51 protein-coding genes (2 of these 51 cut by a window edge) are annotated in these 57069 nt (G+C 59.3%); 27 read left to right on the forward strand and 24 right to left on the reverse strand.

Annotation, left to right across the window (positions count from 1 at the left end; all coding sequences use genetic code 11):
• Positions 1-105, reverse strand: partial view of an IS21 family transposase gene (istA, locus tag CLU84_RS21075; RefSeq protein ID WP_099735609.1) — the start only. It extends 1422 nt beyond the left edge of the window; the window shows 105 of its 1527 coding nt (coding positions 1-105); its start codon is at positions 103-105; its stop codon lies beyond the left edge, outside the window.
• A gap of 311 nt (positions 106-416) precedes the next feature.
• Between istA and CLU84_RS21080 the strand changes: the two genes are divergently transcribed.
• A complete protein-coding gene (locus CLU84_RS21080) occupies positions 417-734 on the forward strand; it encodes an SHOCT domain-containing protein (RefSeq protein ID WP_199173814.1) in 318 nt (105 codons plus the stop codon).
• Positions 735-894: 160 nt separating this feature from the next.
• Here the strand turns inward: CLU84_RS21080 and CLU84_RS21085 are convergent, their stop codons facing one another.
• From CLU84_RS21085 to CLU84_RS21110, 6 genes are all read right to left on the reverse strand, one after another.
• A complete protein-coding gene (locus CLU84_RS21085; RefSeq protein ID WP_099739928.1) occupies positions 895-1614 on the reverse strand; it encodes a hypothetical protein in 720 nt (239 codons plus the stop codon).
• On the reverse strand, positions 1614-2153 hold the full coding sequence (locus CLU84_RS21090) for a tetratricopeptide repeat protein (RefSeq protein WP_158235250.1): 540 nt from the start codon (positions 2151-2153) through the stop codon (positions 1614-1616). Before CLU84_RS21090 ends, CLU84_RS21085 begins: the two co-directional genes overlap by 1 nt.
• Positions 2154-2382: 229 nt before the next feature.
• Positions 2383-5397 (reverse strand): tubulin-like doman-containing protein, encoded by a 3015-nt coding sequence (locus tag CLU84_RS21095; RefSeq protein WP_099739930.1) that lies wholly within the window; start codon positions 5395-5397, stop codon positions 2383-2385.
• Positions 5398-5463: 66 nt separating this feature from the next.
• Complete coding sequence (locus CLU84_RS21100; protein ID WP_099739931.1) at positions 5464-6420, reverse strand: DUF4384 domain-containing protein; 957 nt, start codon at positions 6418-6420, stop codon at positions 5464-5466.
• 14 nt (positions 6421-6434) lie between these two features.
• Complete coding sequence (locus CLU84_RS21105) at positions 6435-7766, reverse strand: caspase family protein (protein ID WP_099739932.1); 1332 nt, start codon at positions 7764-7766, stop codon at positions 6435-6437.
• Positions 7767-8486 (reverse strand): hypothetical protein, encoded by a 720-nt coding sequence (locus CLU84_RS21110; protein ID WP_144445482.1) that lies wholly within the window; start codon positions 8484-8486, stop codon positions 7767-7769.
• Between the two features lie 983 nt (positions 8487-9469).
• Between CLU84_RS21110 and recC the strand changes: the two genes are divergently transcribed.
• Genes recC through recD form a run of 3 tightly spaced genes read left to right on the forward strand, consistent with a single transcriptional unit; the run spans position 9470 to position 18908 of the window.
• The gene (gene recC / locus CLU84_RS21115; RefSeq protein WP_099739934.1) at positions 9470-13033 is read left to right on the forward strand and encodes an exodeoxyribonuclease V subunit gamma; all 3564 of its coding nucleotides are present in this window, start codon (positions 9470-9472) and stop codon (positions 13031-13033) included.
• Positions 13030-16815: an exodeoxyribonuclease V subunit beta gene (gene recB / locus CLU84_RS21120; protein WP_099739935.1), complete on the forward strand. Its 3786-nt coding sequence runs from the start codon at positions 13030-13032 to the stop codon at positions 16813-16815. Before recC ends, recB begins: the two co-directional genes overlap by 4 nt.
• Positions 16812-18908, forward strand: coding sequence for an exodeoxyribonuclease V subunit alpha (gene recD, locus CLU84_RS21125; RefSeq protein WP_099739936.1), 2097 nt, complete (start codon positions 16812-16814; stop codon positions 18906-18908). The genes recB and recD overlap by 4 nt, the downstream gene beginning before the upstream one ends.
• Positions 18909-18948: 40 nt before the next feature.
• Here the strand turns inward: recD and CLU84_RS21130 are convergent, their stop codons facing one another.
• From CLU84_RS21130 to CLU84_RS21145, 4 genes are read right to left on the reverse strand one after another with little or no spacing between them, the layout of a single operon-like run.
• A complete protein-coding gene (locus CLU84_RS21130; RefSeq protein ID WP_099740097.1) occupies positions 18949-19182 on the reverse strand; it encodes an ATP-binding protein in 234 nt (77 codons plus the stop codon).
• Between the two features lie 57 nt (positions 19183-19239).
• Entirely contained in the window at positions 19240-19944 is a 705-nt protein-coding gene (locus tag CLU84_RS21135) for an HNH endonuclease (RefSeq protein WP_233210328.1), read from the reverse strand.
• A gap of 17 nt (positions 19945-19961) precedes the next feature.
• Complete coding sequence (locus tag CLU84_RS21140) at positions 19962-20375, reverse strand: VOC family protein (RefSeq protein ID WP_099739937.1); 414 nt, start codon at positions 20373-20375, stop codon at positions 19962-19964.
• A gap of 43 nt (positions 20376-20418) precedes the next feature.
• Positions 20419-21078 carry a glutathione S-transferase gene (locus tag CLU84_RS21145; protein WP_099739938.1) on the reverse strand — a complete coding sequence of 220 codons (660 nt, stop codon included), beginning with the start codon at positions 21076-21078 and terminating at the stop codon, positions 20419-20421.
• A 102-nt stretch (positions 21079-21180) separates the two neighbouring features.
• On the opposite strand from CLU84_RS21145, the gene CLU84_RS21150 reads away from it, so the two are divergent.
• The 4 genes from CLU84_RS21150 (at position 21181) to CLU84_RS21165 (ending at position 24550) form a co-directional block, all read left to right on the forward strand.
• Positions 21181-21606: a DUF2946 family protein gene (locus CLU84_RS21150; protein ID WP_233210329.1), complete on the forward strand. Its 426-nt coding sequence runs from the start codon at positions 21181-21183 to the stop codon at positions 21604-21606.
• Between the two features lie 31 nt (positions 21607-21637).
• Positions 21638-22159, forward strand: a complete 522-nt coding sequence (locus CLU84_RS21155) for a copper chaperone PCu(A)C (protein WP_099740100.1) — start codon at positions 21638-21640, stop codon at positions 22157-22159.
• A gap of 125 nt (positions 22160-22284) precedes the next feature.
• A complete protein-coding gene (locus tag CLU84_RS21160; protein WP_099739939.1) occupies positions 22285-23211 on the forward strand; it encodes a PhaM family polyhydroxyalkanoate granule multifunctional regulatory protein in 927 nt (308 codons plus the stop codon).
• Between the two features lie 70 nt (positions 23212-23281).
• Positions 23282-24550: an FIST N-terminal domain-containing protein gene (locus tag CLU84_RS21165; protein ID WP_099739940.1), complete on the forward strand. Its 1269-nt coding sequence runs from the start codon at positions 23282-23284 to the stop codon at positions 24548-24550.
• Positions 24551-24717: 167 nt separating this feature from the next.
• On the opposite strand, the gene CLU84_RS21170 is transcribed toward CLU84_RS21165, so the two are convergent.
• The 5 genes from CLU84_RS21170 to CLU84_RS21190 all read right to left on the reverse strand — a co-directional run bounded on the left by CLU84_RS21170 (position 24718) and on the right by CLU84_RS21190 (position 30128).
• Positions 24718-25884: a peroxidase-related enzyme gene (locus CLU84_RS21170; protein WP_099739941.1), complete on the reverse strand. Its 1167-nt coding sequence runs from the start codon at positions 25882-25884 to the stop codon at positions 24718-24720.
• A 14-nt stretch (positions 25885-25898) separates the two neighbouring features.
• Positions 25899-27362: an NAD(P)-binding domain-containing protein gene (locus CLU84_RS21175; RefSeq protein ID WP_099739942.1), complete on the reverse strand. Its 1464-nt coding sequence runs from the start codon at positions 27360-27362 to the stop codon at positions 25899-25901.
• A 208-nt stretch (positions 27363-27570) separates the two neighbouring features.
• Positions 27571-28587: a tripartite tricarboxylate transporter substrate binding protein gene (locus CLU84_RS21180; protein WP_099739943.1), complete on the reverse strand. Its 1017-nt coding sequence runs from the start codon at positions 28585-28587 to the stop codon at positions 27571-27573.
• Positions 28588-28785: 198 nt separating this feature from the next.
• Positions 28786-29190 carry a YXWGXW repeat-containing protein gene (locus CLU84_RS21185; protein WP_099740101.1) on the reverse strand — a complete coding sequence of 135 codons (405 nt, stop codon included), beginning with the start codon at positions 29188-29190 and terminating at the stop codon, positions 28786-28788.
• 206 nt (positions 29191-29396) lie between these two features.
• Positions 29397-30128: a helix-turn-helix transcriptional regulator gene (locus CLU84_RS21190; protein ID WP_099739944.1), complete on the reverse strand. Its 732-nt coding sequence runs from the start codon at positions 30126-30128 to the stop codon at positions 29397-29399.
• A gap of 117 nt (positions 30129-30245) precedes the next feature.
• On the opposite strand from CLU84_RS21190, the gene CLU84_RS21195 reads away from it, so the two are divergent.
• On the forward strand, positions 30246-31052 hold the full coding sequence (locus CLU84_RS21195; protein ID WP_099739945.1) for a hypothetical protein: 807 nt from the start codon (positions 30246-30248) through the stop codon (positions 31050-31052).
• Positions 31053-31165: 113 nt separating this feature from the next.
• Positions 31166-33133, forward strand: a complete 1968-nt coding sequence (locus tag CLU84_RS21200; RefSeq protein ID WP_099739946.1) for an MFS transporter — start codon at positions 31166-31168, stop codon at positions 33131-33133.
• A 12-nt stretch (positions 33134-33145) separates the two neighbouring features.
• Here CLU84_RS21200 and CLU84_RS21205 read toward each other — a convergent pair whose 3' ends face one another.
• Positions 33146-33916, reverse strand: coding sequence for a DUF3047 domain-containing protein (locus CLU84_RS21205; RefSeq protein ID WP_099739947.1), 771 nt, complete (start codon positions 33914-33916; stop codon positions 33146-33148).
• A gap of 229 nt (positions 33917-34145) precedes the next feature.
• On the opposite strand from CLU84_RS21205, the gene CLU84_RS21210 reads away from it, so the two are divergent.
• The 3 genes from CLU84_RS21210 (at position 34146) to CLU84_RS21220 (ending at position 36686) form a co-directional block, all read left to right on the forward strand.
• Positions 34146-34610, forward strand: coding sequence for a hypothetical protein (locus CLU84_RS21210; RefSeq protein ID WP_199173815.1), 465 nt, complete (start codon positions 34146-34148; stop codon positions 34608-34610).
• 22 nt (positions 34611-34632) lie between these two features.
• Positions 34633-35490, forward strand: a complete 858-nt coding sequence (locus CLU84_RS21215; protein ID WP_099739949.1) for a DUF2145 domain-containing protein — start codon at positions 34633-34635, stop codon at positions 35488-35490.
• A gap of 71 nt (positions 35491-35561) precedes the next feature.
• Positions 35562-36686: a serine endopeptidase gene (locus CLU84_RS21220; protein WP_233210330.1), complete on the forward strand. Its 1125-nt coding sequence runs from the start codon at positions 35562-35564 to the stop codon at positions 36684-36686.
• 21 nt (positions 36687-36707) lie between these two features.
• Here the strand turns inward: CLU84_RS21220 and CLU84_RS21225 are convergent, their stop codons facing one another.
• Positions 36708-38135 carry a sensor domain-containing diguanylate cyclase gene (locus CLU84_RS21225; RefSeq protein WP_099739950.1) on the reverse strand — a complete coding sequence of 476 codons (1428 nt, stop codon included), beginning with the start codon at positions 38133-38135 and terminating at the stop codon, positions 36708-36710.
• 291 nt (positions 38136-38426) lie between these two features.
• Complete coding sequence (gene tgt, locus CLU84_RS21230; protein WP_099739951.1) at positions 38427-39599, reverse strand: tRNA guanosine(34) transglycosylase Tgt; 1173 nt, start codon at positions 39597-39599, stop codon at positions 38427-38429.
• Positions 39600-39720: 121 nt separating this feature from the next.
• Between tgt and CLU84_RS21235 the strand changes: the two genes are divergently transcribed.
• Complete coding sequence (locus tag CLU84_RS21235) at positions 39721-40197, forward strand: universal stress protein (protein ID WP_099739952.1); 477 nt, start codon at positions 39721-39723, stop codon at positions 40195-40197.
• A gap of 50 nt (positions 40198-40247) precedes the next feature.
• Here the strand turns inward: CLU84_RS21235 and CLU84_RS21240 are convergent, their stop codons facing one another.
• Both CLU84_RS21240 and CLU84_RS21245 read right to left on the reverse strand, forming a co-directional pair.
• Positions 40248-40670, reverse strand: coding sequence for a hypothetical protein (locus tag CLU84_RS21240; RefSeq protein WP_233210339.1), 423 nt, complete (start codon positions 40668-40670; stop codon positions 40248-40250).
• Positions 40671-40775: 105 nt separating this feature from the next.
• Positions 40776-41300, reverse strand: coding sequence for a MarR family winged helix-turn-helix transcriptional regulator (locus tag CLU84_RS21245; protein WP_369826901.1), 525 nt, complete (start codon positions 41298-41300; stop codon positions 40776-40778).
• Positions 41301-41417: 117 nt separating this feature from the next.
• Between CLU84_RS21245 and CLU84_RS21250 the strand changes: the two genes are divergently transcribed.
• From CLU84_RS21250 to CLU84_RS21285, 8 genes are all read left to right on the forward strand, one after another.
• Entirely contained in the window at positions 41418-43730 is a 2313-nt protein-coding gene (locus CLU84_RS21250) for a bifunctional salicylyl-CoA 5-hydroxylase/oxidoreductase (protein ID WP_099740102.1), read from the forward strand.
• Positions 43727-44497 carry an SDR family NAD(P)-dependent oxidoreductase gene (locus tag CLU84_RS21255; protein ID WP_099739955.1) on the forward strand — a complete coding sequence of 257 codons (771 nt, stop codon included), beginning with the start codon at positions 43727-43729 and terminating at the stop codon, positions 44495-44497. The genes CLU84_RS21250 and CLU84_RS21255 overlap by 4 nt, the downstream gene beginning before the upstream one ends.
• Positions 44498-44519: 22 nt before the next feature.
• Positions 44520-45374, forward strand: coding sequence for an enoyl-CoA hydratase family protein (locus CLU84_RS21260; protein ID WP_099739956.1), 855 nt, complete (start codon positions 44520-44522; stop codon positions 45372-45374).
• Between the two features lies 1 nt (position 45375).
• A complete protein-coding gene (locus CLU84_RS21265; RefSeq protein WP_099739957.1) occupies positions 45376-46539 on the forward strand; it encodes an acyl-CoA dehydrogenase family protein in 1164 nt (387 codons plus the stop codon).
• A 53-nt stretch (positions 46540-46592) separates the two neighbouring features.
• Positions 46593-48215: a benzoate-CoA ligase family protein gene (locus tag CLU84_RS21270; RefSeq protein WP_369826894.1), complete on the forward strand. Its 1623-nt coding sequence runs from the start codon at positions 46593-46595 to the stop codon at positions 48213-48215.
• A gap of 76 nt (positions 48216-48291) precedes the next feature.
• On the forward strand, positions 48292-48753 hold the full coding sequence (locus CLU84_RS21275) for a thioesterase family protein (RefSeq protein ID WP_099739958.1): 462 nt from the start codon (positions 48292-48294) through the stop codon (positions 48751-48753).
• Between the two features lie 2 nt (positions 48754-48755).
• Positions 48756-49148 carry a RidA family protein gene (locus tag CLU84_RS21280; protein WP_099739959.1) on the forward strand — a complete coding sequence of 131 codons (393 nt, stop codon included), beginning with the start codon at positions 48756-48758 and terminating at the stop codon, positions 49146-49148.
• 176 nt (positions 49149-49324) lie between these two features.
• Positions 49325-49996, forward strand: coding sequence for a GDSL-type esterase/lipase family protein (locus tag CLU84_RS21285; protein WP_099739960.1), 672 nt, complete (start codon positions 49325-49327; stop codon positions 49994-49996).
• Positions 49997-50011: 15 nt separating this feature from the next.
• On the opposite strand, the gene CLU84_RS21290 is transcribed toward CLU84_RS21285, so the two are convergent.
• From CLU84_RS21290 to CLU84_RS21300, 3 genes are all read right to left on the reverse strand, one after another.
• A complete protein-coding gene (locus tag CLU84_RS21290) occupies positions 50012-51196 on the reverse strand; it encodes a phospholipase A (protein WP_099739961.1) in 1185 nt (394 codons plus the stop codon).
• Positions 51197-51245: 49 nt separating this feature from the next.
• Complete coding sequence (locus tag CLU84_RS21295) at positions 51246-51569, reverse strand: hypothetical protein (protein ID WP_233210331.1); 324 nt, start codon at positions 51567-51569, stop codon at positions 51246-51248.
• Positions 51570-51682: 113 nt separating this feature from the next.
• Entirely contained in the window at positions 51683-53755 is a 2073-nt protein-coding gene (locus CLU84_RS21300) for an ATP-dependent helicase (protein WP_099740104.1), read from the reverse strand.
• A gap of 282 nt (positions 53756-54037) precedes the next feature.
• Between CLU84_RS21300 and CLU84_RS21305 the strand changes: the two genes are divergently transcribed.
• From CLU84_RS21305 to CLU84_RS21325, 5 genes are all read left to right on the forward strand, one after another.
• Positions 54038-54775 (forward strand): hypothetical protein, encoded by a 738-nt coding sequence (locus tag CLU84_RS21305; RefSeq protein WP_099739963.1) that lies wholly within the window; start codon positions 54038-54040, stop codon positions 54773-54775.
• Entirely contained in the window at positions 54772-55335 is a 564-nt protein-coding gene (locus tag CLU84_RS21310; RefSeq protein WP_099739964.1) for an ATP/GTP-binding protein, read from the forward strand. The genes CLU84_RS21305 and CLU84_RS21310 overlap by 4 nt, the downstream gene beginning before the upstream one ends.
• Positions 55332-55730 (forward strand): roadblock/LC7 domain-containing protein, encoded by a 399-nt coding sequence (locus CLU84_RS21315; RefSeq protein WP_099739965.1) that lies wholly within the window; start codon positions 55332-55334, stop codon positions 55728-55730. The genes CLU84_RS21310 and CLU84_RS21315 overlap by 4 nt, the downstream gene beginning before the upstream one ends.
• 84 nt (positions 55731-55814) lie before the next feature.
• Positions 55815-56174 (forward strand): hypothetical protein, encoded by a 360-nt coding sequence (locus tag CLU84_RS21320; protein ID WP_099739966.1) that lies wholly within the window; start codon positions 55815-55817, stop codon positions 56172-56174.
• 126 nt (positions 56175-56300) lie between these two features.
• Positions 56301-57069: the 5' portion of an AEC family transporter gene (locus tag CLU84_RS21325; RefSeq protein WP_099740105.1), read on the forward strand. It continues 182 nt past the right edge of the window; only the first 769 of its 951 coding nucleotides appear in the window; it begins with the start codon at positions 56301-56303; the stop codon falls past the right edge of the window.

The raw sequence follows: 57069 nt of genomic DNA on the forward strand, positions 1-57069 counted from the left end.
GATGGTATTGCGAGAAAGCCCGGTTCTGCGGGCGATCTCTCGGATGGACAGGTGCTCACGTAGAGCCCAGCGTCTGATGACACTCAAAGTAGCCACGTCAATCACTCCTGGTCTCCTACTGCACAAGAAAGCAGCAGGCTAGGGTTAATGCGTGGATCAGACTGAGATGGAAAAACCGGGGGCTAGTGGGTCACTTCTGGGTGGAAATCAACACGCTGAGTGACCGGTTATCAATACAACCCATGACCACAAGCAAACCAAATTTTATGGTCTCCGGTCGCACGCACGGCAGCACGGATGAGTTCAGTGATGACGAACCGCTAGTCAGCGATAAGAGAGGTTGGCTGATCTACTTTGAAGGGTGTACCGGTTTCCGATAACATCTCGAATCAATTTTTAAACGCCTAGGGGCAAGTGTGGATCTGCGAAAAATCAGCCAGTACGACATTTTTAAAAATGCTGTTGTAGGCGCGGTAATTGGCTTGTGCGCGTCATTGCTCATCCCGTTCATGCGACCTGTGAAGGGGGCCTTTGCGGGCGCTCTCATTCTGGTGGCAATTGGCGTCTATAAGAACCTGTGTAACAACAGTACGGCCATCTCCAAAACTGAAACAGATTCAGGCCTGAGTGCAAGCTCGTCTGACGAACTCATCAGGTTAGATAACCTGAGAAAGAGCGGCGTCATTACAGAGGAAGAGTTTCAGGCAAAAAAAACGCAAATTCTCAACCGTTGACAGCCTGGGTGCGTGGAGCAGGAAGGCGCTGATGCTTCGCCCGAGGGATGACATGCGCGGTCTCAGGCCCATCCTGCTAGAAACGATGGCGCTTATGTATCCAGAACTTGAGTTCTTAATTTGACAGAGGTACTGGTTACAGATGTCCAGTGAGAGCTTCTCAGGGCTTGGATTGCCATCTCTGTCTCAAAACCTCAAGGCGTGGGTCTTCAATGAGCTGAGAAAAGGCTGGCTCAGCCTCAATTTCTTTCCATTGAATTTCTGTGTTTTGCAGGGCTGCCGAGAGCGCACGGATGGCTTCGTTGACGCGATTTTTTTGCACCAAATCAAGCGCGTGCGTGAAGTAGCTGGGTTGTGGCTGAGTTGCTGGTAGGTATGGTGAGGTGGCTAGTGAGGCTGTGTGCTCGGTATGAAGCGTTGGTTCTGGGCGACTCAGTGCACGAGGCGTTTGATTGGAAGTCGCTACTTCTGCCTGGCTTGGTTGGCGCTTTGTGGGGGACTCCTGCTGGACGTCGCGTTGCATAACAGACGGAGTGAGCTGGCGCTGATAGTAGATACGGTCACCCAAGATCGGGATGGTGAAGTACATCCTGTTCTCGTTTTCAAAATTGAAAACGAGGCCGACCCCTAAAGACGTTTGAAGAGTGACTTCGTTGCCATCAACCTCTACAGCGTTTAAAGGAATCGGCTCCAAGCCAGTGCTCAAGCTTAGACTTTTGGCGTCAATTTGCAGATCGGGGCCAATAGGTAGCTTGAGACCGTAAAAGCGGAAATTCTCTGCAACCCAGTGGCCTTCAACTATGCGAGATTCAAGGTTTTTCCCGCAGGCCGCCAGAGCCAAAAGGATGGTAAATGGCAATGCCCGCAGGATTTTTTTCATCACACGTTTTTGCGGTAGATGTTTAACAGTTCTTGAAACTTGGGCGATTTGCGAAGAGGGTCAATATCGGTGTCTTGGTCCATGGCTTCAAAGTGCTTGAAGCCAGCCATGAAAGAGGCTTCCATGTGGCGCAGTGCTTCTTCGGGTTGGTTTTGGCGCAGGTGCACGATAGCTAAGTTGTAGTAAATCAACGGTTCAGTGGCATCACGCTCCTTTGCTTGTTGAAGCTCTTTCTCTGCGCCGTTGAGGTCGCCTTGTCCCATCTTGGCAACAGCAGCTTTGATCATCTCGAGGGCTGCTGAGCGGGCCGCTTTTCGCTCAGCTTCGCTGAATTCGCCTTGGCGTAGCTTTTCGTCGGCATCGCGTCGCGCCAAAGAGGTTTCGGTCTCAGAAGGAGCTAGGCCGCTTGAAGCTGTTTCTGCAGTGGGTGTGACCACTTTTTCTTCCACCATTATTTCAGCGGAAGGGGGGATGATGGCGATGCTCTGGGCAGGCTTGCTGCCCAGCAAATACCATGAAACTCCGCCAGCGATGGCCACGGCAGCAATGCCTGCCGCAATCATGGGCCCCAGCTTCGGGGAGGCCCCGCTTTTCTTGCTGCCCCCGCCGCTGCCGCTGCCTTCGACAAGCTCTAGCGCACAACCGCAGTCGCTGCACTTAGGGTCGTTGAGCATGGTTTCGCTTTTGACGTACTCGCCGCTATTAGCCACAGAGCAGTCGCCAATGGACTTGCATTTATATTGATACATGATTTCTTTTGTGATGGACTTAGGCAGTTGCTTCAGCACGGATGCCGGCCAACTCCTTGATTTGGGGAATCATGGCGCGCAGCTCTTGATACTGGGCATCTTCTGCGTTGTGGTTGGCCTGCTCCAGGCGCGCATTGACGTGTTTCACAAACTGCTGGTAGAGCTCATCTTTTTTCTCTTTGTGTACGAAGTCGCTGGTAATGCCGGCTTTGACGGCAGTTTCAATGCTTTGCTGCAAGGCGAGCGTTTGTTCGCTTTCCCAGACCTTTTCCCAAGAATTGCCGCCGCTTAAGACGTTGATGCAGATGAGGCCGTCAGCGTCCGTGGTTTGAATAAACCACTCTGGCATGCCTGTAGTGGGGTTTTCGCGGTTTTTGAGCAAACCCATCAAGCGCGCCAGCATCAAAAATGGCTTGCGCTGTCGGCGTGCTTGCAATTGCACGCCTGTGGGGGCGAACAGAGGAGGGAGCTTGCTGCCGTTTCCTTCGCCGTGCAGTAGCACTTGCTCGTCAGGGATCTTGCACAGGCCGTCATAGTGGCTCTTCAGGAAGCTCATGGCATCCACAAAGCGAGCAGGCATGAGTGAGGAGACCTTGATGATGACGATCTCGTTGCTCAGCGGGCCTTCAATGACGGACACGTTAGACGCCCCAGCATCCTTCTGGTCAATAAAGAGCTTGTGCAGGTGCTGGCGGAACTCGCGCTGATCTTCGCACTCGGGCAGCATCACGCAAATGGCTTGCTGCAGACCGGCGCTGGCAGATTCATTGCCGGGAACGCGGCGTTCGATCTCGGCCTTGTTGAATGTCACCATATTGCCTGCCTCGCGGTACAGGTCGGCCACAAAGTGGTTCAGCGGCTGAGAGTCCACTGCATATTGGCGTGAGAGGCGCTCAATGATGTTGACGTGCATCACGGGTGCGCTGTGTGCCAGTTCTGTGTGCGCGGCGTCGGTGATCTCGCCGGCTTGCTGTGACAGGGTCGTAATCAGATTGTTGAGGTTCAGGCGAGCTGCCAGTTTCTCGAAACTATCAACCTCAACGCCCGCCAGCGCGACGATGGCTTTGCGCACGCGTTGTGTGCGTTCAATTTGGCCACGCTCATCCAGCGTCATGCGGCGCAGCAGATCGCGCACGGCATTCATTTCAAAGATGCGGGTCTGGCAGACCTCTTCCTTGTCGGTGCGCAGGCGGCTGTTTTGCTCGGTATGAATGCTGTCGGTAGCTTCGCTCAGTTGCACATGAATTTGATCAATCTTGCCGCGCAAGACTGTCAGCTCATCGAGCAGAAGCGGGATGAGGCGATGCCCAAACATATAGCCTTCGCGCCAGGTGTTCTTGGAGAAAAGCAGTTGCAGTTTTTCGCGCGCTTCTGCAAAGCGTGTATCGCGTTTGTCGGTGAAGAGACGCCCCAGCGTGCCAACGTCGTTGAAGTCTTTGACCAGGCGCTGCAAATCTTCTTCGAGGCGTTGCATGGCCGCCAAGCTGGTTTGGGCTTTGTCTTCAAACTCTTTCTTGCGTTGTGTCAGATCATCCAAGATCGCATCGACGTACTGGCGCAGTTGCAGCAAAGACAATTCGCCAATATTCCAGCGACTGAAGAAGTCACGCTCAATTTGTCTGGCGATGTGACGCGCCATCTCCAGGCGTGCTTGAGACTTGATTTCGTAGAACTTGCGCACGCCGCCCAAGCGACGAAAAGTCTCGTCATACACGCTCGACAAGCGCACGCGAAGTGAGCGAATCCACTCCGCTTCCTTGATGGTCTTGTCGGCTTTGATCTGTTCTTCCAAAGTAGCGGCTACTTGAGGCCAGTACTCGTCAATCAGTTTCCAGCCTGCCTTGGCATCGTCTTCCAAAATGCCGCGATCCAGCGTGAGGTGGGCATCACTGATGAGCAAGTTTTCGCGGGTTTCAGGCTTGCGAACTTCTGCGCCCCAGTCTTTATAGATGGGCTCGTCGGCAAAGCCTTCGCCTTGGCGGAAGTTGTTGAACATCAACTGTCGGGTTGCTTGCTCCGCAAAGCCGTACGCCAGATATTCCTTGATTTCATGTTCGGGCACTACGACGCGCTTGATACCAAAGCTCATAAACAGCTTGGCACGCGCGGCTTGGCCGTCATCCATTTCAATGAAATTGGTGTCGTTTTCGCCCTTCTCGATGCGGTCCAAGGCTTCCCAGCGCTTGTTTAGCGTTTTTTGGTACAGAAACTCCGCAATGATGTGAGGCACATCATCTTGTACGCCAAAGCGAACGCGGTTTTCATTGATGTTATTCACCAAGTAACAGCCGTTGAAGTACTTAGACCCGCTCATGCGTGAGCCGTCCAGTACGTTGATCGGGTGGTAGCGGCGTGCAGCCATGGCGTTGAGCTCGGAAATAGCTGCATAGCCATTGGCGTAGTACGTGCCAAAGCCCGAGACGGATTTGACCCAGGTCGAGCCCTCGTCAGGCAACAGTGCGTACACAAGGATGCGGAAGTCCGCATCATTGGGGCGCAGGCGACGCAATTGTGCGACGGTGTCTGCCACAAAGCCGCTTCCTGTGCCGCCAGCCAAACCGCAGATGATGTGGATAGTGGCTTGCGCAGTTTTGCTGCTGCTTTCCAGGGATTGCAGGCGCTCTTCCAGCAGCTGCGAAATCATGCGGGCGTTTTGGGCAAACACCAAGCGACCAAGCTTGCGCTTTTGTGCAGCCCCTGCTGTGCCAGCATCAATGAAATCAAAAACCTTGCGCGGTTCAATCCACTCCTTCATGCCGGGATAGGAGTCTGGATCTTGCAAGATTGGGCGTACGCCGCTGGCGGTATAGATGCCAATCTGAGCGCGCGCTAGTGAGCAGTCTTGCCCCAGCACTGTCCATTGATCGGTTTCGTGGAGCAGGCCTTCTGAGGTGTCTAAATAGACGTATTCAAAGTTAGCTTCCGAGGGACTGACGCCATTTCCATCGGTATGGGTCTTGACGATTTTGCGTAGTGCGCGAACGACTTTGCCGCCGGTGCCGCCCAAGCCAACGATGAGGTGATTGTTTGACATGTGATTTCAACAAATGTGCCCCACAGCAGAAGGGGGCGTTAAATGCATGGGGGTATCTAGCGCTGCTCAGTGGTGAGCGAGCTGAATTTTCAGCAGCAGGGGCTCTTGTCCCTTGGTGCCTTCGGGCTTGACCACATAGCTGGCCACTTGCTGGCCTGCCGTCGGTTGTGGGTCATCGGCAAAAACAATGGCCTTTGAGGCAAATGCTGGCGTGGTATTCACTTGGCAGTCATTCGCTGTAGCAGCGATATGGGGCTCTTCAGTGAACACAATGGCTTTGCTGGCAAAGTTGCCCGCATCTGCCACGGTGTAGCTGCAGTTGTTCTGTGCTGGCGCTGACGTTCTTATTGCCAAAGCATTGGCGTGGGCAGGTGACGGCTGGGAGGGCGGAGGCAACACCGTGCGGGTGACAAGGTCGGGCTTCATTTTCTGCAAAACCGTATTGGGCTGGAAGACCTCGTCGGGAGACATCAGAACCAGCAGCTTTTCCGTGCCGGGAGGTCCATCAAATTGGAAGCTGCCGTTGCCTGGCAGAAAAACCGTGCCCATGGCGTCAATCGCGGCACTTTTACCGGGACGCGGATGCAGCATGGTGATCTGGCCATCGGGCGCTTCGTTGAAAATGTAAACAAAGCTGGGCCGGTTGACCTTCAAACCCACTTGAAATTTGTCACCAGTTTGGAACGCGTGCGTTGCCAAGACATCTTGTGGCGCAGCGTTATTGCGCTTCAGGCGCACAAAGTAAGCTGCTCCAATGGGCTGGGCTTTCGTGGAATTTTTCGCAACGACTTTTTTCCGCTCAACTTGCTTTTTCTCTGTGGTTGAAACGACCATGGTTTTGCCCTCTTTCGAGGCAACCGCATTGGGTGCGCTTTCAACCTTGCTGGTTGCAACAGCCTGGACATTGCCATCTTCGCCAAAGAACAAAGATTTGGCCGCAAATGCAGGCTCTTGTGCTTGTGCACCCATGCAGGCCGCCATGGTCGCAATGGCCAGCGCTTGTTTAATGAATTTTTTAGACATGAATTTCTCTGATGTTAATTGGAAACGATGTTGTCCAAATTGACTGCGATAGTGCTGAAGCGCTGAGGTGTTTGCTTGAGGTTCTGTGTGAGGACCTTGGAAGAAGTGAAATGGCGAGAGGATTCAAAGGCCTTGGAAATATCCCCTGAGTAATTTTTCAGGTAAGCCATGAACGATTGAGTGAAAAAAGAGCCCCGTAGCGCATCTGATTGATTCAGTGGGCTATTAAAGGTACCAATACTTGGTGATGGGCCATAAGAAAGTTCCCCCGCACTGGTTGCAGTAATAAATGTGTAATTTTTGCGAGAAGAAAAATCGCCGGTATTTGCTGAGGAAACTTTTGGTTTTTCTGAATCTTCAATAAAAGAAATACCTTTGCTTGTAAATTTTTCTCCACTCCAAGAAGCAATTGAAACGGACTCTTTTTCAAATTTTCCAGAGCTTATAAAGTTCTGGTAATTGGAACCAATGGAGGGGGTGTTTTTGAGGATTTCTCCGCTATAGCAGGTATCCACAATCACACGCGTTACAGCGGTTGGCTTTTGAGCCAAGTTTTGAATAAGTGAGTCTTTGACTGACGTCTTTTGCAGATTTAGCAAATAAGAAGTTTTATCTTGTCCAACAGACTGGCTTGGATGCGTGTTGCCGGAGTCATAAGCCGCGATTGACATTCTCCGATCATCCTTGCCTTCTGGTGTCGGTGTTGGGGGATTCCCGTGACTTGAGACATAAATGAAAAGACTGTCATTTGGCTGCAAAGAAGCATTGACCTTTGCAATCTGTGTCTCAATATTGGTCTTGGTTGCTTTCTCTCCCAAGACAGAAATAACTTCATAGCCATAATTGGCCAATATGATGCCCATCAGGCGGGCATCATCTTCACCTTGAATATCGGTCAAATGAGCGCTATCCAAAAATTTATTAATGCCAATAACGATGGCTTTTTTCTTTCCAGGTGGTAAATCTTTTTGTAATTTTTTATTTTTGAAAAAATTAGATACAGCAGTAGCTGATTCACGATTCCAAGCGGATTTCTGAACTCCTTCAGGGTAGAAGGGAGAAGTCGATTTAATGCCAACAATCGATTGAGCGATGATGAAGGCTTTTTCTACTTCGTCATCATTCTGATAGTTACCGACTAAGCGCAGGCGGCCAACAGAATCTCGAGCAACCTTTGCGCTGGTAAGTCCTTCTGCTTTGAAGCGGGCTTGCACGCTTTGCATCAGGGTATCTGGGATTTGGTAGCTTTGATAGACCTGCTGGTAGCCTGGCATCGACTGGTTTGCGCAGCCGGTCAACGCGGCGACCACCAAACCGATCAGAGTAAATTTAGTGGTCTTCAGCATTTACTTGACTACCGTAATGCCGCTGGCGGAATTAGCGGGCAGACCCTTGACAGAGACACTGTAGGAAAAACGGAATTTTGAACCTGCAGGAACATCAACTCCCATGGGAATGTGGATCAACTCTTCATGCTCACCATTCTCGAGCACGCGATCAGTTGTACTGTGACCAGGGAAGGGGACTTCGGTTTCTTTGTCGCCTTCAACAACAAAAAGCTTCCGAGTGATTCGAGCCTGAGCTTCGCCGCCATCCGGTGTCAGGACCACAAATTTTGCTGGGAATTCAAGATTTTGGCCTTGCGAGATAGTTGCAGGCATTTGCAGAGGGCGAACGGTAAAGATATCTCCTTGGGATGGCTTATATTTGAACTCCTTAACAATGGCTTTGTAGTTACCTTTGCGTTCGATGTTGGACTCTGGTATCCAAGCTGGGTTTTTCTTCATGCAAGTTGCAACTGCGTTGTAGTAGGCACTTGCATAGCCTGCAATGCCGCCGACTGCTGCACCAGCCAAAGCCAATTGAGCTGCCTTATCTTGCTTGCCTGAAGCAAGAGCACCAAGAAACCCTGTCACGGCACCAATTGCAGCACCTTTTGCAGTGGAGCTCATTTTTTCGGAGCTGATGCAGCTATCCAAATCTGCAGTCACAGCTTCTTGTGCTTGAACCGATATCGCACCAAGGAGAATAGAGATTGTGAGCGCTTGCTTAGCGAGTCTTTTCATTTTGGAAATCTAGCTTAAAATTAAAACAAGTAGTTTCTAAATGATACATTTTATTTCTGACGATGTTGTGGCATATATCCGGATTAAAGCGAACGTGCCAAAGTCCACGTGGCGTTATGCAATGACTGCCGTCTGGGTTGGCTTATTTCGCTGAGCTCGTTGAGGATGGCCACATGAAGTTGACTTGGCATCAAGTGTGCGAGGTCTCACCTGTCTCGAGTCGCATGACGAGGTTCATCGTGGTGTTCTCCAGGCCACGCATGTCTTATTCGCTTTGACTTTTGCTGAAAATTTGTTTCAGTCTCGAGCATCTGGCGATAGTCACATTCGCGGGGCAGTTTGCGTGGAAATCAACACTCGAGGGGAAATGACGCTTATGCCAAGAAGAATGCTTGCGGTGTTCTTCCGGAGATTTTTTGATGCTCAAATCGGTCAGGTGAGTGATGTGTGCGAGCAAGCACTTATCTAGTAATAGAAAAAGGATATGTGACCGGAAAATGTCCGGTTTTTGGCTGGGAGACGAGGTTGTTTTCCTGTTCCAAATGGGTGCCAATTGCTCGTGTGGGGTGAACTCTTTTGCGGCCTTGGGTTGTGACTCTTGTATGTCTTCCATGACACTTGGCAGATAGATGTCTGGTCTGAATCCTTCCCCCTGGGGTTCAAAAAATTGAAAATCCTTGTGTCGGCGGTTCGATTCCGTCCCAGGCCACCAAATTGAAAGCCCTGGATCAGCAATGATCCAGGGCTTTTCTCATTGCCGCCTCGAATGTTCGCAAGCCCAGAGCGGAAGTCTGGGTCGTGGGCAGCAAAAAGCAGAGCTGCTTGCGCTTGCTTTGGCTTGATTTCAAGGTGTTTCAGCCCCAGTTCGCTTTGTTGGTGTGCGCAACCAGCTTTTCTTTTGATAGCGAATCTGTGACACCTCCCGTCAGTCGCCAGCCGTTAAGCTTGCAGCTTCATCGGCACAGACAAGCACAGGAGCGTGTGTGGCAGCACAGCAGCAATCAATAGCGCCGCAATCGGCAAGTCACTGGCAGCCGGGCCTGATCGCCCTGCACGGCAATCGAACCGAGACGCTGGCTGACACGGTCATGGCTTGGCTGGCTGCCCACCCGCTGCAGGCGCTCGAGTCCGAAATCGTGCTGGTGCAGAGCAACGGCATGGCCGAGTGGTTCAAGATGCGCATGGCCGAAGAGCAGGGCGTGTGCGCAGCTGCGCAGGTGGAGCTTCCCGCGCGTTTTGTGTGGCGCAGCTACCGGCAGATTCTGGGCAAGCACGAGGTGCCCCGTGAATCGCCGCTGGACAAGACGCCCATGATCTGGCGGTTGATGCGACTGCTGCCACTGTGTCTGGAAGAGGCTGAATTCACCCCCATCGCCAATTTTCTGCGCCCTGGTGAGCCGCAGCGCTTGCTGCAGCTGGCCGAAAAGCTGGCCGACTTATTTGACCAGTATCAGATCTACCGCGCTGACTGGTTGGCCGCCTGGGAGCGAGGGAACAATGTACTGTGCACCCCCGGTCGCCCCGATTTGCCGGTGCCAGAAGGCCAGTTGTGGCAGCCCTCGCTGTGGCGCAAGGTGCTGGCTGAGCTGAATGACACCGAGCGCGCAGCCACCCGCCCCGCCTTGTTGGCGCGCATTCTGGGCGCGCTGCAAAGCGGCCAGCCGCCGGTGACGCCGCTGGCGCGCCGCGTGGTGGTGTTTGGCATGAGCCAGATGCCGCTGTCGCTGATGCAATTTTTGAGCGGCATTGCCCAGCACAGTCAGGTGCTGATTGCTGTGCCCAACCCCTGCCGTTTTCACTGGGCCGATGCCATTGACGGTCGTGAGCTGCTGCGCCAGCAGCGCCGTCGCCATGCCAACAAAGGTGGGCGGGACCTGGCGCAGATTTCGCTCGAAGCCATGCACGCCCATGCCCACCCGCTGCTGGCCGCCTGGGGCCGGCAGAGTCGCGATTACGTGCGCCAGCTGGATGCCTTCGACACCACCAGCGATACCGCCGTGCAATGGAACTGGCCGCGCGTGGATGTGTATGACGAGTCCGATGCCAACGATCTGGCCGACGCGCCGCTGCTGGTGCAGGTGCAGCAGCGCATTCGCGACCTGGTGCCCATGGCTGAACATCCGCCATGGGAGATTCCGGCGGACGACCAGTCCATCGTCTTCCACCAGACCCATGGCTTGGTGCGTGAGCTGGAAGTGCTGCACGACCAGTTACTGCACTGGCTGGCCCAGCCAGTCACGCAGGGCCAGACCGCGCTGGCGCCGCGCGATGTCGTGGTGATGCTGCCCTCCATTGAAGAGGCCGCACCCGCCATCCGTGCTGTGTTTGGTCAGTACGGCCGTCATGATGCGCGTCATATCCCGTTCGACATTGCCGACGTGGGGGCGCGCGCCAGTAGCCCGTTGGTGACGGCGCTGCAATGGCTGCTGAAGCTGCCGCAGCAGCGCTGCCGCTTGAGCGAGCTGTGCGACCTGCTGGATGTGCCCGCCGTGGCGGCGCGTGTAGGGCTCGATGCCCATGATTTGCCCCAGCTCACGCACTGGATGGTGGGTGCGGGCATTCGCTGGGGGCTCAACCATGGTCAACGTGCGCAGCTGGGTCTGGCCGCTTGTGGCGACCCGAACAGCGCCTGGTTTGGCCTGCGCCGCATGCTGCTGGGTTACGCCAGCGGCCCGGCGGTGGGTGTCGACGGCGAGGCCGGTGGGCAGACCTTTGCGGGCATGGAGCCGTACGACGAAGTGGGTGGCCTGACGGCTGATTTGGCGGGCTCATTGGCCAGCCTGCTGGCGCGCATGCTGCAGTGGTGGCAAGCGGCGGGCGTTGCTGCGGTACCGGATGTGTGGGCACAGCGCTTTCGTGCGCTGCTGGACGATTTCTTTGTGGCTCAGACCGATGAAGACCAGGCGCTGGTGTCTGCACTGGATGCGGCTTTGGTCAGCTGGCAGACCGCCTGCGAGCAAGCCGGGTTTGATGCAGCTATTCCGCTGGAAGTGGCGCAAGAAGCCTGGCTGCAAGCGCTGTCCGAGCCAGCGCTCAACCAGCGTTTCCGTGCCGGGGGGGTAACCTTTTGCACGCTGATGCCCATGCGCGCCATTCCGTTTGAGGTGGTCTGCTTGCTGGGCATGAACGACGGGGACTACCCGCGCCGTGCCACACGTGTGGACTTTGACCTGATGGCGCAACCGGGCCAGCAGCGTCCCGGTGACCGCGCGCGCCGAGACGATGACCGCCAGCTGATGCTGGATGCGCTGCTATCCGCGCGTCGCAGGCTCTATATCAGCTGGGCTGGCCGTCATGTGCGCGACAACAGCGTGCAGCCACCTTCGGTGCTGGTCTCGCAGCTGCGTGACTATCTGGCGCAGGGCTGGCAGGGGGAGGGTGGTGGCAGCTTGCTTGACCAGCGCACGCAGCAGCACCCGCTTCAGCCTTTCAGCCGCCGTTATTTCGAACAGGCCTCGGGCCTTTCGACCTTCGCCCGTGAATGGTATGGGGCCTACGCGCAGAGCGAAGCGCAGGCCGTGCCCGTCGTGCCCGCGTTCGAGCCCGACCCCGACGTCCCGCTGACACTGGCGCGCCTGACCGACTTTTTGCGCAACCCCGCCCGCAGCTTTTTGCGCAATCGCCTGCTGGTGCGTTTTGAGCAAGAGGACGAGGTAGTGGAAGACGACGAGTTGTTCAGCGTCGATGGACTGACGGCATACGCCTTGATTCAGCAACTGCAGCAAGGCGTGCGCACGCAGCTGGCCCAAAGCATGCAGGTCGATGTGAGCGCGCAAGTGCACAGCCAGGTGCAGCGCCTGGCCCGCGCTGGCGCGCTGCCGTTGGCGGGGCTGGGTGTGCGTGAGGCCGAGGCCTTGCAGGCGCAGACCACGCCATCGCTGCTGGGTTGGCAGCAACAGATGCAACGGTGGCCACAGGCTGCGCCGCGCCAGCGTTTGCGGATGGAGCAAGGCGGGCTTTTGCTGGATGACTGGATTGATGGCCTGCAAGAGCGCGGCGAGTCTGCGGCAGACGACCAGTGCGACAGCTTTGCCCGCTGCTGGCTGGCGCTGGAGCCACGCACTTTGCTCAACCGCAAGGGGGAGTTGCAGGCCGCCAAGCTGCTGCCCGTGTATGTGCGCAGTCTGGCTCTGTCCGCTACCGGCCAAGACACGCTGATGGGGGTGGTGGCACGCGACACCATTGTCTGGGTGCAGCCGCTGGAGGCCGAAGAGGCCCGCACCCGCTTGCTGGCGCTGATGGCCTTGTGGCTGGAAGGACAGAGCGCCCCGCTGCCACTGCCGTTGAAAAGCGCGATGGCAGCAGGCAAGGATGACTTGCTGGCTGCCATGCAAGCCTATGAAGGCGGCTATATGGTGGCGGGTGAACGCGAAGACCCCAGCTGGGCGCGCTGCTACCCGGGCTGGGAAGCGCTGACGGCAGATTTGCGCTTTCATGGGCTGGCCAAGGCGGTCTATGGCCCGCTGCATGACTGGCTGGCCAGCCAGGTGCACACCGAGACCTTGCCTGCCTTCACCACGAACGAAAACGCAGGAGAGCAGGCATGAGCGCCCATCCATCGAGCGGCCATGTGCTGCAGCCGTTGCATTTCCCGCTCTGGGGATCGCGCCTGATCGAGGCGAGTGCGGGCACGGGCAAGACCTGGACCATTGCCGCGCTCTACCTGAGGCTGGTGTTGGGCCACGGCGATGCAGAAGGCTTTACCCGACCGCTGATGCCACCCGATATTCTGGTCATGACCTTCACCCGTGCGGCTACGCGTGAGCTTTCAGACCGTATTCGCGCCCGTTTGATTGAGGCCGTGCTGTGTTTTCGTGGCGAGGCTGAACCGGCTGTGCACGATACCTTTTTGCGTGACCTGCGCGATGCTTACCCCGAAGGCAATGCGCGCAACACTGCCGCATGGCGGCTCGATATGGCTGCGCAGTGCATGGATGATGCCTCCATCCACACCATTGATGCCTGGTGCCAGCGCATGCTGCGCGAACACGCTTTTGACAGCGGCAACCTGTTCGATGAAGCGCTGGAGGCCGATGAAAGCCAGCGCCAGACCGAGGCCGCACAGGACTACTGGCGCCAGCAGTGCTACCCACTGTCTGGCGAAGTGCTGGAAGCTGCGCTGAACGTATGGCCCGACGTGCATGCGCTGGTCAAAGACATGCAGGCGCTGCTGCGCGAAACCGTACCGGCTGCGGCAGGTGCCGGATCGCTGGCCGATTGCATTGCGCAGGCGCAAGCAGTGCGGATCCAGACGTTGCAAGGCTTAGCCGATGGCTGGGTGGGCAAGGCCGAGCGACTGCTGCACTGGGTGGAAGGCGAGCTGGATGGCCGCGGCGCGCTATGGGACAAGCGCAAGCTGCAGGCGCGCTACTACACAGACTGGTTCGCCCGCATTACTGCGTGGGCACAAGACCCGCTGAACCAGCCGCTGGAGCTGAGCGATTCCGCCCGCAAGCGCCTGTGCCCCGAAGGCATGGCCGAGGCCTTCAAGGGCTCGACCATGGACTTGCTGCTGCCCACCGAATTTGCGGAGCTGGCGCAGTTGCTGCAAGCACTGGATGCCTTGCCTGCCCCTGGCGTGGCGCTGCGCCTGCATGCCGCTGTCCATGTGCAGCAGCGCCTGCTGTGGCTCAAGCGCCAGGCCGGTACCTTTGGCTTTGCCGACATGCTGCAGCGGCTGGACGCCGCGCTGGCAGGCGACAACGGCCCCGCCCTGCGCGCCAGCATCCTGGCCCAGTATCCGGTGGCATTGATTGACGAGTTTCAAGATACCTCGCCGCTGCAATACCGCTTGTTTGACCAGATTTATCAAACGGCATACAACAGCCCGGAAAGTGCCTTGCTGTTGATTGGCGACCCCAAGCAATCCATCTACGGCTTTCGCGGTGCGGACATTTATAGCTACCTGCAGGCCCGCACGGCGACCGAGGGCCGCCACTATGTGCTGGACACCAACTTCCGCTCGACACAGGCGCTGGTCGATGCCGTCAACCAGTGGTTTGTGCAGGCCGAAACGCGGGATGGAGAAGGCGCCTTCATGTTCCGCGCAGGAGCATCGAGTCCGCTGCCGTTTGACCCAGTCAAAGCCAATGGTCGCCGTGAAATACTGGTGCAAGGCAGCCAGCCCATGGCCGCGCTGACGGTGGCGTGGGACGAAGGCGCCGATGAACCCAGAGCACCACTCAGCAACGACGACATCCGCCGCCGTGGGGCGGAGTTTTGCGCCAGCCAGATCGTGCAGTGGCTGATGGACGAAGGCACAGGCTTTGCAGAAGACGGTAAGCCGCTGCAGCCCATGCGCCCGGCCGATATCGCCGTGCTGGTGCGCACCGGCAAAGAAGCTGCCGCCGTGCGCCGCGCACTGGCCAGACGCAATGTGGCATCGGTCTATCTGTCCGACCAGGACTCGGTGTTTGCCAGCGACGAAGCGCAAGACTTGCTGCTGTGGTTGCGCGCCGTGGCCACGCCGCTGGATGGGCTGGCCGCACGCGCTGGTTTGGCGACACAGATGATGGGCTTGTCGTTTGACGAACTGGCTTGGCTGGCCAGCGACGATGAGGCCTTTGATGCGCGCAGCGAGCAGTTGAAAGAGCTGCACAGCCTCTGGTTGCGGCTGGGCGTGCTGGCTATGTTGCGCCAGACGCTGTACCGCTTTGAATTGCCCGCGCGCTGGCTGGTTGACATGGGGGGCGAGCGTCGCCTGACCAACTACCTGCACCTGGCCGAACTGCTGCAAAGCGCCAGCGCCCAGCTGGAGGGCGAGCAGGCGCTGATCCGCTGGCTGGCCACGCAGATCGAAACGCCGGGGGCGACGGGCGATGCGCAAATTGTGCGGCTCGAATCGGACGCCGATCTGGTCAAGGTCGTCACCGTGCACAAGAGCAAGGGGCTGGAATATCCGGTGGTTTGCCTGCCGTTCGGGGGCAGCTTTCGACCGGTGGACGGCAAGGCGGCTTACCTGTCGCTGCCCGTGCTGGTGGACGGCGCGCCGGCGCGTGAGCTGGTGCTGGATTACAGCGATGCGCAGCTGGAGCAGGCCGACAAGGAGCGTCTGCGCGAAGACCTGCGCCTGCTGTACGTGGCATTGACCCGCCCGCGCCATGCGTTGTGGATGGGGCTGGCTCCGATGAAGCGCGGTAGCAGCAAGAGTTGTGTGAACCAACAGGGTGCAGCGGGCTACCTGCTTGCGGGTGGTGCTTCACAATCCGTAGCAGGCTGGCGGACCAGCGTGCAGCAGTTGAGCGACAGCTGCCCGCACATTACGGTGATTGATCTGCCGGCCGATTTGCCCGTTCCCAGCCGCTATGTGCCAGCGCGCGCATTGCCTGCATTAATCGATGCCCCCTTGTACAACGCCCAGTTTGACCGCCGCTGGGGCATCGGCAGTTTCTCGTCGCTGACCCGCGCCATGGCCGCGCCCAGCTTGCCGGTGCTGCCTGTGGCCGCACAAAACCCGGCCGAAGATGAGCGCGCCTTGCAGGCCGACAGCGCAGGCGACGGCGTGCTGGATTTGAGCGCCATCACCGCCATGCCCTTGGCTGGGGGTGCCCGCAGCGATGCAGCCGTGTGGCACCGTTTTATGCGTGGCCCCGTGGTGGGAAATTTTCTGCATGACCAGATGGAATGGCTGGCGGGCGAAGACTTTGCACTGCAAGCCGAGGGGGACCCCGAGGCCAGCGAACCCTTGGCCGCGCGCCTGCTGCGCCGCTGTGAACGCGCAGGTCGCAAAGAGCAGGCGGCAGACACCTTGCAGTGGCTGCGCGCTGCGGTGCACCAGCGGTTGGCACCGATTGACGTATCGCTGGCTCAGCTGGGGCAGGGCGACGCCTTGCTGCCCGAGATGGAGTTCTGGCTGCCTGCGCAGCGCCTGTCGGCCCAGCGCATCGATGCTCTGTGTCGCCAGCACATCTTGCCGGGCCAGCCTCGCCCTTCTCTGCCCGAGCGTGAGCTGCACGGCATGCTGATGGGCTTTGCCGACCTGGTCTTCAGCCACGGTGGGCGCTACTGGGTGCTGGATTACAAAACCAACCATCTGGGCACAGAAGCGGCGGCCTATACGCCCGATGCACTGGCCCACGCCATGCTGGAGCATCGTTACGACGTGCAGGCCGCACTCTACCTGCTGGCGCTGCACCGCCTGCTGCAAAGCCGTTTGGGTGATGGCTACGACCCCACCCAGCAGTTGGGCGGCGCGCTCTACTATTTCATGCGTGGGCTGGACGGCGACGCCGCCGGCATGCATGTGCTGGCACCGCCGCTGGCGCTGCTCGATGGCTTGAACGCGTTGCTCAGTGACGAGACCCTACACCCCGAGGAGGTGCAGCCATGAAGGGCCGCCGCAAAGCCGATCTGCAAACGCTGGACCTGTTTGCCACCGCCGCATCAACGGCCGCCACCGAAGACGGCGACACGATCACCCTGACGACCGCTGACCTGCTGGCAGTGCTGGAGCGCCTGGCCGATGCCGGCTTGCTGCGCCGGCTGGACAGCGCCCTGGCCGCCTTTGTGGCCGAGCAAGATGCAGACGCCGAACCTGCGCTGCTGATCGCCACTGCCGTGCTGGCGCAGATGGAAGGGCGGGGCCACAGCTGCCTGCCGCTGCAGGCGCTGGCGCACAATCCCAATGAAATCCTGGGCTGGCCCAAAGAAGCTATGCCTGTGCAGCTATCACTGTGGGAGCAGTTGCCTTCCAGGCTGGGGAATTGGTTGCAGGCCCTGCGTCGCAGCCCGGTGGTGCGGGTGGTGACGCCGGGCGAATCGTCCGAGGGTCAAGGCCAGCCGCTGGTGCTGCTCGATGGTGCTGCGCCGCTGCTCTATTTGCGCCGCTACTGGGACTACGAGCGCCATGTGGCAGCGCACATCGCCCAGCGCACGGCAATGGCTGGCTCCGACGTGAACGAGCCACTGGTGCGCAACTGGTTGAACCGTCTTTTTCACGCTTCTGCTGACGGGGTGGACTGGCAAAAACTGGCCTGCGCGCTGGCGCTGCGCGGGCGGCTGTCCGTCATCACCGGCGGGCCGGGCACGGGAAAAACTTATACCGCCGCCCGCTTGCTGGCGCTGCTGTTTGCTACCGCGCCGGATGCGGGTCAGCTGCGCGTGGCGCTGGCCGCGCCCACGGGCAAGGCGGCGGCGCGGCTCAAGCAATCCATCGACAGCTCGCTGCTGGAGCTGAAGGGCGCGGTGGGCCAAGACCTGGATCTGGAAGCACTGGTCAAACGCATGGGCGCGGCACGCACGCTGCACTCTTTGCTGGGGGCGCGGCCCGATACGCGGCGCTTTGCCCACCATGCGGGCAACCCGCTGGATGTGGACGTGCTCATCGTCGATGAGGCATCCATGATCCATCTCGAAATGATGGCCGCGCTGCTGCAAGCCCTGCCGTCCACGGCGCGGTTGATTCTGCTGGGAGACAAAGACCAGCTCGCCTCGGTCGAGGCCGGTGCCGTGCTGGGTGACCTGTGCCGCGATGCGCAGCAAGGCCACTACACCGCCGACACGCTGGCTTATGCCGAACGCGTAGCGGGCCAAGTCCTGCCCGATTCATTCAAGGCGCGTGCAGCGGCGCTGCCGCTGGCCCAGCACACCGTCATGCTGCGTGAAAGCCGGCGCTTTGGCGGCCCCATCGGCCAGTTGGCACTGGCTGTGAATGCGGGCGATGCCCCCGGTGCGTCGGCGTTGCTGAATGCGCAAACCCAATCGGGTCTGAACGCCGAGCTATGGGCGCGCGAAGGCGGCGCGGTGGATGCGGTGGTGCGCAGCGCCGTGCAAGGCCGTGGCAACACTGCCAGCTATGCGCTGTATACCGAAGTGCTGGCACAGGGCCGGGGCCAGCGCTTTGCTGCGGAAGCGGAACACCAGAATTGGGTAAAGGCGGTGCTGACCGCCTTTGACCGCTATCGCCTGTTGTGCGCCGTGCGCGAGGGTGACTGGGGCGTGGCCGGCCTGAACCGCGCCATAGAGGCGCAATTGCATCAACGCGGCGCCATTCGTAAAGAAGGCGAGTGGTACATGGGACGGCCGGTGATGGTGACGCGCAACGATGCCCAACTGGGCGTGTTCAACGGCGATATCGGCATGGCCCTGCCCAGCTTTGCTGACCCGGCGCGGTTGCGCGTGTACTTTTTGCAGGGCGAGCAGCTGCACCACGTCAGCACCGCACGCCTGGCGCATGTGGAAACCGCGTTTGCGCTGACGGTGCATAAAAGCCAGGGTTCGGAGTTTGAACACACGGCGCTGGTGCTGTCCAAGCAAGGCGGCAGCGTGCTCAGCCGCGAGCTGGTCTACACCGGCATCACACGGGCGCGCAAGGCGTTTTCGCTATGGTCCGAAGTGCCGGGCTTGCTGGGCTCGGCCATGGGCAGCCCTACGCAGCGCAGCAGCGGTTTGCTGGGGTTTTTGGAGGGCACTGCGTCTCATTGATGCGAGGACAGAATCAGCTTCCGTTCGCATTTTCTGCCCGCTACAGCTTGATGATTTTCACCATCTGAATGGCATCAAACGGGCAGCGTACGGCACGCAGCGCGCAACCTGTGCAGCCTGGTTCATCGTGCAGGGTGGACCGCTTGGGGCCGAAGCCGGTAGGCGTTTGAGTCTGCAGCGACAGCACATGCGGCGGGCATACGCCTATGCACCAGCCGCAACCCGTGCAGCGCTGCGGATCAATGTCTGGAAGTGCCTTGCGGGGAGCGGCCATGGGTTTCAGCGCTTGCGTGAGGGTTTGTTCCTGCGCATGTGCTTGCTGCAAGCTTTGTCATTTTGAGAGAAAGACTTTGGCGCGGTGATGTGCCATATATGACTGGTGGGCATCTTGCAGCGGTACTTTCATGTCCGCAGAGATACCAAGCTTTTCAGGCTCCATGAGCAGCGGTGAGATCAAGATCAAGCCATCAGGTTTGAAAGAAATCAACCCGCGGTCAAATGCGCGATCAAGGTTCGGTATCAACAGAAGGCCGTTGAAGGGGTCAAGGCGCTCCCCATTAGAGGAGGTGTTCCAAGGCTTGATATGCGAGGCAACAAGCATTCGCAGCTCTGTGTACTGAGTGACCGCGCAGGCTTTCCAGTGAAGTATGAGTTTTTGCCTAAACTTGCCTTGGCCGATACGGGCGTTGACCAGCTCTAGCTTTTCCGTCGGACTGATGTTGGGATCGCTTAAAACGACGGCGATATCAGTTTCGACATTCTGTTGTAAGACCTCGTGCAGGAAGTTGGCATACTTTTCTAAAGCGCTGGCGTACATGCCGTGTCCACGTTGATTGCGCTCTTGAAAAATAGGCAGTTTCACGATTTTTTCGTGTGCTGCCTTGTAATCTGCAGCGGACTCCATCGCAATCAATGGTCTTTGCAGTACTCCACTGCGCAAGCCCCAATCGGTTAGCGGACCCGTGACTGCTCCAGCATACTTTTCTGCCGTTGATGTGGAGAGCCCTTGGCTCAGCATCCAAGCTTTGAAGTTCATTGTGTGCGCAAATGTACTCAGTGCTCGTACACCGCTTCCCAGTTTGCAAAGCCCTTGACCTCAATCGGATTGCCGCTGGGGTCGGTAAAGAACATGGTCCATTGCTCGCCCGGATCACCCTCAAAGCGAACCTGCGGCGCCAGAATGAATTCGGTGTTGGCGGCCTTCAGGCGCTCGGCCAGTGCCAGCCAGTCGGGCTTGAGCAGAATCACGCCCAGGTGGGGCATGGGCACCATGTGGTTGCCGACCTTGCCGGTGTTGGCCACGGCGAAGGGCTGGCCCAGGTGCAGGGAGATCTGGTGACCGAAGAAGTCGAAATCGACCCAGGTGTCGGTGCTGCGGCCTTCGCGGCAGCCGAGGATGCCGCCGTAGAAGCGGCGGGCCTCGTCCAGGTCGGTGACGTGATAGGCGAGATGAAACAGGCTTTGCATAATGCTTGCAAGCGTAGCATTGCCTGCTTCAGATTCTCGGCAATCAGCGTGCCGACTGTGCCTTGACGCGCTCCATCAGCTCGATCGTGTTGGCTTTGCGATCGGCGTTGACTTTTTGCACCGTGGGGCGTTCGCTCATACGGGCCAGGTAGTCGGCTACAGGCAGCTCGGCCAGCAGGTCGGTGCCGCCCATGATTTTGCTGGCGTTGCTGATGAGGGGCAGGTGCACGATGGCGCTGCAGTCGGCAATGCTGAAGGTGTCGCCAGCGATAAAGGGCGTATCAAAGCGGGCCAGCTGGGCAAATCCGGCAATGTTCTTTTTCAGCTGTTCCAGCGTCTTGTCGCGCGTGGCATCACTGATCTTGCCGCCGAAGAAGGCCTGCGGGTAGAGGTTGCGGGCGACAAGCTCCAGGTGCAGGTTCAGGTACACGCTCAGTTCGCGCACCTTGGCGGCGGCAAAGGGGTCTGCGGGTATCAGCGGCACGTTGGAGGACAGTGTCTCCACATATTCAATGATGGCATCGGATTCGCTGATGGCTCCATGTTGGGTGCGCAGATATGGCACCTTGCCCAGCGGCGATTCAGCGGGGTTGGTCTTGCCCAGCCAGGCCAGTTCTTCGGCAAAGGGAATCTGCTTTTCCATCAAGGCCAGCTTGACTTTGTTGTAGTAGTTGCTGGCCGAAAAGCCGCAGAGAGTCAGCATGCTTGTCTCCTGAAATAGGTGGTTGGAAGCCTCATGGTAGAGGCAAGTGCCGCCAGACTAGCGTCACCAAGCGGATACCGGGACGGCTTCTACAATCGCAGCATGCATTGGCGCACCTCCCATCATCCGCAGAACGCTGCGGGGCCGCTCACCCGCTGGGTGCTGGCGGCTTGGCTGTGCGTGCTGCTGACCAGTGTGGCGGCACCGTTTGCCAGAACCGCGCCGCCGGCGGGCTGGGAGGCGCTATGCAGCGCCACAGGTGCCACGCACTGGGTTCCCAGCCCTGCCAGCGACGAAGCATCGGCCTTGCCGCATGGTCTCGATTGCGCGCTGTGCCTGCCGCTGCTGGCCCCGCCACCTGCGCGCCAGCAGCGTCTGAGCTGGCTCGGTGCGAGCTTGACTGCGCCGCAGTGGGCGCCAGCCGTCAGCCGGGTCTTTGTCCGCCTTTTGCCGCCCGTGCGTGCACCGCCGTTTGAAACTCTCAGAACCATAGCTTCAAGCGCTTTATTGATAAGCGCTGAGGCCTGATTTGATCTTGAATTTGAATGGAGAAGATTTCATGAATATGCGTCGTTTTACCGTGCTGGCTCTGGGTTCCCTCGTGGGTTCGTTGATGGTTTCCGGGGCGGCCATCGCCCATGCCGATGCCGCCCATGTCAAGGCTGACAACGTCTGGGCTCGCGCCAGCGTGCAGGGGCAGCAGGCTTCGGGTGTCTTCATGCGGCTGACGGCCGAAGAGCCGCTCAAGCTGGTGGGTGTGGAAACGCCTGCCGCCGCTGTGGCCGAGGTGCATGAGATGAAGATGGACGGCGATGTGATGCGCATGCGTGCCATTGAGGCTCTGGAATTGCCCAAGGGCGTGGCGGTGGACCTCAAGCCCGGTGGCTACCACCTGATGCTGCAGCAGCTGAAGGCGCCGCTGGTCAAAGATACGCAAGTGCCCATCACGCTGGTGTTCAAAGATGCCAAGGGCGCTGTCTCACGCCTGAGCCTGCAGGTGCCGGTGCGCATGGCCGCACCAGCCGGTGCTGCGGGCGCTGGTGGGCATTCGCACGCCGGGCATGGTGACCATCAGCATTGATGTCTGGATTGGGGAGCAGCCTGCTCCTTTGTTTGCAGCAAACAGTGCAAGTGCAGTAAGCTAGTCCCGTATCCAGAGCGGTCTGGATACGGAGACTGGTACCCATCCCTGCAGTGGAGAGCACTATGAGCGGCGACGCATCGGCATTTGGTTTTGGCAAGTTCATTCCTGGCTTTGATTTTCTGCAGGGGCTGGCGCAAAGCGCTGGCACTGCATCCAGTCCCATGGGCCGCGTGCCGCAATGGGTGGCTCCCACCGTGAGCGTGGAAGAGGTGGACAAACGCATTGCCGAGCTGAAAGCGGTGCAGTTCTGGCTTGAGCAAAACGGCCGTGCGCTCAATGCCACCATCCAGGCGCTGGAAGTCCAGCGCATGACGCTTTCCACCCTGAAGGACATGAACGTCAGCATGAGCGAGCTGGCCAAGTCCTTTCCCTTCCCGGGCGCGGCGGCTGCTGAGGCCGCTAAGACCGCCAGCGCAACCAGCCATGGCGGCTGGCCCATGTGGGGCGGTAGCGCCAAGGCAGAGCCAGAGCCCGCCCCCAAGGTCGAGCCGCAGCCCGAACCTGAACCTCAGGCCACACCGCAATATGAACAAAAGGCACAGACCGCTGATGAGCCAGCCAGCGGCCAGACTGAAAAAGCCTCTCAGGCTGCCATTGGTCAGGCCATGCAATGGTGGGGTGCGCTGACGCAGCAGTTTCAGCAGATCGCCGCCAAGGCCATGGCCGAGCCTGTGGCGCCCCAGACCATGGCCGCCGCACAGCGCGCGACCGAGGCGGCCAGCGGCTTTGCCAAGACCGCCATGGACAAGGTAATGGCGCAGGCCAGCCAGTTTGGCGCGGGCGCTGCAACAGCTTCAGCAGGTGGCGCAGAGGCTGCCGCCAAGCCAGATGTCGCAGCTGCGAAAAAACCGGCAACCAAGAGCGCTGCGCGTAAAACAACGGCCGCAGCCCCGGTGGCTAAAAAGACGGCCACCAAAACAGCTGCATCCAAGAGCTCCGCAGCCAAAAAAACGGCAGCAAAAGCCTCTGCATCACCGCGTAAGTCTTGACCCGTTAAAGGCCAAGAGGGGTGAAAATCGTGGTGCCAGCGCATCCACGCCAGCAAGGACAGGAGGGCTTATGTCATTGTTTCCCGTCGGTCATGCCAGTGACCCGAACTGGCGCTCTGCCGTAGAGCAAGTCGTGCAGCAGCTGCGTGGCCAGTTGTTGCGCCTGTCGCCTCAGCAAAAGCAGCAGCCTTACCGGCTGGGGCTGGCGTATGTTTCGCAAAAGCTGGCGCCTCACGCCCAGCAGTTGCTGGCGCTGCTGGCACGCGAGTTGCCGCAGGTCACGGACTGGGCGGGTGGTTCGGGCCACGCGGTGCTGGCCATGGAGCATGAATACACCGAGGACTCATCGCTGGCTGTCATGCTGCTGGATGTGCCTGCCGCGCATTTCCGCGTTTACTCCGGCGTGGCTCCGCTAGCCATGCTGGGAGCGGAAGCGGGGTTTGAGGCGCATTCGGCGCTGGTGCATTCCAGCATCGACCAGACCGATCTGGCCGAGCTGCTGCTTGAGCTGTCTGAGCGTACGACCTCAGGCAATTTGTTTGGCGCATTGGGTGCAGAAGATGGTGTGCAGTTCGCCTGCCGTGCCGAAGACCTGCCGCGCCTGCGTGCAGAAGCGGCAGCAGGCGTCTTTCATGCAGGCTTCTCTGGCGTGGCTTTTGATAGCGATGTGGGCTGCTTTTCGCGCATGGCGCAGGGCTGCGCACCACTGGGTGCCGGAATCGAGATTACAGAGGCCAGGGGCCCGATGCTGCTGGAGCTGGAGGGCGAACCCGCCCTGCCGCGCTTGCTGCAATTGTTGGATGTCGAAGCTCGCTCCAGCGCTGGTGGTGGCTGGCAGGCGGCGTTGTCAGAGCTGCGCAAAACGCTGGCCGCTATTGCCCCGCTGGGGCGAGGGCTGGAGCGCGGCGCGCTGACCGATGAGGCCCAAGTGTTGCATATCGTGGGGCTGGATCCGGTACGCCAGGGGGTGGCGCTGTCCGCATCGGTAGAGTCGGATAACACGGTGATCTTCTGCCAGCGCCAGCGCCATGCGGCCCGCCACGAACTGATGCAGATGGGCGCGGCCCTGAAAGATGCACTGCAACCCGATTTTGCCGATGCCGGCCCCGAAACTGTGACCGAGCAGCAAGCGCCGCTGCACATACGCGGCGCGATTTACATGAGCAGCAAAGGCCGAGGCAGTGAGTTGTTTGGTAGCGACGATGCCGAGCTGAAACTGCTGCGCCACGCACTAGGCCCCGTGCCGTTGATTGGCCTGGTGACAGAGGCGCAACTGATGGATGCGCGTGTGCATCAACTGGCTGGAGTGCTAACGGTATTTACCGGAAAGCAGCCTTGAATTTGATAGCTGATAGTGCTCGATTTCAAAGAGTTTCAGCGCATATTTGCCATTAACTCAAGGCTTTAAAAGGGCAAGCAGCTATCAAAAAAGAAAGCGTCAGCTAAAAACTGGCGCCCTCCAAGCAAGGGACAGCGCGTAGAGCGAGGGGGAGGCGGCAAAGCCGCTCAGGCGGAGATGTAAATCTCTACGCCCAGGTTCAGCATCAAACGGTTAGCCCAGCCAAACAGCGCTGCCGAGTGCAGCATGTCCAGAATTTCCAGATCGCTCAGACCCGCATCGCGCAGCGGCTGTACGTTCTGTACGCCAAAGCTGCCGGGCGCACGGGTCAGCACCAGTGACGACTGAATGATGGCGCGCTCGCGGGCGTTGGTGCCAGCGGTGTCGGGGTCGTCAAACATCTGAGCCATCACATCATTGCGCTTGGCCAGCTGCTCAAAGCGTTGAGCGTGGACAGATGCGCAATACACGCAGCCGTTGGAGCGCGAAACGGCAGTAGCCGCCACTTCGCGTTCGGCGCGCGAAAGGCCGCCGGGCGCATACATGATGGCGTTGAAGGCCTTTGAGCGCTCCAGCAGCACCTGTGGCTGGCGGGCCAGCAGCAGGTAAAAGTCCATGGTCTTGGCCTTGGGGTGGCTGACCTCCAGCACATGCTGCTGCTCGGGCGTGGCGGTGTCGGGGGTGAGCACTTCCAGCCAGGCCTTCCAGTCCAGCGTTTCGCTGGTAAAGCCGTTGCGGCGCAGCGGCTCGCCAGGGGGCGGCAGATTGGCAGGGTGCACAAAGGGTGCTGCGGCTGCGGGTTCGGCTGCAGGGGTATCGGCCACACCACCCATATCGCTCATGGCTTTGACGCCGACCAGCAAGCGGACCTGATAGGCCACAAAGCCAATCAGCTGAGCCAGCAGCACGGTGTCGTTGAGTGACAGGCCTGCGGCAGGAATGGCCAGCAGCGCGGCCTGATCGCTTTCGGCGGGGTTCAGGGCCAGCGTGCGCACAAAGTGCAGCATGGCATCCATGCGGGCGTTGCCGGTCCGGGCACCTTGCTGGTCGAGGATGGTGCGCAGCTCGGGGGAGATGGCATCGCTCAGCGCCTCGGCACGGGCGCGGTAGTCGGCTTCCAGCGCGGCCACGCCGCTGACGCGGGCTTGCTCTGCGGCCAGCACCAGACGCTCGGCTTGGGTCAGTACGCTGTCCAGCTGATTGCCCAGCAGCAGGTCTTCGCAGGCCTGCGTGGCCAGAGCCACTTTTTCGCGTTCGTGGCGGGTGGTGAAGCTGGGGTTGCCTTGGGCAAGGCCAGCCAGACGGTCGATCGTGTCTGTGGTGGTGTCTGTCATGTGCGGTCTCTTATTTATTGTTGAAGTTGGCGAATGCGCGCGGCGCTGTCGGCGGCAGTCCATTCGGTGCCGTCCAGCTCGGGCTCTGCATAAGCTTGCAGCTTGGCAAAGTGCTGCTCAATATCGTCGCGGTAGATAACGGAGGCCAGACCCTGGGCCAGCTTGCGCGCGCCATCGCTGATGGCGGGAATATCGCCAGACACCGTGCCGTGCGAGAGCGCAGCGGGGTAGCAGAAGCAGTGAATGTGGTCGAGACCGGGCAGTTCGCCCTGAAACTCGAACAGCGCACCCAGATCGGGTGAGGCCGACAGCTCGGCATCTTCGTCCCCTGCTTCGGGGGTGAAGCGGCTATTCCACAGCTTTACATGCGGGGCGATGTCGGAAAACTCGGGACGCAGCTTCCAGTCCACGGCAAAGCCGGTGGAGATGATGAGAAAGTCCAGCACAAACACGCCGCTGCTTGTCTGCACATGCAGCTTGCTGCCCACTTGCTCAACGCCTTGCACGGCTGTGCCCAAGTTGAAGAAGGCATTGCTGTGGCGCGAGACGCGCAGCGTGCTGCCGTGGGGCGGCGGCACTTGCTGGGCGTTGATGTAGTGGCGAATGCGCCATTTCCACACATCGGGCAGCAGGTACTGGCCGTGAGTCAGGCCGGGCACGCCGGAGCCTTTGGATTTGTTGATTTGCGGCAGCTGGCTGCGGCGAATCAGCATGTCAACGCTGGTTGCACCGCTCTCAAGCGCCGTCGCAGCACTGTCCATGGCCGATGCACCGGCACCCACCACGCCCACATGCTTGCCGGCCAGCGTGGCGTAGTCCATCTCGTCGGATGAATGCGCCCAGAACTGTTTGTTCACACCCCGCATAAAGGCGGGAATGGTGGCTCCGCCCAGACCATCGCGGCCGGTGGCCAGCACGAGGCGGCGGGCTTGCCAGGTGGCGACGACGTTGTTGGCCTTGACATCGACTTCCACCACGCCATCGGCTTGCGGGCGCACGGCGACGACTGGGTGGCCGTTGCGTACATCGGCATTCGTCACGCGGCGGTACCAGCGGAGGTAGTCCATCCACTGCAGGCGGGGAATCTTGTCCAGCGCCGTCCATGCATCCCTGCCGAACTGGGCGACGAACCACGCGCGGAAGGACAGGGATGGAATGCCCATGGCCGGACCTGTCAGCTCCTTGGGTGAGCGCAGCGTCTCCATGCGCGCTGTGGTGGCCCACGGGCCTTCAAAGTCCAGAGGGGATTTGTCCAGCAGCACCGGCTTGATACCGACTTGCTGCAGCGCCATGCTGAGAGCCAGCCCGGCTTGCCCTGCGCCAATGACGATCACGTCATGCACGGGGCGGTCATTGCGGGTGGCGGGAGAAATCCAGGCCTTTGCAGGCCAGCCCAGCGTGAGCAGATCATCGCGCAGGCGTTCTTCCAGCGCTGCAAGTCCCGCAGCGGAGGCCGCCGTAGAAGGAGAAATTGACATAGCTAAAACCCAAAAGCGCCTGCGGCTTGGGGCAGCAGGCGCATCAAACGAATACCAAGAAATTAACACCGAAACAAACTGTACCTAAAACTGTTTCGGCTTAAAACTGGCGCACTACAAGCCAGAGCACCGAGCAAGAGCCGCCTCGCGGCGAAGGTGAGGTCCCCTCCCGTAGAGAGATGGAAGGCGCGCAGCGCCTCAGGGAGTCTTAATCAATCGTTATTTTGGCGTCCTTGACGACCTTGGCCCACTTGATGCGGTCGTCGTGCACGGTCTTCTTGAACTGTTCGGGCGTTTCCTCGCGGATGGTGTTGCCCTGAGAGACAAAGCGCTCGCGCACTTCGGGCTGGCTCAGCACATCGTTGATGGCATGGTTGAGCTTTTTGATGATGACCGGGTCTGTGCCCTTGGGCGCGAAGATGCCGAACCAGATGGAGCTGTTAAAGCCCTTGGTGCCGGGCAGACCGCTGGCGGCAATGGTGGGCACTTCCTTGACGGCTTCCACGGGCTTGGCCGTGGTCACGCCCAACAGACGGACCTTGCCAGCCTTGTAGTGGCTCAGCACGGTCTGCACCTGATTCATGATGCAGCAGGTCTCGCCGCGCAGCACGGAGGTAATGGCTTCGGGGCCGCCCTTGTAGGGCACATGCACCATGTTCAGGCCCAGGCGGGAGTTGAACTCGGCAAACGCCATATGCGTGCCTGCGCCGTTGCCGGTAGAGGCGTAGTTGTACTTGCCGGGGTTGGCCTTGATCTCGTCAACAAACTCTTTGAGGTTCTTGACGTTGATGACATTGGGGTTGATGGTCAGCACGTTGGCCACGTCCACCAGCGGGGCGACGGGCACAAAGTCGGCTTCCACATCAAAGGGCAGCTTTTTGTACAGCGATGCATTGCTGCCGTGAGTGGCGGCGGTGCCGAAGTAGATGGTGTAGCCATCTGGCTTGGCGCGGGCCACGTACTCGCTGCCGATATTGCCGGCAGCGCCGGTCTTGTAGTCAATGATGATGGGCTGGCCCAGCAGCTTGCCCAGCGGCTCTTGCGCCACGCGGCCAATCACGTCCACACCCGAGCCGGCGTTAAAGCCCATGATCATGGTGATGGGCTGGTGCGGATAGTTTGCTGCGCCGTGGTCTGCCGCTTGGCTGGCCAGAGGAATCAGGGCGCAGGCGGCAGCGGTTGCCAGAACGCGAGAAGCAGTAAAAGAGCGAGGCAGCAAGCGCATGGTGAGTGATGACCAAATGAACGATGGAATGCGCTTATTGTGAATGTTGTTTAATGCCTCGCCTGTATATGCTTATGCGGCATGAAGCCTGTGTGGGTAAACGAAAAAAAGCCTGTACCAAGGCGGTACAGGCCTTAAATCCGCTGACACCAGATGACTCGAATCCGGGGGCATCAGCAGAGGAGGGATGGAGCCAATTTAGCGGCGATGAGGGTTGTTGGGGTTGCGGTCATGGCGGTTGGGCACGCCGTCGCCATCACGGTCCCAGCGGCTGCCCTGGTAATCCCAGCGGTTGCCGTGATGCTTCCAGGTCGGCTGGCGGTACACATAGCCGGGGCGTGATTGCACCCAGTGGCCTGCACGCCAGACATGGCGGTGGCCGCGTGGCTCCCAGTAACCGGGTGCCCAGACATAACCGCGGCGGGGTGCGGGAACGGCTTCATAGCGGGGAGCGGGCGGTGCATTGAATTGCACGTTGACATAAGAGCCCTGGCTGGCAGGAGCCCAGTGAGGGCTCTGGGCCTGTGCCGTGCCGACCAGACCCAGCAGGGCCATTGCGCCGGCGCCTAGGATGGTTTGAACAGTGGTGTGAATTGACAGCATGCTTGCCTCCTTCATGGGTAGTTGGGGTGCCGGTTCAGGCATCCCTTGTGCTCAATGATGGAAGGCCAGCGTCAAGCGCCGGTTGCCGCTGTGCGAAGTCTTGCAATCTTGTGTGTCTGCTCGGTGAAGTTTGTATGTAATTGGCCTTAAGCGCTTTGTTTGTAAGCGCTGGTAGCTATGAAATCAGTAGTTTTTGCGTCTGCTGCTTAGCGGCGCAGCGTGGCAAAGGCGGGCAGCTCCCATTTGCGCATGCCCAGCACCAGCGTGTAGCCATCCAGCTTGTTGGGCCCAAGGCGCTGGTCTTGCAGGTGCTGCTGAGAGAAGTCCTGACCGATGCGCTGTATGCGCTCCACAAATGCGGGGGCGTTGCCGGGGGTGATGGAGCCGTGTACCAGCAGCATGGTTTCGTCCTCGCCCGCAAACTGGCCGCCAAAGTAGTCGAGCACGGCGTTTTCGCGGAAGAAGTCCATCACGGGGCCATTGGTCTGCCAGCGGAAGGTCTTGGCCAGGCGCAGCTTGTAGCGGTTGCCGGGGCGCAGCTCGATGATGCCGATGCGGTCCAACTGCGCCAGGTAGCCAATGCCTTCGGGCTCGCTGATGCGGTAGGTGGCGATGATCTGCTCCAGCGTCCACTGGCTGAGCACGCAGATGGCGGTTAGCAGCAGCTTGCGATCGGCCACTACGGCAATCTCCTGCTCACGCGTGATTTGCTGCAGCAGCGGACGGCTGTCGGCCACGCTGCGCGCCAGATCGGCAAAGTCCAGATGCAGGGCGCGGCAGATTTCATCGATGCGAGAGAGCGGCATATCGCCCTTGGCCAGCATGCGCTTGACGCTGGACTCGGCCATGTCGATGGCCTTGGCCAGATCGGCATAGGTCATCTGGGCGGCCTTGAGTTCCTTTTTGATGGCGGTAACGAGGTCAGCAGTCGTGCTCATAGTATCGATTGGTAGTACTGCTGGTGCAGCGGTGTAGGGCGAGTGTAGAAGATTGATGCCGTTTGGGGGACTGATTTTCATACTGCGCGGCAGTCAACACGAACAAGGAGCCGCGCCATGCGCCTGCACCCCTCAACCGCCGCCGTGGTGGAGATCACCGCCTCTGAAGCCTCAGGCACGCTGGAGCAGCGCTTTGCGCTGTTTGGCGGCATGGCCTTTTTGCTCACGCTCGCGCTGCTCATGCCCGGCATGGCCCAGTCAGAGAGTTACCACGCGTTTGCCGATCAACGCGGCTGGGCGGGCCTGCCCCATGCGGCGGATGTACTGAGTAATCTGGGTTTTCTGGCGGCGGGGCTAGCCGGTTTTGCCGCGCTGTGGCGTGCCGACTATCAGTGTCTGAACGGCACGGCTCGCGCCCTGTGTGCGTTGTTTTTTGCGGGGCTGCTGTGCTCTAGCGCAGGCTCGGCGCTTTATCACTGGGCACCGCAGAACGCGACGCTGGTCTGGGACCGACTGGGGATGAGCGTGGCCTTTGCGGGTCTGCTGGGTCTGGCGGTGCAGACCCGGGTGGACGACATCAGCGCCCGCATCACGGCGGTGCTGATGCTGCTGGCCGCACCTATCAGTGTGGCAGTCTGGGCGCAAACTAGTAATCTCTTGCCATGGGTGCTGGTGCAGGCAGGCGGCATGCTCATTATTTTTGGGCTGGCCTTTATGGCTCCGCGCCGCAATGCGCTGCCGGTTGAGCTGGGCTGGGTGATTGGGTTATATGCCGTGGCCAAGCTGCTGGAGATGTCGGATGGCGATGTGTTTGATGTCACGGCGCACTGGGTGTCGGGCCACAGCCTCAAGCACTGGGTGGCGGCTGCAGCGGCACTGCCGGTGCTGCGTGCTTTGCACCTGTGGCGTGAGAGCATTCGTTGAGGCAATGATTTTCATAGCTGCGTGCGCATGTTCATCAAGCGCTTGCGGCATAAAACCTACAAAAAAATCTGAGCAAATAGGCACAATGCCTGCAGCGCAAAAGGGAGAGATGCATGAATTCCACGCCGACCGGTGAGCAGGCCGCCACCGCAGATCAACACTCAGACCCGCAGGCACACCCCAATCAGTTTGCCTTGCTGGGTCAGCGCCGCTTTGCGCCGTTTTTCTGGACGCAGTTTGCCGGGGCGGGCAATGACAATCTGTTCAAGTTCGCCTTCACGGTGATGGTGACCTACCAGCTCAGCGTCTCCTGGCTGCCGCCCGCCATGGCGGGGCTGGTGATTGGTGCGCTGTTCACGCTGCCGTACTTGCTGTTCTCTGCCACCTCGGGGCAACTGACCGACAAGTGGGACAAGACGCGCATGTTCCGCCTGGTCAAAAACCTTGAGATCGGCATCATGCTGATAGCAGCCTGGGGCTTTGTCGAAGCGAATGTGCCAGTACTGCTGCTGTGCGTGTTTCTGATGGGCCTGCACTCCACGTTGTTTGGCCCCGTCAAATTTGCCTATCTGCCGCAGGTGCTGAACGACCGCGAGCTGACTGGCGGCAATGGCATGGTGGAGATGGGCACTTTCGTCGCCATCTTGCTGGGGCAAGTCGCTGGTGGCTTGCTGATTGCCGTGCCTGAAGTGGGGCATATGCAGGTAGCCATAGCCTGCGTGGCCCTGGCCGTGGTGGGCCGCATCTGCGCGCAGTTCATCCCCCATGCGCCAGCCACCGATCCTGGTCTGGTCATCAACTGGAACCCCATTACCGAGACATGGCGCAACCTCAAGCTGGCGCATGGCAATGTGGTGGTGTTTCGATCGCTGCTGGGCATCAGCTGGATGTGGTTCTTTGGCGCGGTGTTTCTCTCGCAGTTCCCCAGCTTTGCCAAGGAAGTGCTGCATGGCGACGAGCATGTGGCATCGCTGCTGCTGGTGATTTTTTCGGTAGGCATCGGCATTGGTTCGCTGCTGTGCGAGGTATTCAGCCGCCGTCAGGTCGAGATTGGTCTGGTGCCATTGGGTGCGATTGGCATGAGCGTGTTTGCCATTGATTTGTACTTTGCCACCCGCGCGCTGCCGCCCTCAGAGCTGATGGGGGTGGGTGCCTTTTTTGCCCAGCATAAAAACTGGCGCGTGATGGCGGACCTGGGCATGCTGGCACTGTCTGCCGGCATTTACAGCGTGCCCATGTATGCACTGATTCAGATGCGCAGCCTGCCCACGCACCGTGCACGCATCATTGCGGCCAATAACATCCTGAACGCGCTGTTCATGATTGCCTCTGCCGTGCTGGCAGGTGGGTTGCTGGCAGCGGGCTGCACCATTCCGCAGGTGTTCCTGATGACTGGCATTGCCAATGCCATCGTGGCGCTTTATGTGTTCTTGCTGGTACCTGAATATCTGCTGCGCTTTGTGGCCTGGGTCATCACGCACTTTGTCTATCGCTTCAAGGTGCGTGGCGAGCAGAATATTCCACGTGAAGGCGCGGCCCTGCTGGTCTGCAACCATGTGAGCTTTGTCGATGCCATCTTGCTCATGGCGGCCAGCCCGCGCCCCATTCACTTTGTGATGGATCACCGAATCTTTCAGGCACCCGTGCTGGGCTGGTTGTTCAAGCTGGCTAAGGCCATTCCTATTGCGCCGCACAAGGAAGACCCGGCCACCTATGAAGCCGCGTTTGCCCGCGCTGCCGAGGTGCTGCGCGAGGGTGATTTGCTGGCCATCTTCCCAGAGGGCGGTATCACCTCCAATGGCGAGCTGCAGCCCTTCAAGGGCGGCATCATGAAGATTCTGGAACACGCCAAGGCTGAAGGTCTGGATGTGCCCATCGTCCCCATGGCACTGACCAACCTCTGGGGTTCGTACTTCAGCCGTATTGAGCTGCGCGGCGGCAAAAACGTGGCCATGGTCAAACCCATGCGCCGTGGCCTGTTCAACCGCGTGGGGCTGGAGGTGGGCGAGCCGGTGCCTGCCGCCGGTGTCACCCCCGGTTTGCTGCAGCAGCGCGTGGCCGATTTGCTGCAGCGCGGCTGATCAGGGGCTAAATCAGGGACGCAGACGGATATCACCCATGTACGCGAGTCCCTCGCTATGGGTGTTGTCCGAGTCGGCCGAGACGGTGATGCCAATCACCATGGGCATGGCCTGTGATTCATCGCCAAAGGCCTGCTGGTAATCAGCCTCAAGGTGGCGCTGTTCCGTCATCCATTGGCCCTTATGGGCGCTGCCACTTTGCAGCACGATAAAGCGCATGCGGTGGGTAAAGGCGTTATGCAACACCGTGCCCACAGGCTGCTTGTTGTCCCAGATATAGCAGAGCGTTTCGGCCGGGATGTCCTCGCCGGTACTGATCTTGCCCAGCCTCAGCTTGGAGCGTTCGCCAAAGCTCAGCTGGGATTTGTCGAAGTCGAATGACACGCACAGCTTGAGCGCGGCGTCGTCACCCGATCGGGTTTTGATATCGGCCTTGTCGATGAGTTGATCCACGCGCCAGCGCCACTGCAACTGCAGGTTGGGTGTCGGTGTCTGGTGCAAAGTGTGCACCATATTGCCGTAGGCATCATGGGTGCTGATGCGCAGCACATGCTCTCCATCCTTTTCCACCACGCTGTATTCCGTGGGGCTCTTGTTGGGGAGTGTGGCAAAGTGCCAGGGGGCACCCAAAGGGCCGATGGGCGTCTGCGAGAAAGCGGCGATGGTATCGCCCTGAGCATGGCCGATGCCCGGCAGTGCAAGCGCAGCCGAGCAAAGTGCGGCCAGATAGCTTGGCTTGAGCCAAAAACTGCGCACTGCGCATTGTCTGGAGTCCATTCGCATGATGTGCCTGATGATTTTTAAAAGTTGTGGGCGCGGGAACAAGGCAAGATGCAGTGCCGGATTCGGTCACATGGGCTGAATGCGGGAAGAAGTATCGATTGGCGATGCTGCCAGATCTGCAACACGCTTATTTTGACAAATTGGCCAGAGAATTCTGTCGGCCTAGAGATGATTCATCCGTCGCAGCAAAAAAGCGGCGACATATTGCAACAACACTCAGGAGCCCTCTGTGATCAACGCCTTGACCTTTATCCGTCCTCTTCGCAACAGCCTCTGCGCACTGGGCGCCGCCTTTGCTTTGTTGGGCGGTGGTGTGGTCCACGCCCAGAGCGAAGCCTCTCTGGTGCTGTCGGCCCTGCCTGTGGCATCGGTGGTTGCAGCGGTATCCGGTGGTGCTTCGGAGGAAATCGTGGCTATTCCCCTGTTTCTGTCGGCAGCCGGTGCATCCGTGGTGATTGAGGCGGTAGAGAGCAGCGCCACCGGCGTGACCTATGTGCTCAAAAATGTGGCGGACGGCACTTCAGCCGTGGTCAAGGTCTCGGGGCAGGCTGCCGGCGCGCTGTCGGTAGGTGTGGGTACGGTGGTGCAGACCAGTGCCACGGCTGCAGGCGTGATCTTGTCTGCCGCTGGCAAGGTGCTGGCCTTTATCCCCAATGAAATCGGCAAGTCGCTGATGCACAACGAGCGTCTGTAAACCAGCCTGAGCGGAGACTCGCATGACAGAAGAAAACACCAGCATCGTGCAGGCCATGGCCCCCATGCAGAGCACCAGCTCGCATACCTCTATCCCGCTGGTACTGGCGTTGGGAGTGGCGCTCATCGCATGGGCAGGCTCGGCAGAGGCTGGACGCAGCTGTGAAAGTCGTCCGCTGACGCCCGAGGTCATGGCCAAAGGCCTCAATCTGGCGGCGCGCACATACAAGGCGCTGGATGCCGAGTTTCAGAAAAACGGCACGCAGGTGGTGCTGCTGGCCAGGCAGGGGCAGGACTTGAGCAAATACGACCTCAAGTACTCGCACTATGGCTGGGCCTACAAAACGCCCGCAGGTCCATGGCGTGTGGCGCATAAGCTCAACGAATGCGGTACGGCGGGCGGGCATGTTTACCGGCAGGGGCTGGGTGAGTTCTTCCTTGACGATATGTGGCGTTATGAAGCCGTCATTCAGGTGCCTGTGCCTGAGGTGCAGCAGGCTTTGCTCAATTTTTTGACGGCGCCCTCAGTGCTGCGCTTGCAAACTGAGCCTTACAGCATGGTCAGCTATGCCTGGGGTATGAAGTACCAGCAGTCCAACCAGTGGGCGACAGAGACATTGGCCGCGGCTATGGATCCCAGTGCCATTCAAAACCGTGCGCAGGCGCAGGGATGGCTGCAAGCCAAGGGCTATGAGCCCAGCTCGCTCATCATCCGCGCTATTTCGCGACTGGGTGGCCGCATGACGGCCGCCAATATCGCGTTCGATGATCACCCGAATGACAAGCGCTATGCCAGCCGGATCGAGACGGTCACGGTGGATTCCGTCACCCAGTGGCTGCAGCGCACGCATATGGCTGCTGCAGTTCGTGTGGTGCAATAAATTCAAGGTAAATGGACTGCTAGCCCTTGTTTGTATTGCGTTAGCAGCTATTGATTGAGGAGTGACTGGTCATGAGTAAATCTCTGCGTTTGCCCGAAAAATGGTTTCGACGCGGCCTGTGGCTGGTAGCGCTGGCTTTTGCCTTTTTTCTGATTGGCCTTGGCGGACTGGTGGTCGGCAATTTGCCGCAACCCAATCACTCGCTGGAAGTTGAATCCTTTATTGCGCAGGCCGATGCGCAGCGGGTGCAAGCTGAAATCGACAAGGCGCAAAAGCTGTCCAGCGAGGCGTCCAAAGCGCAGGATAAGGCTCAGCTCAAATACGACGCAGAGCGCTCACGCTATCAATCGGCGCGCGAGACATTTGACAACTGGATCGCCACTCGCCGAGCTACTGAGCGCCCTGAGCAAGATGCCGAACTGATTGCACGCACCAAGGCACTGGATGAGCTCAAGCAAAGCGAGAGCAAGGCCCGCCAGGTGCTTGAGCAGGAATCGATGAAAAGTCTGGAGGCCTCGCAGGCGCTCTCGGCTGCCGAGTCTGAAATGAGCGGCCTGCGCGAGCAGGCCTATCCGCAATATCAGGCCGCTGCCCGCGCTAGCGAGCTGCGCGTTTTCCTCTTCCGTCTGGCCATTACCTTGCCCTTGCTGGTGCTGGCGGGCTGGCTGTTTGCCAAAAAGCGCAAGAGCACCTGGTGGCCGTTTGTCTGGGGCTTTATCTTTTTTGCGCTGTTTGCCTTCTTTGTCGAGCTGGTGCCTTATCTGCCCGACTACGGCGGCTATGTGCGCTACATCGTGGGGATTCTGGTCACGGTGCTGCTGGGGCGCTATGCCATCGTGGCGCTGAATCGCTACCTTGAAAAGCAAAAGCTGCAGGAAGCCTTGCCCGAAGTGCAGCGCCGCGAGGAGCTGAGCTACGACGTGGCGCTGGAGCGACTGGCCAAGAGCGTGTGTCCGGGCTGTGAGCGCCCTGTGGACCTCAAGAACACCGAAATCGACTTCTGCCCCCATTGCGGCATTGGCTTGTTTGATCACTGTGGCAACTGCCATACCCGCAAGAGCGCATTTGCCCGCTTTTGCCATAGCTGTGGCAGCTCTGCTAGCAAGATGTTTACGGATTTGACTGCGCAGCCTGTCGTTGAAACTCAGGTGAGCACTGATAGCAAACCTGGCGGTGCCGCTTCAAGGGCTGGCTGAAAGAAAGAGTGAGAGCGCGGCTTACAAGAGTCGCGCCTCGACACGATCACGGCCTGCGGCCTTGGCGTCATACAGAGCCTGATCGGCGTGCTGCAGCAGCATGTCCAGATCCTGGTGCTCTCCCGGCTTGGCGATATGCACCAGCCCAATGCTGACGGTGGCGGTGATGGCCTGGTCGCCAGAGGGCAAGCGCAGCTCTCTGGTGGCTTGATTGATGCGCTCGGCAATTTCCAGCGCTGCCTTGCTGTCCACATGGGGCAGAACCACGGCAAATTCCTCTCCGCCCATGCGGCCCACAATGTCCTGCGCGCGCAGCACCTGAGTCAGCGTGTGGCTGAAGCTGCGCAGCAACTGGTCACCACCGGCGTGGCCGTAGCTGTCGTTGATCTGCTTGAAGTGATCAAGGTCCAGCATGAGGACGGCGACGGACTGGTGGTCATGTTTGCAGCGCTCCAGAATACGCTGGCCTTGCTTCAAGAAGGCACCACGTGCCAGCATGTCCGTCAGAGAGTCGTGATTGGCAGCATGGCGTAGCTGGCGCATCAGCTCAGTGCGCGCCATGTGTGAACCGGCTACGGCCAGCGGGCCCAGCACCAGCATGCTCAGCCCCATGCGGAACGACACAGTCTCCAGAAAGTGCGCAGGCGTAAAGTCAAACGAGCCCAGCGAGATGGCCACGATCTTGCTCAGGCATAGCGCGGCGGTAATCACCGTCACGGTGAAGATTCGGTAGCTCAGCGCGCACCACAGCAGTGCGGGCAGAGAAAAAGCCAGAGCGCCAGGGCCGCCCAGCCAGTAGCTGGTGAGTTCCAGCGCAATGACCGCTAGAAACGGCATGGCGCGCAGCAGCGGATGTCGTCTGTCTGAGTCAGGACTGTTCAGCTTGCGGGTGGGCCAGCTCAGAATCATGGGCAGAAAAATCATGTAGTTCAGCCACTCTCCGCCAAACCACATCGAAAACGCCTGCAGGGGCGGAGTGTTGAAGAAGGCCGCCAGTACCGGCCCGCCAATGGCAGCAGAGGTCAGCGCGCTCAGCCCCGTGCCCATGAACAGCAGCAGAGCCGAGGACTGGCGCTGCATGAACAAGGTGGCAAAGGCCTGCTTGTGCATCAACATCCATGCAGCACCGACACCTGCCATATTGGCGAGGCTGAGCAGCACTGCAACGTCAAGGCGGCTGCCTGTGATCAGGTCGGCGGATATGTAACCGATGGCGACGGCCACAGCAGAGCCAGCACGCACCCAGTCGGGCTTTTGCAGCAACAGTCCCAGCAGCAAGGCGTTGGCCGGCCAGATGGCGGAGAGAAAACCCATGGGCCGGCCCCAGATGCCCAGCCAGGCCGCCACAAAAACCATGCCACCCAGAGAGAAGGCAGCAGTCCAAGCGCTTGTTTTTGGGGCTTCTGGCTGCGTCATGGTCTGCGGCGGAGATGAAGAGGCGTCAGTCATACAAATCCAGCGGGTGGGCTATCTGAAATCTATGGGTAAGGTCTGCATTCGGGCCTTGTGACTGGCCATGGGCACGATTTAGTTGGACGGAGTGTGACCTGTTTCAATAAAAATCATGTCGGTCTGCAGGCTTTAATGGAGCATTTGACGGTTTTATTGACGATTGATTTCAATTGGTAGCAGTAATGACGCTTAAAGCGGGTAGAAGCCTTAAGGCGAAAAAAAGCCAGAGACTTGCTCTGGCTTTTTGGAGAGTGTTGCAGCAGATAGCGGGCTGACGCCCATAAACCTTTAGACCCCGCGAGCGCGGTCTGCCTTGAATTGGGCGCGGAACTGGGCAAACGTGCCTGCGTCCAGTGCGTTGCGCACTTCCTGCATCAGGTTCAGGTAGTAATGCAGGTTGTGGATAGTGGTCAGCATGGGGCCGAGCATTTCGCCGCAGCGGTCCAGGTGGTGCAGGTAGGCGCGGCTGAAGCCTTCGCGGCCGCCATCGTTCCAGCTCACGCCGCTGGTGCCCGCGCAGGCGTGGCAGGTGCAGGTGGTGTCGATGGGCTGATGATCGGTCTTGTGGCGGGCGTTGCGCATCTTCAGATCGCCGTAGCGGGTGAAGATGGTGCCGTTGCGCGCGTTGCGGGTCGGCATCACGCAGTCAAACATGTCCACGCCATCGGCCACGCCCTGCACCAGATCTTCTGGCGTACCTACGCCCATCAGGTAGCGGGGCTTGTTGGCGGGCAGCAGGTGTGGCGTGTGGGCCATGATCTCCAGCATCTCGTCCTTGGGCTCACCCACGGAGACGCCACCGACGGCATAGCCGGGAAAGTCGAGTTCCAGCAAGCCTTGCAGCGATTCTTCACGCAGGTTGAGGAACATGCCGCCTTGCACGATACCGAACAGTGCGTTGGGGTTCTCAAGGCGCTGAAACTCTTCTTTGGAGCGCTTGGCCCAGCGGCGGCTCATCTCCATGGACTTGCGCGCTTCGGCTTCGGTGGTCTTTTTGCCGTTGGTTTCGTAGGGCGTGCATTCGTCCAGCTGCATGACGATGTCCGAATTCAGAATCGTCTGAATCTGCATGCTGACTTCGGGCGACATGAACAGCTTGTCGCCGTTGACGGGGCTCTGAAAGTGCACACCTTCTTCGGTGATCTTGCGCATGGAGCCCAGCGACCAGACCTGAAAGCCGCCCGAGTCGGTGAGGATGGGCTTGTCCCACTTCTCAAAGCCGTGCAGGCCGCCAAAGCTCTTCATGATGTCGAGGCCGGGGCGCATCCACAGGTGGAAGGTGTTGCCCAGAATGATCTGAGCGCCCATTTCTTCCAGGCTGCGCGGCATCACGCCCTTGACGGTGCCATAGGTGCCCACGGGCATGAAGATGGGGGTCTGCACCTTGCCGTGGTTGAGGGTGAGGGTGCCGCGGCGCGCATGGCTGCTCGGGTCGGTCTTGAGGAGGTCAAACTGCAACATAGCCTGCTATTTTCCCAGATGCCCGGGCGGGCTGCTGCAATAGCCGCTGCTTGCCCCAGATTCGCAACCCGTCTTTGTTGCCTGCGCCTACACTGGGGCTCACTTCGAACAGGAGAAAGCCATGCTCAAAATTATGATTGCGGTTGATGGGTCGGATGTTTCGATTGAGGCGGTACGCCAGGGCATCAAGCTTTTGAAGAATGGTCTGGATGCTCACTTTGTCATAGCTCACGTGCAAAAAGAGGCAACGCTGCTGGAGCTGGCGACGACGGACTCTGACCTGATTGCCAATGCAAGCATCGATGCAGGCATGGACTTGGTAGCACCCGCTCAGGAGTTGCTCAGAGCGGCTGGAGCCTCTTATGAAGTCGAGATCAGCCTGGGTGAAGAGGCCAACACCCTGATCGACATTGCCACGAGTACCGAGTGCGAGATGATTCTTATCGGCGCCACGGGCAAGGGAGGGCTGGGCAGCATTCTGATTGGCTCGGTCTCACGCGAGGTCGCGCGCCATAGCGGCTTGCCGGTGATGATCGTCAAAATGCCGGAAGAGCAGGATTCCTTGGAAGACGCCGGGGAAGATGAAGTCCTGATTTGATAGCTGTCTGCGCTTTATGAATAAGCGCTTGAGGCCTTTTTTGTGCTAAATCAGGCGGCGCGGCGCTGCTGGCTGGATTCGCGTCTTTGCCAGCTGCTGCGGCCGGCGTTACGGTGGGCATTCAACTTGCCATGCGGCATGCTGGCAAGGCGCATCAGCATCCAGCGGCAGTAGCCCTGCACGCGCAGGCATTTGTTGATTTCTTCTTCGGGCAGTGGGCCCGACACTACAACCAGCCGGTCTGCGGCTTCCCAGTCGCCCGCCATGCGCAGGCGGCGTTGTGCCCCCATGGCCCATGAATTGATCCGGGTGGGCGGGCCGTGCTGGTGCACGCGGCCAGTGATGCGATCAAAAGCAATGGCGACCAGCTCGGTCTTGAGGCGGTAAGGGCGCTCACCCGTGATGGCGTTGGGCGCATCACGCATGTCGTACAGATAGTAGTGCCCGGATCTGAGCTGATACATCAGATGCAGTAAATCCATGAAGCATGCCCTCAAGCCTGTGGCGCGCAAGACTGCGTGCAGGGATTCTCTACGAAATCGCCTGAAAGAGGGCGTTTTTCGGCCTTGGTGCGAGTTTCAGCTGTTTTCCGGGACGCTCAGTACCTGCCTTAAGCGCCCCAGCTGCTCGTACAGCGCATGGGTGTTTTTGCCACCCAGCGGGGCCAGCAACTGCTCAAGCCATTGCTCATGGGCGGCGGCCATGGTTTTGAACTGCTTTTTCCCTGTCCGCGTCAGCCGCACCGTCATGGAGCGGCGATCTTCTTCATCGGCCACGCGTTCCACCCAGCCTTCGGCGACCAGCTGATCGGTCAGTCCCGTCACATTGCCGCCAGTCACCATCAGGTATTCAGACAGCGTTTTCATGCGCAGTCCTTTGGGGAAGCGGCTGAGCTGCGCCAAATAGTCAAAGCGCGGCAAGGTGGTGCCGAACTCATTGCGCAGCTGCGTGCGAATGAGTTGTTCGATCTGTGTGCTGCAAGTCAGCAGGCGCAGCCACAGGCGAACGGCCTGATGGTCGTCATGTGACAGACCGGCTTCGCGCCCCAAGGCTTCTGGCGTGGGGGTGGGTGTATCCAAGTTTTTCTGGGCCATGGATGGCATGGTGCTCATGCTGAGATTTTTGTGATTCAGGGTTTGGCCTGATTTTAGTGAAAAATTCAAACATCAATAATTTAGACATAAAGTAATTTTTTAACGTGTCTGGAGCGGATGGCTGTCATGAAAATTGTCTGCATAGGTGGTGGCCCCGCTGGCCTTTACTTCGCACTGCTGATGAAGCAGATGAACCCGGCTCATGATGTGACGGTGGTGGAGCGCAACAAGCCCTATGACACTTTTGGCTGGGGCGTGGTTTTCTCTGATGCCACCATGGACAATATGCGCGACTGGGACCCGGTCACCGCTGCGCAGGTGGAGCAGGCGTTCAACCACTGGGATGACATTGAGCTGTTGTTCAAGGGGCGCAAGATTCGCTCTGGCGGCCATGGTTTTGTAGGCATTGGGCGCAAGCACCTGCTCAACATCCTGCAAGCGCGCTGTGAACAGCTTGACGTCAAGCTCGTCTTCGAGACGGATGCACAAAGCGACGAAGACTATGCGGATGCCGACCTCATCATCGCCAGCGATGGTGTGAACTCCCGTATCCGCACGCTGCACGCCGACATTTTCAAGCCCGATATCGTCACCCGCCCCAACCGCTTTATCTGGCTGGGAACCAAGAAGGTATACGAGGCGTTCACGTTTGACTTTGTACGCACCGAGCACGGCTGGTTTCAGGCCCATATCTACAAGTTTGACGACGAGACATCGACTTTCATCGTCGAAACCACGGAAGAAACCTGGAAGGCCAGCGGCCTTGATACCGCTGACCAGGAGCAGTCCATCGCCTTCTGCGAAAAGCTGTTTGAGGGCAACCTGCAGGGCGAAAAGCTGATGACCAATGCTCGCCATTTGCGTGGCTCGGCGTGGATCAATTTTCAGCGCGTGGTGTGCGATCAATGGTGGCTGCGCAATGCCAAGGGCAGCCATGTGGTGCTGATGGGCGATGCGGTACACACGGCGCACTTTGCGATTGGCTCTGGCACCAAACTGGCGATTGAAGATGCGATTGAGCTGGCGCGCCAGTTCAAGCAGATGGGCGATGTACCTGCACAAATCCCTGCGGTGCTGACTGCTTACCAGGAGGCGCGCCGTGTGGAGACGTTGCGCATCCAGAACGCGGCCTGGAATGCAATGGAATGGTTTGAGGTCTGCGGCAAGCGCTATTGCGACCAGCTGGAGCCTGAGCAGTTCATGTACTCCATGCTCACGCGCAGCCAGCGCATCAGCCACGAGAACCTCCGTCTGCGCGATGCGGCGTGGCTGGGTGGCTACGAGCAATGGCTGGCTGAAAAGAATGGCGTGCAGACGCAAGGCAAAGCGCCGCCGCCCATGTTTTTGCCCTACCGGCTGCGCAGCCTCACGCTCAAGAACCGCATCGTGGTCTCGCCCATGGCGCAGTACTCAGCGGTAGATGGCGTGCCCGGCGATTTCCATTTGGTGCACTTAGGGGCGCGGGCCATGGGCGGGGCCGGACTGGTGTTTGCCGAGATGGCCTGCGTCAGCCCCGAGGGCCGTATCACCCCCGGCTGCCCCGGCACCTATTCCGACGAGCAAAAGCAAGCTTGGAAGCGCATCAGCGACTGGATTCATGCCAATACCGATGCCAAGTTCGCCATGCAAATCGGCCATGCCGGCGCCAAGGCATCGACCCGGCTGGCGTGGGATGGCACCGACTTGCCGCTGGAGCAGGGCAACTTGCCGATCATGGCCGCGTCAGAGCAGCAATATCTGCAAGGCGTAAGCCAGATATCCAAAGCCATGACCCGCACCGACATGGATGAAGTGCTGCAGCAGTTTGTGCACGCCGCGCAGATGGCGGCTGATATTGGCGTGGACTGGCTGGAGCTGCACTGCGCGCACGGCTATCTGCTGTCTGGCTTTATCTCGCCGCTGACCAATCACCGAAGCGATGAATACGGCGGAAGTCTGGCAAACCGCTTGAGTTACCCGCTGGAGGTGTTCAAGGCTGTGCGAGCCGTGTGGCCGGAAGATAAGCCCATGTCCGTGCGCATCTCGGCCCATGATTGGGTGCCGGGTGGCACCACTCCGGAAGATGCGGTGGAGATCGCCAAGGCCTTCAAGGCTGCGGGCGCAGACTTGATCGACTGCTCGTCCGGTCAGGTCAGCAAGCTCGAAAAGCCCGTGTTTGGCCGTATGTACCAGACCCCTTTTGCCGACCGTGTGCGGCAAGAAGCTGGTATTGCCACCATGGCCGTGGGCGCGATCAGCGAGGCTGATCATGCGAACAGCATCATCGCCGCAGGCCGAGCCGATTTGTGCGCCGTGGCGCGCCCGCATCTCGCCAACCCGGCGTGGACGCTGACCGAGGCCGCCAAGATTGGCTACACCGCCATCGCCTGGCCCAAGCAGTACTATGCGGGCAAGCGCCAGATGGAAAGCCTGTTCGAACGTGAGAAGGCTCAGAAATGACGTGCGATTTGAACGATCAACACGCTTTGGTGACCGGCGCTGGTCAAGGCATTGGCGAGGCCATCGCCCGCCAGCTGCTGGCCAGCGGTGCACGCGTCACGGTGCTGGGGCGGCGTGCCCATCCGCTGCAAAAACTGGTGGATGAGCACCCCGGTCGTTGCCAGATGGTGCTGGCCGATGTGGCGAATGAATCAGAGGTCAATGCGGCGTTTGCGCAGGCGGTAAGCGCGCAAGGTGCTATCAATATCTTGGTCAACAACGCAGGCCAAGCCAGCAGCACACCGTTCATGAAGATGGATGCTGCGCATTGGCAGCAGATGCTGGCCGTCAATCTCACCGGCACCATGTATTGCATGCAACAAGTGCTGCCCGCTATGGCGGCTGCTGGCTGGGGCCGCATCGTTAACGTGGCCAGCACAGCGGGGCTGGTGGGCTATGCCTATGTGGCGGCTTATGTAGCAGCCAAGCATGGGGTGGTGGGGCTGACGCGAGCGCTGGCGCTGGAGTACGCCAAAAAAGGAATCACCGTGAATGCGGTGTGCCCCGGCTATACCGAAACGGACATTGTCAAAACCAGCATCGAACGCGTGGTGGAGAAAACAGGCCGCAGCGCCGATGAGGCAATGGCCGAGTTCGTCAAAAGCAACCCGCAAGGTCGACTGGTGCAGCCGCAAGAGGTGGCTGATGCGGTGCTGTGGCTTTGCGGTAAAGGTGCAGCAAGTATGACGGGCCAGTCCATAGCCGTTGCCGGTGGCGAAGTGATGTAGTCGTGAATGGGTGGAGAAACGCATGAGTGAATATCAAATCGATCCGGCGCTGGTCGCTGGCAACCACAAGCCGCTGGCTGGCTATCAGGCCACGCACTTCCAGTGGCAAGTGACAGATGGCGTAGCGACGATCACGCTGAATCGGCCTGAGCGAAAGAACCCGCTGACGTTTGAGTCATACGCCGAGCTACGCGACCTTTTTCACAACCTCAAGTGGGCGACCGATGTGAAGGCGGTGGTGCTGGTCGGCTCGGGTGGCAATTTCTGCTCGGGCGGCGATGTGCATGAAATCATCGGTCCGCTGGTGGCGCTGAAGGCACCTGAGTTGCTGATGTTCACCCGCATGACCGGTGAGCTGGTCAAGATGATGCGGGCCTGCCCGCAGCCCATCATCGCAGCAGTAGATGGTGTGTGCGCCGGTGCGGGTGCCATCATGGCCATGGCGTCAGACATGCGCTTGGGAACGGCGCGCAGCAAGACGGCGTTCTTGTTCAACCGCGTGGGACTGGCGGGCTGCGACATGGGGGCCTGCGCATTTTTGCCACGCATCATTGGGCAGGGGCGGGCCAGCGAGCTGCTCTACACCGGTCGCAGTCTGGGTGGTGAAGAGGGCGAACGCTGGGGATTTTTTAACCGTCTGTGCGAGCCTGAAGCCGTGCTGGCTGAGGCGCAGAAGCTGGCCGCCGATCTGGCCGCAGGTCCGAGCTTCGCCAATGGCATCACCAAGACCATGCTGCACCAGGAGTGGGCCATGACGATTGAGCAAGCCATTGAGGCCGAGGCGCAGGCGCAGGCCATCTGCATGCTGACCGAAGATTTCTCGCGGGCGTATCACGCCTTTGTGGCCAAGCAAAAGCCTCAGTTCGAAGGGAATTGACATGGCAGACACCAGCTATCTGAAATGGCCTTTTTTCGAACCGCACCACGCCCGGCTGGCGCAGTCGCTTGATGCCTGGGCTACGCAGAATATTGCGCATATACATGGCACTGATGTGGATGCCGAATGCAAGCAACTGGTCAAGGCGCTGGGTGAGGCCGGCTGGCTCAGACATGCCGTGGCAGGCCCGGCCTATGGCGGCGCTAGCGAGCAGATTGATACGCGCGCTATTTGTCTGATTCGCGAGACGCTGGCGCGGCACAGCGGGCTGGCCGACTTTGCGTTTGCCATGCAGGGGCTGGGTTCTGGCGCAATCTCGCTGGCGGGCACAGAAGAGCAGAAAAAACGCTACCTGACACGCGTTGCCAAAGGCGATGCGATTGCAGCCTTTGCATTGTCAGAGCCTGATGCAGGGTCGGATGTCGCCGCCATGGCCTGCGAGGCCACGCTGGATGGTGATCAATACGTCATCAATGGCGAGAAGACATGGATATCCAACGGCGGCATTGCCGATATCTACGTCGTCTTTGTACGCACGGGCGAGGCACCAGGCGCGCGCGGCATCTCAGCGCTGATTGTGGAGGCAGGCACGTCCGGGTTTGAGATTGCCGAGCGCATCAATGTGATTGCGCCGCACCCGCTGGCGCGGCTCAAGTTCAGCAACTGCCGCGTGCCAGTGAGCCAGCGTGTGGGCGTGGCGGGTGAAGGATTCAAGGTCGCAATGCGCACGCTGGATGTATTTCGCACCTCAGTCGCCGCCGCATCGCTGGGCTTTGCGCGCAGGGCGATGGACGAGGCCTTGTACCGCGTGACCACGCGCAAGATGTTCAATGGCGTGCTGGCGGACTTTCAGCTGACGCAGGCCAAGATTGCGCAGATGGCGACGCAGATTGACAGCGCCGCGCTGCTGACCTATCGCGCCGCATGGATGCGCGACCAGGGCGAGAACGTGACGCGCGAAGCGGCGATGGCCAAGATGACGGCGACGGAAAACGCCCAGCAGGTGATTGATGCGGCCGTGCAGATCTGGGGTGGGCTGGGCGTGGTCAGCGAGCAGCCGGTAGAGCGCCTGTACCGCGAGATTCGCGCCCTGCGCATCTACGAAGGTGCGACCGAGGTGCAGCAGCTCATTATTGGGCGCGATGTCATCAAAAACCATAGCTGATACCGCTCATTGCTAAAGCGATAGAGCCTGTTTTTGCTTGAAAGGTCGGAGTCATGTCGAACACCGTGTCGTACACCGCGCATATCGATACCTTTGCGGCTGACCACCTGCCGCCGCCCGAGCTGCAGCCCGAGTTCATCTTCGAGCTGCCTGCGCTGCAATTCCCCGAGCGATTGAACTGCGCGGTGGAATTACTCGACAAGCATGTGCGCGAAGGGCGAGGTGAGCGCCTCTGCATTCAGGCCGCAGGCCTGCGCTGGACTTATGCCGACCTGCAGGAAAAGGCCAACCGCATTGCCAATGTGCTGGTGCAGCAAGGCCTGGTGCCCGGTAACCGCGTGCTGCTGTGCGCGCCCAACAACCCGATGATGGTGGCCAGCTGGTTTGGCGTCATTAAAGCCGGTGGTGTGGCCGTGGCTGCCATGCCGTTGCTGCGGGCCAAAGAACTGTCCACCATTGTCGATATTGCGCAGGTCAGCCATGCGCTGTGCGATGAGGCTTTGCGCACCGAGGTAGTGGGTGCCAAAGACAAATGCGCGGTGCTGCAGCATGTGCTGTTCTTCAATAGCAATAACGCTGCCGATGCGCTGGAGCCCTTGATGCAGGCAGCATCAACACAGTTCAACGCAGTCGATACGGCTGCGACGGACACTTGCCTGCTGGGCTTTACCTCGGGCACCACGGGCATTCCCAAAGCCACCATGCACTTTCACCGCGATGTGATGGCGGTGTGCGCCTGCTGGCCGGTGAGCACGTTGCGCGCCAATGCCGACGATGTGTTTATTGGCACCCCGCCGCTGGCGTTTACCTTTGGGCTGGGCGGGCAAGTGCTGTTTCCCATGGCCATTGGCGCGAGCATGGCCTTGCTGGAAAAAGCCGGCCCCATGCAACTGGTGGATGGGCTGGAAAAATTTGGTGCCACGGTGATGTTTACCGCACCCACTTCGTACCGCGTAATGGCACAACAAAGCGAGCGTCTGCGCAGAACCAAGCTGCGCAAATGCGTATCAGCGGGCGAGGCATTGACGGCATCGACACGCGCCCTGTGGAAGGCCGCCACGGGCATTGAAATCATCGACGGCCTTGGGTCGACCGAGATGCTGCACATCTTCATCTCGCACCGCGAAGAAGATGCGCGCCCCGGTGCCACCGGTAAGGCGGTGCCTGGCTACCATGCCAAGGTGGTGGGTGACGATGGCCATGAGCTTCCCGCAGGCACCGTGGGAAAGCTGGCCGTGCAAGGGCCTACGGGCTGCCGTTACCTGAATGACAGCCGCCAGACCAAATACGTAAGCCGGGGCTGGAACCTGACAGGCGATGCGTATTTGATGGACGAAGACGGCTACTTCATCTACCAGGCGCGCACGGACGACATGATCATCTCGGCGGGCTACAACATCGCCGCACCCGAGGTGGAAGAGGCGCTGATGCAGCACGCCGCAGTGGCTGAATGCGCCGTGATTGGCGTGCCAGACAGCGAGCGCGGCCAGATCGTCAAAGCCTTTGTGGTGCTGCGTGCAGGCTATGCCGCAAGCGATGCCATGGGCATGGAGCTGCAGGACTTTGTGAAGAGCACGGTGGCCCCCTACAAATATCCGCGCGCGGTGCAATTTGTGGCCCAGCTGCCGCGCACGGCCACGGGCAAGCTGCAGCGCTTTCGCCTGCATGAAACCTGATTGCTATGTTTTTAAAAGCTGCATGCGCTTGACTGGTGAGGTCTACAGGCTGTTTTGATGGAAAGAGCTGATTTTTATGAATGACGTGGTGGATAGTTCAAAGCGCTTTGCGGTGCAGGTGCCGATTCGATTTGCGCACTGCGATCCGGCTGGAATCATCTTCTTTCCGCAGTATCTGGTGCTGTTTAACGGGCTGGTGGAAGACTGGTTCGATCAGGCGCTGGGCGTGAGCTATGCGCACATGCTGCAGGTCGACAGAGTGGGCCTGCCCATCGTTCATCTGGAGTGCGATTTTCGCGCTGTCACCCGCATGGGTGAGAGGGTGAATATGGGCCTGACCATCAGCAAGCTGGGCAACCGTTCATTGACGCTGGCGCTGGACTGCACCGGGCCTGATGGTCAGCTGCGTGTAGCCGCGCAGAAGGTGCTGGTCTTCACCAGTCTGCAGACGCATCAGGCCATTACTGTCCCCTCTCATATACGCCAGGCCATGGAGCGCTGGTTGAGTTCATCCAATCCATCAGAAAACAGGAGTTGAACATGCAAGTACTGCTGCCACCGGGCTGGCCCCGGCCCAAGGGATATGCGAATGGCGTTGCCGTGAGTGGTCGCCAGATTTATGTGGCCGGCATGATCGGCTGGGATGCACATGGGCAGTTCCACACCGATGATCTGGCGGGGCAGGCCCGGCAGGCCATGCAGAACATTGTGGAGGTGCTGGCGGCAGGCGGGGCCAAGCCCGAGCACATCGTGCGCATGACCTGGTACATCACAGACAAGAAGGAATATCTGGCCCAGCAGGCCGAAATCGGCAAGGCATACCGCGAGCTGATTGGCTCCTTCAGCGTGGCAATGACTGCGGTGCAGGTGGCCGCACTGATTGAAGACCGGGCAAAGGTAGAAATTGAAGTGACGGCGGTGGTGCCGGACTGATCCCCCGTCTGATCTTGCATAGCCGCTGGGCTTTGGCTGCAGCGGCTTTTTTATGGCTGATGAACGGCTGTTTTTCTGTTGTGCAGAAATGCATGCTCTGGAGTGCGGGGACTGGGCTATTCTCGGCGAGAAGGGGCTTACCCAGTCGCTGCCATTCCATTGTTTTGAGAGATGTCATGAAGCCGATATTTGACCCATACCGACGCCATGTTCTTAAAGGTTTTCGTGCCGCTGCCGTAGTGGCTGGCAGCACTATGCTGCTGACGGCCTGCGGTAAAAAAGTGCCTAAAGCAGTGGCCATTTCCGCAGGTTCAACCGTGCTGGCGCTGGGCGATTCTTTGACGCAAGGCGTGGGTGCCAGTGCGGATGCGGCCTACCCCAGCGTGCTGGCTGAGCGCACGGGCTGGAAGGTGGTGAATGCCGGTATCTCGGGCGAGACCAGCAGCCAGATTGCAGCGCGGCTGCCCGGTTTGCTTGATGAGCATCAGCCCGCCTTGGTGATCTTGTGTGCCGGTGGCAATGACTGGCTTCAGCGCAAGAGCGCGCAAGCGGTGCAGGCCGATATCAACGGCATGCTGCAGTTGTGCAAAAGCAAAGCCATTCCCGTTCTGCTGGTGGCGGTGCCTGAACTGAGTCTGAGCGCTGCGCTGACAGGGCGCATGAAGGATCACGTTATCTACAAAACATTGGCCGAAGACAAGAAGGTGCCTCTGCTGGCCGATGCATGGAGCCATGTACTCAGCGATAGCACGCTGCGCGCTGATCAGGTGCATGCCAATGCCGCTGGCTATGCCCGGTTCACGGACCTGCTCGTGACCCAGGTCAAGGTTTCAGGTTTTCTGGCCTGAAGCCGATTGCTGCGCTTAAAAGTCCAGCAGGCTCAGGCCTACGCTCAAGACCGTACGTTTTTTGTTGTAGTCGATCAGGCTGTCGCCATAGCCGCTGAACAGCTGGACATGCAGGCGCAGATTGCTCTTGCCGCCGTTCCAGCCTTCGCCCAGCGTGCGCAGCCATTCAACGCGCCCCGAGCCCTTGCCTTGGCCTAGTGAGCCGCGTGCGGTCACGCTGAGGTAGTTTTGCTGATTTACGTTCCAGCCCAGCTTGATTTCTCCGCGGCCTATGTAGTCCTGGATGTAGGGATTGTCGTCTTCCAGAGCGCTTTCTTTTATGCGCTTCCAGATCTTGGCGTTGACCTGCCAACGGTTGCCCAGCTCGGCCCCGGTCATCAGGTACCAGCGGTTCCAGCTGCGTGAGAGCGGATTGCTCTGGCCGTTGGACTGGTGCACCAGCCCAATGCCGGAATAGCGCCAGCGCCAGCCAAAGGGCAGCTTGGCGTCTGTGGGGTAGACGTAAAAGACTTCGGGCTCATGGTCCGTGGTGCGGAAGGGGCGCGAGATGTCGCTGTTGAACAGCTGCCAGTAAGACTGCTGAGAATAGCCAAACCACAGCGAGTCCTTGCCGGTCGATGTAGGACCGGTCAGCAGGCCGGAGGCAATCTTGGTACGTGCCGAGAGCTGCAGTCGCATCTCATGCTTCTGATAGGGCTGTTCGGTGGCCAAGCCACGGCTTGGCGAGTAAGGCTGTTGGTTGACCTCATCACCTACGGCCACGGAGACGGACATGGGCCGGTAGCCACGGAAGTTGAAGGTGCCGCAGTCAGAGCCGGGCTCCAGCTCAAAGTAGCGCGACATTTCGCTGTAGCGCGGGTCGCGGCAGCCGCCGTTGGTGGGCGTCAGGGCCAGGCCGGTCTCGGTCACGGCGATCACGGGTGCGGCATTGCTGGGGGGAGCTTGCGCAGCGGGGTCCTGCGCGCTGGCTACGGGCGCAATCCAGGTTGTTGCCGGCGGTGGGGTTTGCGGGTTTTGTTTGAGTGCCCAGGCATCAAAGCAGGCCAGGCGATCGGTATTGCTGGTGGTGGCGGCGCATTGCTGCCAGCTTTCTGGGGCCGGTGTTTCAGCGCTGCGGGCTAGGGATGGAGTCAGGCCGGTCATCAGCGCAAGGCTGATGCTCAGAGTCAAAGGGTGCAGTGCGAGGGGGCGTTGGCTCATGGGTCAAAGGGTTTTCAGGCGGGTTGCCAAGGGCAGCATCGGGAGCCGTTCAAGGCTTGGCCTTGCGCATGATGAACGCATGAGGTGGAACATTTTCTCCCTCTAGGTAACTGCCGTGAATTTCTGTGCCGCAGCTGCCTTCAGCGACCTCTCCGAGCCAGGTGCCGGTGATGCGTGAGCCATCTGCGCTTTCTTCCAGCGTAACAGAGCCCTGGTTCACATCGCCCACCATGGGGTGGTTGCTGCCGGGGCGGCTGACACTGCCTTTGACATTGCCTTCCCACTCAGGGTGCGGGCCCAGAACGATGCGAATGCTTTCGTCACTGTCTTTGATTGAGCCTAGCCATTCGCCCTGCAGTTGCTTGTCGGACATCTGCCAGTCTTGCGGGCAAGGGCTGGTGATGCTTGAGTCGAATTGCGCCCAAGCGCCCGTTGCACAAGCGCTTGCAGCTATGAAAAGCAGAGTTTTCAGAGTCATGTTGGGTATCAGTTGGCGGCACCCGGTGCGGCCGGGTTTTTGCGTGCGGCAAATTCTTCGCGCAGTTTGCGCAGCTTTTCGCGCGGGTCTTCCTTGGCGGTGGCTGCATCCAGCCCCATCTCTTTGATGAAGCGGCTGGGCATGCAGGCCACCATTTCACGACCTTTTTTGCGGCGTTTGGTCCAGCTTACGGCCAGCGTGCGCTGGGCGCGGGTGATGCCCACGTACATCAGGCGGCGCTCTTCCTGTAGGCGGGCCGCTGTTTCATCACTGACCTTTAGCTGCTTGCCATTGTCATCGTCGAGCTTGAAGGGCAGCATGCCCTCGGTCACGCCGACCTGCATGACATGCGGCCACTCCAGACCTTTGGACGCGTGCAGGGTGGAGAGCACGACCATGTCCTGCTCTTTCTCCCGTTCACTGATGGTCGAAAGCAGGGCGATATTCTGCGAGACCTCCAGCAGGCTTTTGACCTCGGTCTCTGTGGTCGTGCCTGCGGCATCTTCAATCTTGCCGCCTGCGCGCTGTGCCATCCAGTCGCAGAACTCCAGCACATTGCTCCAGCGTGCAGCGGCTACGGATTCACTGTCTTCGCTGTCGTACAGATACTGTTCGTAGCCAATTTCCTTGAGCCAGTCCATCAAAAAGGCACGAGAAGCATCAACTCCCAAAGTATTGCGAGCGCGATACTCCAGGTCGTTGATATAGCGTCCAAACTCCAGCAGGCTCTCGAAGGCCTTCTTGGGCAGTGCGTCCTCCAGCATGGCGTTGAAAAGCGCGCCAAACATGCTCAGTTTGTGTGCGCCTGAGAATTCGCCCAGCTTGCCTAAGGTGGTGTGGCCAATGCCGCGCTTGGGTGTGCCGATGGAGCGCAGAAATGCGGGGTCATCATCGTTGTTGATCCAGAGGCGGAACCAGGCGCACAGGTCCTTGATTTCAGCCCGGTCAAAGAAGCTGGTGCCGCCTGAGACCTTGTACGGAATGCTGGCCTTGCGCAGCGCCTTTTCAAACGGTTTGGCCTGGTGATTGGCGCGGTAGAGGATGGCGAAATCCTTCCATGCAGGCTGTGGGTTCATGCTGGCGCGCAGGCTCTGAATGCGGGCCACGGCACGCTCGGCTTCATGCTCTTCGGTGTCGCAGTCGACGATGCGTACGGGCTCGCCTTCACCCAGTTCCGAGAACAGGGTCTTGGGAAACAGCTTGGGGTTGGGGCCGATTACATTGTTGGCTGCCCGCAAAATGGCGCTGGTGGAGCGATAGTTCTGCTCCAGCTTGATGATCTTGAGCTGCGGAAAATCGACCGGCAGTTTCTTCAGATTGTCCAGCGTGGCACCGCGCCAGCCGTAGATGCTCTGGTCATCGTCACCCACAGCGGTAAAGTGGCCGCGCTCGCCCACCAGCATCTTCAGCAAATCGTATTGCGTGGCGTTGGTGTCTTGGTATTCATCGACCAGCACATGGCCCAGCAGTCGTTGCCATTTCTCGCGTACTTCCGGGTGGCCTTTGAGCAGTCGCATGGGCATGCCGATCAGGTCGTCAAAGTCCACGCTCTGGTAGGCGGTCAGGCGTTCTTCATAGCGCTGCATTATGAGGGCCGTGCTGCGCTCGTTGTCGTCCTGGGCCATTGCCAGCGCCTTGCGGCTATCCCAGCCGTTGTTTTTCCAGCCGCTGATAGTCCACTGCCACTGGCGCGCGGTGGCCACATCGGTGGTGCCCCCGGCGCAGTCTTTCAAAATGCCGGTCACATCATCAGTATCCAGAATGCTGAACTTGGGCTTGAGGCCGAGGATGTGACCATCCTCGCGCACCATGCGCACGCCAAGTGAGTGGAAGGTGCAGATCAGCACTTCCTTGGCCTGACGGCCAATGAGCCCGGCAGCGCGTTCGCGCATTTCAGCAGCAGCCTTGTTGGTAAAGGTAATGGCCGCAATGCGGCGGGGTGCTAGACCCGTCTCGATCAGGCGACCAATCTTGTGCGTAATCACACGGGTCTTGCCCGAGCCGGCTCCGGCCAGAACAAGGCAGGGGCCTTCGGTGTAATGCACGGCCTGAAGCTGAGCGAGATTGAGACCAACGGACATGACGCAGAGTGACCCATCATCAAAAACAAGGACTGGCAGCATACCGCCTCACTGCGAACAGCTCTGATCGCGCTTCTCACAACTGACAAAAAGGAGGGACACAGTAAGCGTTTTGCCTACATTGGCGGTTACGCAAAGCTTCAATAATTAGTTGTAAGAAGGTGTTATTTTTGTAGTGTGAAAGATTGTGTAATGCCTGCCTGAATATGCCGAGTATCAAGTGAATTTGCTATGGTTTGATATGGGCTATTTATTTTTTCTATAACAGTTAGGGTACTTTGCATGGCGAGAACCATTGGTGAAGTGAGCTTGGCTGCAGAGCTCTGGACGCCAGCTGTACAGCAGCGCTTTGAGTCTCTGTTTGCTGTGGCTGCACGCAAGTCACTGTCTGGTTGGCGTCAGGTGCCCAGGCATTCGGCTGAAGTGCTGGTACTTGAAGGCTTTGCGCCTCTGATTTCGAAGGACGAGACAAAGGCTCCCTGTGTGGTTTACGTGGGCGGCGAAGCCTCTACGCAGCCGCTGGGGCGCTCTTCGCAGGGCTGGGCCGCGCATCTGGATGTGGACTTCACGCTATCCGATCTGATTGACATGCTCGATCGTGCGGCGGTCTTTCTCATGGACTGGAGAGCACGCCAGAAAGCCAGCGTCACGCTGACTTTGCAGCGGGCTCTGGAAGAGCTTCAGCAGCAAGGCCTTGACTGCATGCACCGCTTTCAGCTGCGCTCGTGGGTCGCGTTGCCCGGCAGTGCGAACACGGCGCAGAACATGCGGGTGCTGGCACTGTTGTCGCGCGGACCGATTGATGCCAAGTCCATCAGCGATCATTCGGGCATTGAGATGCCTCAATTGTTTACCCTGATGTCCCTACCTCAGGTTCAGGCAGTATTGCGTTGCAGCTTGCGTAGCTCTCAGGAGCCCTCTGCAGCGCCCATATCAACAAAAACGCAGCCAGCTACGTCGGTTACGCGCCAATGGGTGAGCAAGTTGACGGGCTGGATTGCGCGCGGAGGACGTTCATGACACCTTTTATGCCCCAGCCTGGTCAAGGCTTGATGCGGGTAAGCCTTTTAGGCCCGATGGGCATAGGCAAGACCACGGCTTTGCGCAGTCTTTGCGGACAGCTCATGGCGGGCAGCGATGTTCGTAATCTGGACAAAGGGGCGCACGCCAAAGAGTTCACCACAGTTGGTGCCGAGTTTGGCGAAATTGACCTTGGCTCTGGCGAACGTCTGCAGCTTGTAGGCAGCCCTGGCCAAGACCGTTTTGACTTTGTGCGACGCTGGGTGCTTTCTGCATCGGTGGGTGCACTGCTGATGGTTGATGTCAATGATGCGGATGCTGTGGAATACGCCTCCGAGATGTTGACCGGTGCGGCGGAGCTGGACTCTGCGCCTTTGATGATTCTCCTCAGCTGCCGCACAGCCAATGGTGCGCAGCTGGAAGCTTTCAGTGCGGCCTTGATGGCCAAGGGCCATGACGTTGTGCCCGTTGTCGAGGCTGATCCCCGTGATCGCCAGCAGATGCTGGACGCCCTCGGTGTGCTGGCATCTCTGCTGTCCCTGCAAAGTCAGACCCTATGAAGAACCATACTCCTTTTGTGATCCCGGCTCATGTCATTGAGGCCGGCCAAGAAATTCTGACGCGTGTGGTGGCCCCGGTGCCTGGCGTGCATATTGCGTTGCTTTGCACCCCCGATGGGTTCGAAATTACGGCGCTGCGCATTCGCAGTGAGTTGCCTACTGAGCGACTGTCCGCCATGGCGGGATCGCTCATGGCCATGGCCAAGGCCGTGGCCAATGAAATAAGTCACAAGGATTGCAGGCGCCTGACGTTTGAGACGGAGTCGGGCACGGTGGTTTTCCAGGCGGTAAACGGGTCATTTCCGGCGGTTCTCTGTCTGGTTGTCGATCAGAACGCCTTGCTGGGTCGCGCACTCTGGGCGGCTGGTGAGGTTTCAACCGGGTTCCTGCCCTGAAAACAGGCGCACCGGGGTTCTGTGTTTGAAAGTATGCGCAGTGGTTGCGTAGGTTCCTTGTCTTGCTTTTTATAAGGTGGATTTATGCCCTCTATTCAAGATTCTCTGAACGCTCTGATGACTTCTGACGGCTCCATTTGTGGTGCACTGGTCGACAGTACCAGTGGCATGCTGATGGGGAGCGTGGGCGGTGGGGTGGACATGGAACTGGCCGCTGCTGGCAACACCGAAGTGGTGCGCGCCAAGCTCAAGACCATGCGCATGCTGAACCTGAACGATCAGATCGATGACATCCTGATTACGCTGGGAAAGCAATATCACATCATCCGTCCGGTGTCTGCCAATGACGGCGTGTTCTTTTACCTGGTGCTGGACAAGTCTCGTGCCAACCTGGCTCTGGCTCGCCGCAAGGTGGCCGAAGTGGAAAAAGAGCTCAAGATCTGAGGCGTTCAGCTGCGCCGTTTACAAAAGCCTGCCTTGTGCAGGCTTTGTTTTTGGGTATGGCTTTGGCTGAATTTTTTTCATGGCGCAGGTGCAGGAGCGAAACCTGAGCGCTGTCACAATTTGTGCGTGCTGTCCGTACTACTCATTACCTTCCCCTTCTTTGCGCTGGTGGCCTGCGGCTTCATTGCCACCTGGCGCGGCGTACTGCCTCAGGCAGCGATTCCCGGCCTGAACGCCTTTGTGCTGTTCTTTGCGCTGCCCTGCATGCTGTATCGCTTTGGCGCGCAGACGCCCATTCATCAACTGCTGGATATCAACGTCACCCTGGTCTATCTGCTGTGCGCCGCTGTGATGGTGGGTGCCACGGTCTTGCTGACCCGCAGGCGCATGGGCTGGAACGATGCGGCCTTTGGCGCGCTGGTTGCCGCCTTTCCCAACACCGGCTTCATGGGTGTGCCCATGCTGGCAGCCCTGTTGGGCGCGCAAAGTGCGGGGCCGATCATTGTCACTATGGCCATAGACATGATCATCACCACCTCCGTCTGCATCGCGCTGTCGCGGCTGGATCTGGCGGGTGGCCAAGGTGTCTGGACTGCAGTGCGCAACTCGCTCAGGGGCATGGCTGCCAACCCCATGCCCTGGTCCATATTGCTGGGCGGTCTGGCATCGGTCATGGGCTGGGTGCTGCCCGGCCCTGTGGATAAAACCGTGGCCATGCTGGCGGGGGCTGCCTCTCCCGTCGCCCTGTTCACCATCGGCGCGGTGCTGGCTCGCTCTCAAATGAATAGCCACGAAAACGTGGCCGCACGTGACTATGTGCCGATTGCACTGGCCAAACTCATCATCCACCCCCTGCTGGTCTGTGCTGTGGGCATGAGCGCCATGGCCATGGGCC

Source organism: Comamonas sp. 26 (assembly GCF_002754475.1).
In the GTDB taxonomy this organism is placed as follows: domain Bacteria; phylum Pseudomonadota; class Gammaproteobacteria; order Burkholderiales; family Burkholderiaceae_C; genus Comamonas.

Coding starts and splice junctions, on each gene's coding strand:
- CLU84_RS21160 (WP_099739939.1), top strand. CDS start 22,285: ATGAGCGGCGACGCATCGGCATTTGGTTTTGGCAAGTTCATTCCTGGC.
- CLU84_RS21185 (WP_099740101.1), bottom strand. CDS start 29,190: ATGCTGTCAATTCACACCACTGTTCAAACCATCCTAGGCGCCGGCGCA.
- CLU84_RS21190 (WP_099739944.1), bottom strand. CDS start 30,128: ATGAGCACGACTGCTGACCTCGTTACCGCCATCAAAAAGGAACTCAAG.
- CLU84_RS21285 (WP_099739960.1), top strand. CDS start 49,325: ATGAAGCCGATATTTGACCCATACCGACGCCATGTTCTTAAAGGTTTT.
- recB (WP_099739935.1), top strand. CDS start 13,030: ATGAGCGCCCATCCATCGAGCGGCCATGTGCTGCAGCCGTTGCATTTC.
- CLU84_RS21315 (WP_099739965.1), top strand. CDS start 55,332: ATGAAGAACCATACTCCTTTTGTGATCCCGGCTCATGTCATTGAGGCC.
- CLU84_RS21255 (WP_099739955.1), top strand. CDS start 43,727: ATGACGTGCGATTTGAACGATCAACACGCTTTGGTGACCGGCGCTGGT.
- CLU84_RS21270 (WP_369826894.1), top strand. CDS start 46,593: ATGTCGAACACCGTGTCGTACACCGCGCATATCGATACCTTTGCGGCT.
- CLU84_RS21275 (WP_099739958.1), top strand. CDS start 48,292: ATGAATGACGTGGTGGATAGTTCAAAGCGCTTTGCGGTGCAGGTGCCG.
- CLU84_RS21225 (WP_099739950.1), bottom strand. CDS start 38,135: ATGACTGACGCCTCTTCATCTCCGCCGCAGACCATGACGCAGCCAGAA.
- CLU84_RS21320 (WP_099739966.1), top strand. CDS start 55,815: ATGCCCTCTATTCAAGATTCTCTGAACGCTCTGATGACTTCTGACGGC.
- CLU84_RS21165 (WP_099739940.1), top strand. CDS start 23,282: ATGTCATTGTTTCCCGTCGGTCATGCCAGTGACCCGAACTGGCGCTCT.
- CLU84_RS21300 (WP_099740104.1), bottom strand. CDS start 53,755: ATGTCCGTTGGTCTCAATCTCGCTCAGCTTCAGGCCGTGCATTACACC.
- CLU84_RS21305 (WP_099739963.1), top strand. CDS start 54,038: ATGGCGAGAACCATTGGTGAAGTGAGCTTGGCTGCAGAGCTCTGGACG.
- CLU84_RS21135 (WP_233210328.1), bottom strand. CDS start 19,944: ATGAACTTCAAAGCTTGGATGCTGAGCCAAGGGCTCTCCACATCAACG.
- CLU84_RS21245 (WP_369826901.1), bottom strand. CDS start 41,300: ATGCCATCCATGGCCCAGAAAAACTTGGATACACCCACCCCCACGCCA.
- CLU84_RS21170 (WP_099739941.1), bottom strand. CDS start 25,884: ATGACAGACACCACCACAGACACGATCGACCGTCTGGCTGGCCTTGCC.
- CLU84_RS21215 (WP_099739949.1), top strand. CDS start 34,633: ATGACAGAAGAAAACACCAGCATCGTGCAGGCCATGGCCCCCATGCAG.
- CLU84_RS21095 (WP_099739930.1), bottom strand. CDS start 5,397: ATGTCAAACAATCACCTCATCGTTGGCTTGGGCGGCACCGGCGGCAAA.
- CLU84_RS21195 (WP_099739945.1), top strand. CDS start 30,246: ATGCGCCTGCACCCCTCAACCGCCGCCGTGGTGGAGATCACCGCCTCT.
- CLU84_RS21205 (WP_099739947.1), bottom strand. CDS start 33,916: ATGCGAATGGACTCCAGACAATGCGCAGTGCGCAGTTTTTGGCTCAAG.
- CLU84_RS21295 (WP_233210331.1), bottom strand. CDS start 51,569: ATGTCCGACAAGCAACTGCAGGGCGAATGGCTAGGCTCAATCAAAGAC.
- CLU84_RS21105 (WP_099739932.1), bottom strand. CDS start 7,766: ATGCTGAAGACCACTAAATTTACTCTGATCGGTTTGGTGGTCGCCGCG.
- CLU84_RS21180 (WP_099739943.1), bottom strand. CDS start 28,587: ATGCGCTTGCTGCCTCGCTCTTTTACTGCTTCTCGCGTTCTGGCAACC.
- recD (WP_099739936.1), top strand. CDS start 16,812: ATGAAGGGCCGCCGCAAAGCCGATCTGCAAACGCTGGACCTGTTTGCC.
- CLU84_RS21220 (WP_233210330.1), top strand. CDS start 35,562: ATGAGTAAATCTCTGCGTTTGCCCGAAAAATGGTTTCGACGCGGCCTG.
- CLU84_RS21150 (WP_233210329.1), top strand. CDS start 21,181: ATGCATTGGCGCACCTCCCATCATCCGCAGAACGCTGCGGGGCCGCTC.
- CLU84_RS21265 (WP_099739957.1), top strand. CDS start 45,376: ATGGCAGACACCAGCTATCTGAAATGGCCTTTTTTCGAACCGCACCAC.
- CLU84_RS21145 (WP_099739938.1), bottom strand. CDS start 21,078: ATGCTGACTCTCTGCGGCTTTTCGGCCAGCAACTACTACAACAAAGTC.
- CLU84_RS21140 (WP_099739937.1), bottom strand. CDS start 20,375: ATGCAAAGCCTGTTTCATCTCGCCTATCACGTCACCGACCTGGACGAG.
- CLU84_RS21235 (WP_099739952.1), top strand. CDS start 39,721: ATGCTCAAAATTATGATTGCGGTTGATGGGTCGGATGTTTCGATTGAG.
- CLU84_RS21280 (WP_099739959.1), top strand. CDS start 48,756: ATGCAAGTACTGCTGCCACCGGGCTGGCCCCGGCCCAAGGGATATGCG.
- CLU84_RS21200 (WP_099739946.1), top strand. CDS start 31,166: ATGAATTCCACGCCGACCGGTGAGCAGGCCGCCACCGCAGATCAACAC.
- CLU84_RS21085 (WP_099739928.1), bottom strand. CDS start 1,614: ATGAAAAAAATCCTGCGGGCATTGCCATTTACCATCCTTTTGGCTCTG.
- CLU84_RS21100 (WP_099739931.1), bottom strand. CDS start 6,420: ATGTCTAAAAAATTCATTAAACAAGCGCTGGCCATTGCGACCATGGCG.
- CLU84_RS21110 (WP_144445482.1), bottom strand. CDS start 8,486: ATGAAAAGACTCGCTAAGCAAGCGCTCACAATCTCTATTCTCCTTGGT.
- CLU84_RS21155 (WP_099740100.1), top strand. CDS start 21,638: ATGAATATGCGTCGTTTTACCGTGCTGGCTCTGGGTTCCCTCGTGGGT.
- CLU84_RS21175 (WP_099739942.1), bottom strand. CDS start 27,362: ATGTCAATTTCTCCTTCTACGGCGGCCTCCGCTGCGGGACTTGCAGCG.
- CLU84_RS21310 (WP_099739964.1), top strand. CDS start 54,772: ATGACACCTTTTATGCCCCAGCCTGGTCAAGGCTTGATGCGGGTAAGC.
- CLU84_RS21290 (WP_099739961.1), bottom strand. CDS start 51,196: ATGAGCCAACGCCCCCTCGCACTGCACCCTTTGACTCTGAGCATCAGC.
- CLU84_RS21260 (WP_099739956.1), top strand. CDS start 44,520: ATGAGTGAATATCAAATCGATCCGGCGCTGGTCGCTGGCAACCACAAG.
- tgt (WP_099739951.1), bottom strand. CDS start 39,599: ATGTTGCAGTTTGACCTCCTCAAGACCGACCCGAGCAGCCATGCGCGC.
- CLU84_RS21250 (WP_099740102.1), top strand. CDS start 41,418: ATGAAAATTGTCTGCATAGGTGGTGGCCCCGCTGGCCTTTACTTCGCA.
- CLU84_RS21130 (WP_099740097.1), bottom strand. CDS start 19,182: ATGGCCGCTCCCCGCAAGGCACTTCCAGACATTGATCCGCAGCGCTGC.